Origin of the sequence: Nodularia harveyana UHCC-0300 (assembly GCF_034931085.1) — a bacterium.
Lineage (GTDB): Bacteria > Cyanobacteriota > Cyanobacteriia > Cyanobacteriales > Nostocaceae > Nodularia > Nodularia harveyana.
In genome coordinates this window covers 173,015-221,965 of record NZ_JAYGHG010000001.1, presented here as the reverse complement: position 1 = coordinate 221,965, position 48,951 = coordinate 173,015, and the positions used below count along the sequence as shown (strand labels likewise).

Sequence of the window (48,951 nt, the reverse complement as noted above, 5' to 3'; positions counted from 1 at the left end):
CGGCGGCTTCCATTTCCCCAGCTAAATCTGATTCTTCAGCAATACTTGATTCTGGTGTATTGTGATCATCGTCTGGGTCAGACCACAAACTAGCTGCGGCGGCTTCCATTTCCCCAGCTAAATCTGATTCTTCAGCAATACTTGATTCTGGTGTATTGTGATCATCGTCTGGGTCAGACCACAAACTAGCTGCGGCGGCTTCCATTTCCCCAGCTAAATCTGATTCTTCCTGGGGTTTTTCAGGGACAAATTTAGAAGATAATTTAGGGTAGGGAACATTAACCACCGATGCTGGTGCTTCGATATCCCAGGGTGATTCCTTAGTCTCAAAAGAGGCTATTTTGGGATCAGAGTCATTGACTTTTTCCCCTGCTAATATTGAATCCATATCAGATCCAGTACCTGCTGTTAAAGCAGCCTCGGTTAAAGGTTGATCAGAATCATCATGCTTCTCTTCTCCAGAGGCTTCAGGGTTGTTTGGTGTTTTATTTTCACCCTCTACCTGAAGGCGCGATCGGAAAACCCATATGAGTAAGATTAGTACTACTGCCACAGGTAACAAAAGCCACCACAAAGGTATTTCGTCAGGAATCACAGGGGTGTCTGGAGGCTGCGGTGTAACGGGTGCAGTCTCAGCAATGGGGGTAGGAGTAACTGGTGGTTGTGCTTGATTTTCAGCAATGGCGATCGCCGCTTCGGTTCTAGCTGTTTCTATAGCTTGCTGTTCTGGTGAACCGAGAATAAAACCGAGAAAACTGATGACATTGGGGCTAGGGTTTTGCCTATAAGCGTAAACTAAAGGCTGGGAATATTCATAATTAGGATTATCTGGCAAAGTTTCATTAATGGGGATCACCCGCACATTTGGCAGTTGCGACACATGATGAACCATTGCATAACTAATACCATCATTACCTAATTGCTCAACAATGGCTGCGGTGTCATCGACTGCTACTTGGGTTGCATTAGCCCCTGTGGTAAATTCTGCATCTTGGAAAGCCGGATAAGTGCGAAAGGTATTGCGGGTATCGCTGGTTTCCGGGCGATCAATGAATCGAATCGGAACGTCGTCTCCTCCCACTTCTGACCAATTTGTAATCTTTCCCTGGAAGATGTCGGCGAATTGTTGATCAGTCAAATTACCGAGAAAAGGGTTATCATTACTGACAATGATGGCAATTTTTTCTCTGTAAAAAGCTACTTGTAGTAAACCTTGTGCTTGTTCTTCCGCCGTTAAACCACGAGCGATCGCCACAAGATCAACAGTACCATTGACTAAAGCCGATATTGCGACATCAGATCCATTAGCCGCAACTTCTACATTCGTACCCGAAAACTGTTGCTCAAAACTTTGCTTTAAACTTTGGTTAATTGCAGCCAAACTTATAGAACCATCAATCCGCACCGTAGTCCCATCTTCCACCGTTTCTGGTAGTGGAAATGAGTCAGCTTCAGTGGCAGATTGTGCCAGCACTGGTGTCGGCACGAACAAAGGTGCTGCCATGGGAGTAGTCGCCAAGGACAGTAATAACGCCAGACTGAGTATTGCACTATCTTTTTTATCTTTTTGCCACATAATGCTCTTTATCTAGGTACAGAAAGCTGGATAGTCTTAAATTTTATCTTTTCATTTCAGAAGAGACGCGCTAATTATACACCTGTTAATCTTCTCGTCACTCAGGCTGTAAGTCAAGAAAAACACGATGTCCCCACTAAGGAGGGTTTTCCACCGGATGAACTTTTCCTTCGGAAACGCCCAGGGCGAACGGGGGAAGCTGAGAGTGGGCTTCTTTGTCTGCATCCTGATATTAAATTGGTGTTACCCAATAAAGATAATATCGTTCATCATCTACCCAAGCTTTCTCAAAACTTTTCAGAGGAATAATCCTTAAATCTGGGTGACTAGTATCCAGTTTTTTATTTAAAATTAGCAAAATTTTGGGGCTTTCCGGTTCGGTGGTTAATAAAGTAGTAATTTGCGTTAAAATTTCAGGCTGTTCTACTTGTTCACGACCTGCTTTAAACAGTGTAAAACTTCCCAGCTTCTGTAGTTCTGGATAATATAATTTACGGTTAAGATAGCCAGATAATGCCGCCATATTAGCATCTCGACTAGCAACAATAAAATTATGATCTAACTGAGACTGTTGTAAATAATTAGCTGTTTCACGACTGGCTGAATATGGGATAAAAAATTCTTTAGCAAAACTGCCAATTCCGCCCAAAAACTGCACATAAAGGATAACCATTAAAGCAATATGATGCCATTTCTCACCCCATTTAATTGTTGTAGCTGGAATCTGAATTTTATTAATTAAAAATAGTGATTCTTTCGACTGACCTCCTAACCATAATGCCGCCATCAGAATTAAATAAAAATGTCCATAATGTCGGGGTGCACCTGGAAATCTCAAATATGTAAATGTCAATATTATAGTATTACCTGTAATGTAGAAAAACAACGCCCAAGGCTTTTTGGATAACTTAATTATTGATAAACCGAATATAAATAAAGCGATAGCACCACAGATAATTAAATCTAGCCATCTTTTGTGTGTGGGAATTATTAATAAATAACCACCAAATAATCTGCCGATACTTCTGAGTAAATGCCGAAAATCTAGTTGATTTACCCATCCGCCATTTAAACCACCATGAAGATAACTATCTGCTGGAGGACTAATAATATAAACTGATAAAATGAAGGCAAATATAATAATTCCTATACTTAAATATAAATCGTATTTCTGACTATGACTAAAATAATCCTGGCGATGTTCAGTGTCAAAACAAAATTCTCCTAGCAGAGTTAACAAGAGGGCAAATGATACAAATAAGGCATAGGCACTACTATTTGCCAGTAAACCTAATAAAATCGCTAAGTAAATATAAGTTTTTTTCCTTGACGAAAACACTGTACAAAAAACAAAAATAAATAGCATACTAAACGCATAATTCCGGGAAATTATCATATATTCATAAAAAGGGAAAAATCCAAAAGAGAAGAGAAATTTCTGTTGCTGATTAAATGGACTGTATAGGCAAAACAGCGCTACGGAAACAACGGCGATCGCTAAATGAAAAAATTGCATAATTACGGGATTTTCAGCAATTCTTCTCAGAACCGCGAGACAGAAATACCACAGCACCGGATGTCCTTCATAATGAATATTGGCAATTAAATCTGCGAAAGATTCACTGTCTCTGACAATTAGCCACGGGTTTAGTTCATCTCGCCACATTGCATGGTTGAGAATGCCGATTAATCCGAGAGTAGAAAATAGGATTATGATCAACCAGGGTGATTGTAAGGATGACCTCGAATTTCGAGGGATGAGGTTTTTTAATGTCATTGTTATTTGAGAGTATTGAATAAGGTTAATTATCTGGTAAAAATACTGTTTTAGTAAATTTTTTTTAACGCAAAGGTACGCTGAGGTTAACGCAAAGGTACGCGGAGAGATTTTTGCTATGGGGTTTGAGGGTAATGTTAAGGTTTAGGCTGGAATGGTGGTGATTTAGCAGTTATTATGGTTGATTCTCAGGTTTTGAGGCGGTTTAGTCAGGAACATTCGGATACTTTAGCGGCTGTTCTTTGCGGAATGCTGGTGTTTCTGGGCTGGTGGTCTTTACATATTGGTTGGTTGGGATGGGCTTTGCTGTTTTTACCTGCTGCTTATGTGATTGGTGGTTATGACAGCGCCCGCGAGGGTTTGACGACTCTAATTAAAGAAAAAGAGTTAGATGTGGATTTGCTGATGATTGTGGCGGCGCTGGGTGCTGCTAGTCTGGGTTTATGGCGGGAAGAATATTATCTGATTATTGATGGGGCGATTTTGATACTCATCTTTGCTATTAGTGGGGCTTTGGAAGGTTACGCGATGGGTCGCACTGCAAAAAGTATCCGGAGTTTGATGAGTTTGACTCCAGATACTGCTAGGGTTTTGCTTGGGGGAGAGGAAGAAATGCTTCCAGTGAGTCAGCTAAAGGTGGGCGATGAAATTATTGTGAAACCGGGGGAGTTGATTCCTACTGATGCGCTGATTCTCTCTGGTTATAGTACCCTCAATCAAGCGGCGATTACTGGTGAGTCTTTACCTATAGAAAAAACTGTGGGAGATGAGGTATTTGCGGGGACTCTCAACGGTTTTGGGGCTTTGCAGTTACGGGTACATAAATCTGCTGCTAGTAGTTTGATTCAGCGCGTGATTCGTTTGGTGGAACAAGCACAGACGGAAGCACCTCCTTCGCAACAGTTTATTGAAAAATTTGAACGCATATATGCACGGGTGATTGTGGTGACTGGTTTGTTGTTGGTGTTTTTACCGCCTGTGATTTGGGGTTGGAGTTGGGAAGTGACGATTTATCGGGCTTTGACTTTTTTGGTGGTGGCTTCTCCCTGTGCGCTGATGGCGGCAATTATGCCTACACTGTTGTCAGGTATTGCTAATGGTGCAAGACAGGGGATTTTGTTTAAGAATGGGGCGCAGTTGGAAAAGATTGGTAAAGTTCGGGCGATCGCCTTTGATAAAACTGGTACTCTAACTACGGGTAATGTTCAAGTATCTCAAGTAATTTCTAGTAGTGAATATTCTGAAGACGAGGTATTGAAAGTTGCTGCTGCTTTGGAGTCTTGCTCAGAACATCCCATTGCTCAAGCCATTGTCCAGGGTGCTGGTACTGACTGGGTGCGTGGGGTTGATGTCCAAGCTATACCGGGACAGGGAATTGTCGGCTTGGTGAATGATGAACAGGTGTTTGTGGGGAATAGGGCTTTTGTGCAGCAATATGTCGCCCAGTTCCCAGAGGAATTACAGCAGTTGGTGACATCTCTGGAAAATGAGGGTAAAACCGTGGTTTGGGTAGCAAAGAACCCCCAAGCAGAGAGGGGAACAATTGTTATGGGTGCGATCGCCATTTCTGATATGCTCAGAACAGAAGCAGTAGCCATGATTGCCCAGTTGCGAACATTGGGAGTTGAGCAAATTGTCATGATTACCGGCGATAATCAACGCACGGCTGACAGTGTAGCCCAAAGCTTGGGTATTGACCGTGTATATGCGGAACTCCTACCAGAAGATAAGCTGAATGTGATTCGCCAACTCCAGCAAGAGTATCAAACAGTGGCTATGGTGGGGGACGGTATTAATGATGCTCCCGCCCTCGCCCAGGCTTCTGTAGGCATCGCTATGGGAATCGCTGGCAGTGATGTAGCTTTGGAAACCGCAGATATAGTATTAATGGCAGATAAATTAGAGAAACTGGCTACAGCTATCGAATTAGGTAGGCGATCGCACCGTATTGTTACACAGAATATAGCGATCGCGCTAGGGTTTATTCTCCTACTTTTAATTAATAACTTTCTCGGCAACATTAACCTCCCCATCGGCGTAATTGGTCATGAAGGTTCCACTGTATTAGTTACACTCAGTGGTTTAAGATTACTCAAAAATTAAGTTGCATCAGATTCCGGTTTTGATTAACAATTACGCGGACATGATATAAGCTAACTAAAATTAATAGAATTGATATTCAGGAGGACTAAAATGGGATTGAGTGAACAGCTATTAACTGCTAATAATAAGGCTATGGTGATTGATGATTGCTGTCAAATGATCGACCAGCAACTAGCAGCTAAATCAGGTATCAGTGGTATGGCTATAAAAGCCGCCTTCGCAGCCTTGAGGAATGTAAAACCCGGATATATTCCCTATATTGTCGAAAATCTCCTCCCCCAGTTTTTAACAGCCCTTGACCCCCTCTGGAATCAGGGTATAGAAAACGGTGATCCAGCCGCTTATCTCGTCGCTCGGACTTCAGACACCGCAGATGCTATGCTAGGCATTACCGATGCTAGAGTGAAGCACACCAAAAACTCCATTGTCAAAGGTACTTATGAGAAATTCCGGGGTTCGGCTAAGAAACACGTAGAAGCAGCTGTCCCAGATTTAGTCAAGATAATTGATAAATATGCTCAAGTCTCATCCGTGAATCAACGAATTTCATCATTATAAATCTCCGGGAAATGAGGGACGATTCATCAATTGTCCCTACAGAGATTTGAGTAAAAGTAGGGAGTAGTATTATATCAGTCTTACCCAAAGTTCTAAAGTTAAACAGTTATAGCGGTTTTCTGTTGAGTGAAATCATATTTTTTTTAACGCAAAGGTTCACGGAGGTAAACGCAAAGGGGCGCTGAGTTATAATGTTGTGTTATGACTGGGTTTTTATTAGAAGTTGGTACAGAAGAATTACCTGCCTGTTTTCTCGGTGATGCTATATTACAATGGCGATCGCGCATTCCCCAAAGTTTAGAAAACAATAGTCTCACCAGCGCTTCTATATTGAAAAGGAAGAAGAATGATGATGATTCATAAAGGAACCCTCACCACAACGATTTTATAGGGTTTCCGGCGCAATCTTCATAATATAAGCCTACGCAAAACCTTTTTTATCGTCAAAATGAGGGTCTTTCTCTCTATTCACCAAATATATCTTTCAACAAATCAGATATCTGAGTTTCTCGGTCAGGAGCAAATCAGGTAGGATTGTTAGATATGTTGGTATTTTTCTTGTCCTTTTTTTTGTCAGCATCCTTTTTAGGTTTTTTAACTTCCTTATTGCTCTTTTTTTCTTTAGACATAATGACTCTCCAATGTAGTGATAAATAAAGTAGCTACATCGCCAGGAAACTTTTTCCCAGAGAAGATTCTTTGACAAAAATTATTTGCTTTCAAAATCAAGAATCTGTAAGTTTTCTATTCAGCAATAATAGATAATTTATTAAATGGTAAGCTCTTACTATAGCAGTTATATATAGAACTTACGCATAATCTACCTTTTCTTGGCGTTCTTGGCGGCTTGGCGGTTGGATAAATCAAGATTTTTGGCAATTATTGCGTAAATCCTGATATATACGAAATAATTTTATATCAGTAAAACTCATTATTTTGATACTTAGATGTTTTTTAGCTTTAAGATTGAGTTGATACACAATACCACCAGTTAAAGATAGTAGCGGAATTTGGGTGAGGATCTGTCTCGCCTCGTGCCAAATCTTAGGTAAACTGTGGTAACGCCAAGTTAAAACATTGTCCTATGACTGCATTTTTATTAGAAGTTGGTACAGAAGAATTACCCGCCGGTTTTCTCGGTGATGCTATATTACAATGGCGATCGCGCATTCCCCAAAGTTTAGAGGCTAATAGTCTCACCAGCGCCTCTGTGGAAGTTTACGGTACTCCCCGGCGGTTGGCGGTTCTAATTCCTGGTCTACCCTCTCAGCAACCAGACCGAGAAGAGGAAATTAAGGGACCCCCCGCCCAAGCAGCTTTTAAGGATGGTCAACCCACACCAGCAGCGACAGGTTTTGCGAAAAAGCAAGGTGTGGATATTGCAGCTTTGGAAATTCGCCCCACGGAAAAAGGGGATTTTGTCTTTGTTAAAAAAAGCATTCCCGGTCGTCCTGTGGCGGAAATTCTCACAGAACTGATTCCCCAGTGGATTTCTGGTTTGGAAGGGAAACGGTTAATGCGTTGGGGTGATGGGGAAATGAAGTTTTCTCGCCCCATTCGTTGGCTGGTGGCTTTGTTAGATGATAAAATCTTACCGATTCAATTGGTGAATGGATCAAAAACAATTACCAGCGATCGCATATCCTCCGGTCATCGAGTTTTACATCCCGAAACTGTCACCATAGCCCAAGCTACAGATTACCTCGATACTCTGGGCGCTGCATCTGTAATCGTTGACCCAGAAACACGGGCGCAGATTATCCAAGACCAAGTACAAACCGCAGCCCAAACCACCGGCGGTTCCACAGTTATTTACCCCGATTTATTAACAGAAGTCACCAATTTAGTAGAATATCCTTCCGCAGTTGTGGGTAAATTTGAACCAGAATTTTTGCAGTTACCCACAGAGGTAATTACAGAAGTGATGGTTACACACCAGCGTTATTTTCCCGTATTTAAAGCGGCTGACAGCAAAGAATTATTACCTAACTTTATCACAGTTTCTAATGGCGACCCCAGCAAAGCAGATATCATCGCCGTAGGGAATGAAAGAGTCATTCGCGCCAGATTAGCTGATGGTCAATTTTTCTACAAAGCTGATTTAGCTAAACCTTTAGAAAGCTTTTTACCCCAGTTAGAAACAGTCACATTCCAAGAAGAATTAGGTTCAGTCCGGGCTAAGGTAGATAGAATTGTCGCCATTGCAAATTACATTAGTCAGCAATTAAAACTAGAAACCAATCAACAGCAAAAAATCCAACGGGCGGCTTTATTATGTAAAGCTGATTTAGTTAGTCAAATGGTCTATGAATTCCCCGAATTACAAGGAATTATGGGGGAAAAATACGCCTTAGCTAGTGGAGAAGATGCAGAAGTCGCCCAAGCAATTGTAGAACATTATTTACCCACAGGTGCTGGTGATGATTTACCCGCCAGCCTCACAGGTCAAATTGTCGGTTTAGCAGATAGATTAGATACCTTAGTCAGTATTTTTGGCTTAGGTTTAATTCCCACAGGTTCCTCTGATCCCTTTGCTTTACGACGGGCTGCAAATGCAATAGTTAATATTACTTGGTTTGCCAATTTACCAATTAATTTAGCAGAGTTATTAACGCAAATCGCCACAGATTTCGCTGCGAAATATCACAAAGATAAAAATTCTTTAATCACCAGTTTACAAGAATTTTTCTTACAACGGATTCGCACCTTATTACAAGACGAAAAACACATAGACTATGATTTAGTCAACGCCGTTTTAGGAGAAAATGACCCAGAATATACAGAACGGGCGTTACAAGATTTGCTAGATGTCCGCGATCGCGCCCTATATCTGCAACAAATCCGCCAAGATGGTACACTGGATAAAATCTACGAAACCGTCAACCGTTCCGCCAGACTAGCCGCCCAAGGTGACTTAGACAAACAGCAGCTAGAACCCACAAATTTAATTCAACCACAACTATTCCAAAAATCCTCCGAGGAAGCATTTTACAACGCCCTCTTAGAATTAGTACCACAAACTCAAGCCGCAATGCGATCGCGCAACTATCAACTATTAATCGCCGCACTAGCCAAAATCGCCCCCACCGTCGCCAACTTCTTCGATGGTGAAGACAGCGTATTAGTCATGGACCCCAACCCCGACATCAAACGCAACCGGCTATACTTACTAGGACTATTGCGGAATCATGCCCGTATCCTAGCCGACTTTGGTGCGATCGTTAAAAACCTGTAACCTCAAACCTAACCCCCCAACCCCCCTTCCCTACCTCTCCCTAGCCCTCTCCTACAAGGAGAGGGAAAAGGAAAAACTTTTGTTGCTGGAAGGGGGAGAATTGAAAGCCTCTCTCCTTGTAGGCTAGGGTTTACACACATCCTGAACCAAAGAGATTTTCCAGTCCTAAAAACAGATTTAACTGTAAATCCAGTTCCCCTCCTCGCTTGCGGAGAGAAGTCACAAGGAGGGTTTCCCTCCGGGTGAACTTCGGGGGAGGGGGTAGGGGTGGGGTCTTATAAAAATGTAGCCGCAATCTACAAAAAAGTTGTGTAACTTTTGCCAATAAGCGTTAGTATAATTATTGCTTAACCAGGGAACTCTGCTACAGTCTATGCCTAGAGCTTCAGTAATTGGATTAGGAAAGTCTGGTATTGCTGCGGCGAGATTGTTAAAACGGGACGGTTGGGAGGTAGTGCTAAGTGATAGTAACACCTCCCCCAGCCTCCTTAAACAACAACAACAACTCGCTCAGGAGCAAATCACGGTAAAATTAGGACATTCCCTTGATTTAAATGACACTGATTTAATTGTTGTGAGTCCCGGTGTCCCTTGGGATATTCCCGTCTTAGTCCAGGCGCGAGAATTAGGTATTAAAACCATCGGCGAAATGGAACTAGCTTGGCAGAATTTGTCAACTACCCCTTGGATAGGCATTACCGGCACCAATGGCAAAACTACCACCACCTCTTTAATAGCCGCAATTTTTCAAGTCGCCGGCTTAAATGCTCCCGCCTGTGGTAATATTGGTTACGCTGCCTGTGATCTGGCTTTATCTACAAAAATACCAGACTGGGTAATTGCCGAAATCAGCAGTTATCAAATAGAATCCTCAGTTAGCCTCGCCCCCCGCATCGGCATTTGGACTACTTTTACACCAGACCATCTGGCAAGGCACAAAACATTAGAAAACTACTATAATATCAAAGCTAAATTATTAAGTCAGTCCCATTTGCAAATATTTAACGGTGATGACCCCTATTTAAATAAAATGGGTATTAGTCATTGGCCTGATGCTTATTGGACAAGTGTTAAAGGTGAAGATTTTTTAGTTAGTGAACAAGGCTTTTATATTGCAGATGGTTGGGTTGTGGAGAAGTTAAAACCCAACTTTCAACCAGAAAAAATTCTCTCCGCCTCGGCTTTGCAAATGGTAGGAGAACATAACCTGCAAAATCTGTTAATGGCTGTCGCAGCTGCGCGGTTAGCTGGAATTAAACCCGATGCTATTGAGACTGCAATTCGGAAATTTTCTGGTGTTCCCCATCGTTTAGAACATATTTGCACTTGGGAAGGTATTGATTTTATTAACGACAGCAAAGCCACTAATTATGATGCGGCGGAAGTGGGTTTAAACTCTGTCAAAAGTCCCGCAATTTTGATTGCTGGAGGGGAAGCTAAACCCGGTGATGATACTGGCTGGTTAGCCAAAATTCAAGCTCAAGCGGCGGCGGTGTTATTAATTGGTAGTGCTGCACCCGCATTTGCTCAACGTTTGCAAGCTGTAGGTTATACTAATTACGAAATTGTGGGGACTATGGCTGAGGCTGTACCTCGGTCAGTAGAATTGGCTAAAGAATATCAAGCTTCTGTGGTTTTGTTGTCTCCAGCTTGTGCCAGTTTTGACCAGTACCCTAATTTTGAGGCGCGGGGGGAAGATTTTCGCAAGTTGTGTCTGTTTTGGGTGAGTTATAGCAAACCCCAAGGATCTGAGGACAGAAACAGATAATTTAACCCTTGATTGTCGTCCCTCTGGGTTTGCACGCCTTAAATTCAAAAATTCTGATCTTTTCAGTAGATAATATGTTCAGTGCTAAATTATTAGTGATAATATCCTAAAAGAGGATATTATTCATACTCATGCAATACATACAGCCAACGCTTTTCAAATCTAACGATGAAGAGAAATCCTCCAAGAAGCGAAAGCAGGGAGGCGAAGCAACTTCAGACCTTGTGATGTCTGCCTATTTAGCAGGTAATGCTGATGTTTTTCCGGAAATTCTCAACTTACACGTTCCTGAAGGCTCAATCATCGCAGATGTCACTTGGGGAAAGGGAGTTTTTTGGCGGAATGTGCCAGATGATAAATATCAGCTATTGGCTACTGACATATCCACAGGAGTAGACTGTCGTAAATTACCTTATGAAAATGGGTCAATTGACTGCGTAGTTTTAGATCCTCCTTATATGGAAGGGTTTTATAGAAAAGAAGGCTCAGTTAAAGCTGGCTCTGGTACACACTCAGCATTCTCAAATGCTTACTCGAATGGTGATGAAGTGAATGGTGATACCGAAAATGTTGGTACTAAAAAGTGGCACGCCGCAGTTACAGATATGTATTTCAAGACTGGAAATGAAGCTTACAGAGTTTTAAGAAAGGATGGAATATTCGTAGTTAAATGTCAAGATGAAGTGAGTGCTGGTAAACAATGGTTAACTCACGTTGAAATTATTAATGACTACGAGAAAAAAGGCTTCTATACAAAAGACTTATTTATAGTCATGAGAACTAACAAGCCTTCGGTTAGCAGACTTAAAAAACAAATCCATGCTAGAAAAAATCATTCATACTTTCTAGTTTTTATTAGAAAAGGTTAGTTTTAAATTGATTATTCTAACCCAAATTCTGAGGGGTCAGAGCCTTCACCAGCATCTAACATTTCATCTAATAATAACTTTAAATCACTATGAAAAGGTGGTTGTGGCGGCCATGTTACTGGTATAAGACTTGAGATTAAAGCACATTGCTCTTCGGGAGTATATTTTTTGTAAGAAGAGCAAGGCAAATCTCTATTTCTGGCAAATTGAAATTGCCACTTTTTATTAAACTCATAACAGTTAACAGCAAGAATATCAAATTCCCCTCTTAAAAGAAGTGTAGTTTTCAAGGTTTTACCACTTTTAAAAGTAACTATACGACTGTCACTTGCATCTACTTGAGCCTTACCCAACCAAAGTTTATTTTCTGCATTAAACTTAATTTGGCTTTTTTGCAAGGACTTCGATTCAACACTAAAAACTCGATGATGATAGATAATATGCAAATCACCCTTTTTCTTTCTGTCATGGTCATCAAACTTTTTCATCGACCTTACCCCAGGGAAAGCAGATATTATCTCCCTAAGCTTAAGTTCTGCTACGTAGCCAAAGAGCATTCCTCGAAGACTGGGATTCTCTAATAGAAGAATTGTCAATTCATCAGATGTAACTTCCCATTCATCCATTATAGTTGGCTTAGGCAATGTCTCGGTACTTATGCTTCGGATCAGCTCACAAGGGTCAAACTGAAGAGCTTCTGAAATTTCAATAAATTCAACAATATCAAGCCTACGTTCACCACTTTCATATTTAGATACGAAAGATTGTGGGCGGTTTAAAGCTTCTGCAAGTTGTGCCTGAGTTATTGATCTAGCATGGCGATACTGCACCAGCAGTTCTCGAAATCTTCCATATTGCTCCGTAAAAATGGATGAAGTCATAGTTTACCTCCTTAATTAAAAGGAAGTTTAATATCCTAATATGGGATATCCCAAAATCGGATATTAATAGGTTAACGATAATTTGCAATTTCAATTAATTGGTAAAATGTAAGCAGCAGCAAATTTTGATTGTTATGACTGTAAAATCCGATCCTGAAAAGGATAAGAATTTAAATCAGGAAACAGAGGAGGAGGAGGAAAAGGTTCTCTGTCCTCATTGTCTCCGCACTGCTACTAATGGGGTGAAGTGTAAGGGGATATGTGTGGCTGATAGTGATTATTAGGGTGGTTTCTCACGCAGAGGCGCGGAGAAGGAGAGGGTATGAGTACCCCTGCGGATTATACTTTTAATGGACGCTTTTGTAATGGCAGTTCTTGGCGATCGCCTGGTTTGGGTTCTATTACTTGTGTGTTTAAGTTGTTTTCCTGAAGTAGCGTGTTAAATTCTTCTCCGCTTCCTTCGGCTTTTAAGAAATTTGTAAGGAAACCTTCAAAAATGACATCTCCACCCGCAGCTGTGGGAAGCATGATTTGTGGTTGTAACCACTTTGCAACTTCTAATGCACTTTTTCGCCCTTTAATCACGGGTATTCCTAAAGGTAATGTCACATCCACTATGGGAGTAATCACTACATCCACTGGTGCATATTTTTTAATTTCTGCTGAATGATTTCCATGTGGCTCATAGTAAAGTTTCAAACCACTGCTTAAGTCGGTAATTACATAACCATTTTCTACTAAGTTATAGCCGACTGTGGAGCCAGGAACAGCCGTGATTTCTAGTTGTTCATTTAATATGAAACTTTGACCATGAGCTAGGGATGTCACCGAACTATAACCGAAACTCTGCAATAATTTTGCCGCATTGGGGGAACCCACAACCGGAATTTGGTGGTCAAGTTGTTTTAAGGTAGGTGGATGACTATGATCCTCTAAACCTTGAGACAGCAAAATTAAATCAATATTCTCTGGTATGGCGCGTTCTTCTGTTCTATAACCTTTAAAAAACCACTCCACATTCCCAAAGGTTAAAGAACCCACTAGCCAAGGGTCTAATAATATCCGTTGGTTGTTAATTTCCAGTAACCAACTATTACTGTCTAACCAAGTTAAATACATAATCAAATTTTAAATAACACCTACCCTTATTATGCCTGGATTTAACCCAGTACGGCAGTAAAATTTTAATCTTTAAGACCGCAACTGTCCTATCATCAGTGCCGGATTCCAGTAAGCACGAGTTGTTTTAATTTTATTAGCTGCGTTAATTTCAAAAATGGTAATTCCTTCAAAGATAACTGATTTACCCCTTTTAGTCACACCGTGCATTGTCCACTTTACCGCCGCTTCATTCGCCGCCACAAATATATGCTCAGTTGTGGGTTCGATTTTCTGAAAAAATCCTTGTAACTGCGCTATGAACTCCCGATATCCCTCATGCACTTTTGTCGGTGGTTCACCAACAGGATCATAACTCATGGCATCTTCCGCAAAATTATCTACCCAGCCTTCAGGATTCATGGCTGCAATATTAGCAAAATAGGCAGATATAATGGTTTCAATGGCTGAATGTGCTATCATACGAGGCCTTTAGTAATAGATAGAAAACTGTTATGAATTATACAGCTAATTTACGACATTAAGCATTAAATATACATCTTCCATCATCCTAAGACATTGGAAAGTTTCCATTACTATTTTCTACATTTCTTTCCAGACGAAAGGTTAATCTCACCGTTAGAATGTAACAGATATTACCGGAGAAAAATGTGAAAAAAGCAGTTATTGCCAAAATTCTGATTTCATCCCTGAGTTGCTTGAGTTTATTTCTTCCCAGTCAAGCTGATGCTCAGTTGTTACCACAACCTTGGGTTTCTATTGGGGAAAAAGATGGCGATGTTACCTATGCTGTAGGAGTCAGAGCTTTAGATTTTGGGGTGGAGTTAGGACAAGGCCCTGATGGTTCTACTGGAGCAGATATTTTGAAATTTATCAGCTTACCAGTGATTTCACCTTATGTCGGCGTGGGCTGGTATTCAGAAGATCAGGGAGTAGCTTTTTCTGGTGGTGTTCAAGTCGGTGCTAGCGATAACGTGTTTATCGGTGGTGGTTATAATTCGGTGCGCGGTGTCAACGGTCAATTGGGAATTAGATTTTAATTATTATCCCGTGAAAATCCCTGAATGATTAATTTGGGGATTCTCCATCTTTGCGTTCCGAATAATCATCAGCAGACATAGGATCTAATTCCCCACGAGCATCATCACATGGCTAGTGTGGAGATAGGATTCCTATTTGATTTTTGTTAGCGTAACCTGCCCTATGCGCTTACAATCTCGGCATAACACAAAAAGGTTTTTCCCTACACCCCATTCCCTACCTACGCAAATAAATTCATAAATCATTTAGGAAGATATGTCTAAATGAGAAAAAGTTGATATTGAGATAGTCCACTTCATGTCAAATATTAGCCCCTTTCCTCAAAAACTAGGTTTCTTCCCTATGATATCCTTAGCCTCTGGTGGAGTTGCTCATATTCTTAGTAATAATTTAAGATTTAAAATCAGCAACAAAAATTGATAAAAATATTTGTCTAATCATTAAGAGTTATTTAATTAAACAACATAAATATTGTCAGCAATAAAGGCTAAGTCCCATACAGCAACTAGGTTTGAGGTATTAATTATCAAACCCATTCGCCAAAACTCCCGTTTCATTATGACTCTAACTTTTGAGACAATCAGAAGCGATTTCATAATCATGCATTTATAGTTATTTCAATGGCAAAGGGAGAAAAAATTCATGAAATTAGCTTACTGGATGTATGCGGGTCCAGCCCACATCGGCACATTGCGAGTCGCTAGTTCCTTTAAAAACGTCCATGCGATTATGCACGCCCCATTAGGCGATGACTACTTCAATGTCATGCGCTCGATGTTATCACGAGAGAAAAACTTCACTCCTGTGACTACCAGCGTTGTTGACCGCAACGTTTTAGCTAGGGGTTCCCAAGAAAAAGTGGTAGATAACATCGTCCGCAAAGATGGTGAAGAACACCCAGATTTAATTGTGTTAACTCCCACCTGCACATCTAGCATTCTCCAAGAAGATTTACACAACTTTGTGGAACGGGCGCAGCTGGACTCAAAAGGGGATGTGATGCTAGCGGATGTCAACCACTACCGCTTTAATGAACTGCAAGCCGCCGATCGCACCCTGCATCAAATCGTGCAATACTATATCGAAAAAGCCCGGAAGCGGGGCGAATTACCAGAGGGCAAAACCGCAAAACCTTCTGTTAACATTATTGGTAACTCTACACTGGGTTTTCATAATAACCACGACTGCACCGAACTCAAGCGGCTGATGGCAGATTTGGGAATTGAAATCAATACAATCATCCCGGAAGGTGCTTCAGTTCATGACTTGAAAAAATTACCCCAAGCCTGGTTTAATTTAGTTCCTTACCGAGAACTGGGTTTAGCCACTGCTGCGTACTTAGAAGAACAATTCGGAACTCCTTGTGTAGATATTACGCCGATGGGTGTCGTAGAAACTGCTCGCTGTATCCGTAAAATTCAGCAGGTAATTAACGCCCAAGGCGCTGAAGCTAACTACGAAGAATTTATCAACGAACAAACCATGAATGTCTCCCAGGCGGTTTGGTTCTCCCGTTCCATCGACTGTCAAAACTTGACTGGTAAAAAAGCCGTGGTCTTTGGCGATAATACCCACGCTGCGGCCATGACCAAGATTTTGTCCAGAGAAATGGGGATTCACGTTGTTTGGGCGGGAACCTACTGTAAATATGATGCAGACTGGTTCCGGGAACAGGTGAGTGAATATTGCGATGAAGTGCTGATTACCGACGATCACGGGGAAATTGGGGATGCGATCGCCCGCGTCGAACCCTCAGCCATATTTGGTACACAAATGGAACGCCACGTCGGGAAACGCTTAGACATTCCTTGTGGTGTCATCGCTTCACCCATACACGTCCAGAACTTCCCCATCGGTTACAAACCATTTTTAGGTTACGAAGGAACAAATCAGATCACAGACTTGATATACAACTCCTTCACCTTGGGAATGGAAGATCACCTTTTAGAAATCTTCGGTGGACACGACACCAAAGAAGTAATCACCAAAGGAATATCCGCCGACTCAGACCTCAACTGGTCTAAAGATGGACAAGCCGAACTTAACAAAATTCCTGGATTTGTGCGAGGTAAAGTCAAACGCAACACCGAAAAATTTGCTCGTGAACGCGGCTTCAAAGAGATTAACGCCGAAGTGCTTTATGCAGCCAAAGAATCCGTAGGTGCTTAATCAAAAACTTGTTTAACCAACAAAACCCCTCTCCTGATTCAGGCTATCCGTTACTCACATCTTTCTTAACATGACCGTAAGCTAGACTGTGTATGAAAGGAAACAGGGAACAGGCTTGAAACTCTGTAATTATAAGGGTTTCATTATCTGTTCCTGTTCTAACCTCCTTAGCAGTTGCTATATGTTAAGTATCTTGTTTGATTATTAAAAAACATCCGTGTAATGGATAACCTTGCAGGGGAGAGTTTTGCAGAGGGGTTATATCTAGTTAAATACTCCCCAGTCTCTACAACTTATTCAACAACTCCTGAGTTAACTGAGAAAAAGCTTTCGACCCAGATGATTGGGGTGCAGTTAACACAACCGGCATAAAACTATCAACAGCCTTAGCCACATTCATATCAACTGGTATTTGTGCCTTACATATTTTATCTACACCAAAATCTTCCACAACCCGGTGCATAACTTGTCTATAATATCTACCATTTAGCAGATTAGAACTAGCCATACTAAAGACAATTCCCAGCATTTTGATATTTATCTTTGCCTCATGTTCATGACTATCTTTTAACTTCGCAATCCGTCTTTCTAATAGCTGAATACCCACCACAGATAAAGGTTCAGGTTTAGCAGGAAGAATGTAGAAATCACTGGCAGATAAAGCACTACGAGTTAATAAATTATAGCCAGGCGCACAATCTAGAATAATGAAATCATATTCCTCTCGCACTGGTTTTAAAATATTATTTATTAACACTCTTTCAAAACGATTCCACACAGTTTCAAAGTCCTCTTCCCCCAAAGCGCTTGCTTCTTGGTGCAGCATTTCTGAAACTACAAACTCATCATATAAGTCGATATCTCCCGGCAATAAATCTAGTCCAGGCAGGTTACATACTTGAGATTGAATAATATCATGAATTGTCAGTTTTGCTTCTGGCTCAGGATTGATAATTTGGTCGATTAAATATCTAAATGTCTTGCGTTGTTTGCGAAGTTTGGCAAAGCCTAAAGGTGACATTAAACTCAGTGTGGCGCTGATTTGGCTATCTAAATCTAGCACTAGCACTCGCTTACCATGATTTTTGGCTAAACAAGTAGCAATGTTGACGGTGAGGGTCGTTTTACCAACGCCGCCTTTCATATTTGCAGTCGCAATTACATTTCCCATTAGTTAAATCCTTTGTTGACCAATTCCCATATTAGAGAAAATACTCAAAATTTTTACCTCACGCAGAGACGCAGAGGCGCGGAGAGTATGAGTGAAATCTATACAAACATCTGTAAATGTGAATTTAATTTACGAGAACTATAATATATACATTTTTTGTAAAAATACTAAATATAGAGTTATTTATATACATAGTAGATAAAATTTCTTATAATACAACTTTTAAGTATCTGTGTTATATTTACAACTAAGTCTGTTGTTTCCGAATGTAGCAATTTTATTGAGGTAAACTACATTGCCTTTTAATCCTGAACTGTGTCGTAATGAAAGCGAAGTTGAAAGCAAACTCATAGTTCAGTATTTACTGCCACAGTTAGGGTATACTCCCGATACATGGCATCAAGAAGTTGCCCTTGGTAGCATTCGTTTGGATTTTTTGGCATTTGCAGTACAAGTTATTCCCTTGGTTTTAGATGCTAATTCGCCGATGAGTGTTGTGATGGAGGCCAAGCATCCAAAGCAAAATTTAAATAATCATGTTCACCGACTCAGGCATTATTTAACCAGTTTGAATGTGCGATATGGGTTGCTGACTAATGGTAAGGAGATCAGAATTTATGAAAAGTTACAATATGATATTCAGGTAGTTTTTCAGTGTTCTGGAAAGGATGTTGAAACGAAGATAGATAAAATTAAATCTTTTATTGGTAGATATAGTCTGCGAAACATATCACCAATAGGTAAGTTAAATATTCAATTATTTGACGAAAATTCAATTTCAGATATTAAGAAGGAAGATTCAGTGAAAAAGATTGCAATTTATCATAATAAAGGCGGCGTTGGTAAAACTACTATCGCAGTTAACCTTGCAGCTGCTTTAAGAAAACAAGGTAAGAATGTATTATTGATTGATATAGATTCTCAGGCAAATACAACTTTTGCGACAGGATTAATCAAATTTCAATTTGAAGAAGATGATGATTTGAAAGATCATAATGTATTTCATTTATTAGAATCAGGAGAATTTAATTTCATATCAGATATAGTACGTAAATCAGATTATTTCAATAATCCAGAAATTGATGTTATTCCTTCTCATATTACGTTAATTCAAGAGCAGGAAAAACTTAATAATATCTTGGCTAGTAGAAGTAGGTTAGTTTCCAAACTACAACGAGTAGAAGACGAATATGATGTTGTTATTATTGATACCCCACCTTCAAGAGATTTGTATGCCCAAGTTGCACTAATTGCTGCTGATTATTTGATTATTCCTTCAGACTTAAAGCCTTTTGCTAATCAAGGTTTACCAACAGTCAGAAATTTTGTAAATGAAATAAATGAGTCTAGAGAAGTGATGGGTAAGCAGCCTATCAACATATTGGGAGTTCTTGCTTCTAAAATTTCAACTAATTCTAAATTTTTACAATACACTTTTCCAAGACAGAGAGAAGTCATTTCAGAGCGTTATCAAATACCACTGATGGAAACAGTAATTTATGATAGAACGGCATTATCAGAATGTATGAATCAGACTATACAAGTCGGAGATTTAGAATATCCTGATCCCAAGTCTATTATGAAATTTGCAGAATTAAAGACTTCGGCGCAAATTTCTGCTGAAGAATTTAAAATTTTAGCTGATGAAGTTCTTCAAAAAATTGGGGTTGCATAATGATTAAATTTTCCTTATTAGATGTAAAATCTATCACTTCTGATATACCTCGTTCCAATTTTGCCGAGGCTGATTTAGAAAACCTTGCCGATATGATTTTAGAGAGTGGTGGTATTATTAAACCGCTAGTTGTAAAAGTCACAGGGGTAGAGACTTATAGTGTAATTGAGGGGCATTTTGAATACTATGGTGCTGTTCGGGCAAAAGAAAAAAATCCTCGTAAAGGTGAAATGGTAAACGCCTGTGTTATATCACCAAAAGAAGAAGATTCAATTATAAAGCAAGCCTCAGCTATTAAGGGTATAGACTATTATGATAAACCAATCAATTTACCTTCTGAAATATCTGGAATAACAAAAGTTGAATTACGCTTAACAAACCTGGAATTACGAGTTGAGAAGCAAATCAATGAATTAAAATCCGAACTGCTTCAAGACAGACAAAGTATAGATAGTAAGCTCAAAAAAATTGAAACCGAGACACCTAAACAAATTGCACCTTTAGAAATATTTAATAATTGCGAGCCATCTCAACTAGTCCTCAAATTAATCAATGCTGGATTTAACCAAAAAGCAGCCGAAAAAGTTGCGACAAGCGTAGACAAAGAAAGTAAAAATAAAAAGTTTGATTCTTTGACTGATGTAATTGAACGTGTAAAAATTCCCAGTGGAAAAAAACAAATTAGAGGTATAACTCCTGAAAAAATGGTAGTAATTCTTGATATTTGGTCACGTATATAGTCACGCGAGTAGGGTGCGTTAGCGGTAGCGTAACGCACGAAAATCTTAATAATGGTGCGTTACGGATTTCATCCTAACACACCCTACAATATTGGTTTTTTTCATAAATCAAACCGAATTTTTCTAGCTATTTAGAATTGAATAAACTGGAATCCAAAATCTTTATTTCTAGCAAATAGGGTGCGTTAGTTCTTTGAAACGTACCCGATGATATTTGTTTTTATAATTTTACCGAAATTACACCTTGGGATTCCAAGACAGCCGCAACCTGTAAAATTAAGGCTTCGTTGTAGGGTGCGGCGATGATTTGCACACCGAGAGGTAAAGTATCAGGAAGCTGAATTGGGACTGATAACACAGGTAAACCAATAAAAGATAATGGTTGGGTGAATAAGCCTAAATGAGGACGCACCGGAATTTCCTCAGCATCTAAAATCATGGTTTTTTGCCCAATTAGCGGTGCAGAAATGGGTGTGGTGGGGGCGAGAATTATATCTACATTTTGCCATATTTCCCGGAGGCGATCGCCATACCATCTTCTAAATCTTTGTGCTTGTAAATACCAACTGCTCGGTATTAATGCCCCAGCTAAAAAGCGATCGCGTGTTGCGGGATCAAAATCCTGGGGACGTGACTTCAATTGATCTAAATGCAGATTTGCCCCTTCACAGGCCGTAATCACAAAGGCGGCTGCACGGGCGCGGCGGGCTTCCGGTATAGTTATATAGTCAGTTACACCTAACGCCTCGGCTACTTTCTGCACTGCGGCTAAGGCCTCTGGCGACGCACCTTGAGTAAAATAATCATCGGCTATGGCTATTCTAATTTGAGAAATATCTTGATATAATTTTGGTACAGATAATTCGGGAGAGCGTTTTGTACACACCGGGTCACGGTCATCCTCACCTTGCAGCACATCAAAAGCCGTTGCAATATCCTTTACAGAACGGGCAAAAGTACCAACATGGTCAAGGCTGCTAGAAAATAAAGCCACCCCAGCCCTAGATAAACGCCCATAGGTGGGTTTAAAGCCCAGCACGCCACACAAAGCCGCCGGAACCCGAATTGAACCATTAGTATCAGAACCCAGCGTCAAGGGGACTAAACCCGCCGCTACAGCCGCAGATGAACCACCAGAGGAACCGCCAGCGACTCTTTCTAAATCGTGGGGGTTATGGGTGACACCATAATGAGCATTTTCCGTGACAAAGCCATAGGCGTACTCATCCATATTTAAAGCCCCCACCAGTATCGCCCCGGCTTGTTTTAACTTGGCTATGGCTGTCGCATCTTGGCTAGCTGGGGGATTTTCGGCATTGATTTTCGACCCCGCCAGAGTTGTTAAACCAGCGATATCATAGAGATTTTTCACTGCAAAAGGCACACCAGCCAAAGCGCCGGGATTTTTCCCTTGGGCGATTTCCCGATCAATTTGCGCCGCATCTGTTAAAGCTGTTTCCGCAGTTATGGCTGTAAAACAGTTGAGTTGAGGATTTTGTGCCGTAATTCTCGCTAAAGCAGCTTGCGTAACTTCCACCGCGCTAACTTCCCCACGACGCACAGCAGCAGCGATAGAAACAGCATCATTCATGGTTCAAACACCGATGCAGGTTCAACTTCCTCCGGTAAAGGAAACTCATTGACGATTTGAGCGATCGCACTAATTATCTCAAAATTCTGCACCACCCCATCCACATATTCCTCCCTTAGCTGTAACCCCAACAACAAAGCCATCTCCTCAACGTAACTCCTCATTACTCCTCCTTTGCGCCTCTGCGCCTCTGCGTGAGATATAATCCTAATTGCGGTGACGACTGCGTAACCGTTCAGCACTACCAGTAGGAATAGAAGCAATTAATTTTTGTGTATATTCTTTCTGGGGTTCTCGGTAAATACTTTCGGCTGTTCCCTGTTCCACGATGTGACCACGATTCATCACCAAAATGCGATCGCTCATAAATTTAACTACACTTAAATCATGAGAAATGAAAATATAAGTCAGCTTAAATTCATCCTGCAATTCCTTCAGCAAATTTAACACCTGCGCCTGAACAGAAACATCCAAAGCCGAAACCGATTCATCGCAGATCATAAACTTAGGATTTAAAGCCAAAGCCCGCGCAATACAAACCCGTTGGCGTTGACCACCAGAAAACTGATGAGGATAGCGATTCATCGCATCTGCACTTAAACCCACCCGTTCCAGAAGTTCCACCACACGTTCTCGCCGTTGTCTCTTTGTCTTACCCACAGAGTGAATTAACAACGGTTCCATCACCGCATCCCCAATATTCATCCGGGGGTCTAGAGAACTAAAGGGATTTTGGAACACAATTTGCATTTCTCGCCGCAACTTCTGCAAAGCTTCACCCCGGAGTTGAGTAATATCTTGTCCCTCAAAGATAATTTCCCCACTCATCGGTTCAATTAACCGCAACAAACTCCTCCCCAGAGTGGTTTTACCACAACCAGATTCTCCCACCAAACCCAGAGTTTCCCCAGGCTTGACATCAAAAGAGACATTATTCACCGCCATGTTGTAGCCGTTCACCATACCAAATAGCCCCCGTATCGGAAAACCCACCTGGAGGTTATGCACTGATAATAAAGGTGGCTGAGTATTCAAGTTGTCCCATCGTTGAGACATTTCCTCAAGGGTAATTTCTGGAGGATGTAGGGGTTCTTTCGCCCGAATGACTTCCTCACCATAGGGATTTTCTTCCACAATCATATAGTCGGAAACAGTCAGGAGTTTGTGAGGACGGTGGTTGAGTGTCGGGCGACAAGCCACCAAACCCTTAGTATAGGGATGTTGGGGATTACTGAATATTTGTGCAGTTGCACCGCATTCGACAATTTGACCTTTGTACATCACCGCTACTTCGTCAGCAATTTCCGAAATTAGTCCCAAGTCGTGGGTAATAAAAATCATCGCCATCTCACGGCTTTGCTGCAATTCTGCCAACAACTCCAGAATAGTGGCTTGGACGGTGACATCTAAAGCTGTGGTGGGTTCATCAGCAATTAATAGCAAAGGATTACAAGAAATCGCCATTGCAATCATCACCCGTTGTAGCTGACCGCCAGAAAGTTGGTGCGGGTAACGTTCTAGGATAGCTGCTTTCTCCCGTTTGACTAATCTAGCCAGCTTTAATTCATTGGATTCACCTGAAGTTTGCTGACATTGTTGTAGTATAATTTCATCATTAGGTAAAAGTTTAACCTCTTGCAAAAGTGCGATCGCCATTTTTTGGGCTTCAGTTTCCGAGACATTCTGATGTCGCCTAATCCCTTCAGTTAACTGAAAACCGATAGTAAAAACTGGATTTAACGAAGTCATTGGTTCCTGAAAAATCATAGCGATATCGCCACCCCGGTATAGCTGCATTTCTTCAGCAGAAAACGCCACCAAGTTAATCCCCTCTGTATGAGGCTGAGGACGAAACCAAACCTCACCCCCGCGCACTTTACCCGGACTCTGCAACAAACCCATCACCGCCAACGCTGTCACCGATTTACCACTACCCGACTCCCCCACTATTCCCAGAGTTGCACCACGATTAACCTCAAAGGATATATTATCCACAGCTTTGACATTGCTACCATCACTGGAAAAATCAACTTGGAGATTACGAACTTCTAGGACAGCTTCTTTCATAGGAATCAGGTATAAATATTCAGGGAAAATTATTAGGATTTTAGCAATACTTCTGATCCTATATTGCCCCCCAGGGAATTTTTACCCAATCTTATCCCAATTTCAGCATATCTCTACTTCATGACTTCATATAAAAAAACCACCAAGACGCATTAGCGCAGCGTCTCCCCTTGGGAGAAGAACGCCAAGAAAAACCCCTTCGTGAGTTTGTGTCAAAAAAAATTATCCTTCACCCAGTGCATATTTGATGAAAAATCATCTGTGGAGAATTAATTAAACCCTGATTTTATCCTTTAACTTAGTTACCTGTAAATTTTCAGCCAGCGATAATCTTGGGTTTTCTACCATTAACCCAACATACTGTTAATTTAAATCTTACAGTTTACAAGTCTCGACGCGAGAGAAGAGAACCTCCCTCCCCCAACCCAACAACATAACACCTCTCATACGGTGCTATAGGAAGGTGGGCTTCCGGTACTTTTATATCAAAAGTAATATCTTTGTAGTACAACCACGAACCTCCTTTTCTCCATCCAACTTTGTCCCCAAAAGCTTCCCAGATTTCCGCGTCGTACTCTCTTGTTCCCCCCAAACTTTGATAAATGCGCTTTTGGACAGAAAACCCAAATCGCCCATTACTATATTTTACCCACAACTGGTCAATAGTGCGGAGGTCTTCACAGGGAAACTTATCAATACTGTCATCATCTAACCAACCTTCTTTTTCCCGCTTCGCTACAGCTAACATAACGCGCCTTGTTTCCGTATCTGCTTCTTTCCATTTCCCCCCAGCGAGTAACTCACGCAACTTCCCATAGTCCATCCCCACAGATGATCTTAGTCCCCCCTCCTCGCTTGCGGGGAGGGGGTTAGGGGGTGGGGTTCTTCTCTCTGAGTTTGCGGAGTTAGGGGGTGGAGTTCTTCTATTAAATGAAACCGGATTTAAAACATTAACAACTTCCGCAACAGACTGATAACGCTGTTTAGGTAAAGGACTTGCTAACCTTTCCAGAATCTTACCCAATTCATCACTAACAACATTCCCATTCAGATAATCTCGCCATACCCATTCCCCTTCCATCACATCATATAAATCAAAGGGGCTGATGTGAGTTAATAAATGCAGACAAGTTACACCCAAACTATATAAATCACTAATAAATTTAGGCTTTCCCATTGACTGTTCAGGGGCGCAATATTCCGCAGAACCGATAATTGTACCTGTAACTGTGCGCTGTTTTTGCTCAACTACCTTCGCTGCGCCAAAATCCACTAAAAATAATTTGTTGTCAGAACTGCGACGAATGATATTCTCAGGTTTAATATCTCGATGAATTACCTGTTGACTGTGAACAAACTGCAAAATCTCTAACAGTTCTATTAATAATTCTCTAATCTGCTGTTCTGAAAAAACGCCCTTTCTATTTAACTCCGCTTCCAGAGTTTCCCCTTTCACAAATTCTTGTACTAAATATTGGCGATTATCTGCGGTAAAATACGCCATTAACTCTGGAATTTGCGGATGTTTTCCCAGTTCTTCTAAACGTTCGGCTTCTTGTGCAAATAACTGAGAAGCCGTTTCAATACTATCAGTTCCCTGGGCTTGGGGGAGAAATTGCTTAATCACACAATAAGGTTTTGAGGGTTTATCTTCGTCAACGGCTAAAAATGTCCGCCCAAAACCCCCTTGTCCTAAAATTGACTGCGGTGCATACCTCTCTCGTAGGAGTAACTTACTACCGCACTTTTGGCAAAATTGGAAGCTATCCGGGTTGGGGTGCAGACATTCAGGGTTAAGACATTGACGCATAGATTCACAACCACTGATGTGTTATTTATGGCTGTATAAATTATACATGGTTTTCTCCTGGGATGCGCCCCATCCTGATCAAGTAGAAAAAAAATTCTTAATCTTAATCAGGAGAGGGTTAGAGTGAGGTTTGAAAAGTTTTTAATGTATAAATAAACCCCGCTTCCATTCCTCTCCCCGACCTCTCCCTAACCCTCTCCTACAAGGAGAGGGGAAAGGAATTACTTTTATTACTGGAGAGGCTTTGAAACCCCCATTCCCTGGTAGGGAAGGGGGGAAGGGGGGTTAGGTTTTTGGAGATTATTGGTTTCATCTAATACTTTTCAAACACCCTCTAAGGCTTGATCGTCCATATCGCCAACAACCACAGTGTAATCACCACTATAATGGAGTAGTTTAGTGATAGCTGATCCAATATTTCCGCTGCCCAAGATAGTTACACGATACATTATTGTCATTAGCTTTAAATTCTGTATCAGAGTACCACAAATTTACCCAAACCAAACCCTACCACCAATAATCACAACCACTGTTAAAACACTAATAGTAAATACATTCCTTGAAACAAACTCAATTGTTGATGTCCATGAGTATAAGCATCCCAACCATCTATATCTAAGACTATTTGTTGTGGGTCTTCAGGATGATTTTCAATAAATTTATCCACGAAAAACCGAGGTAATGCAGCCGAAAAACACAATTCTTACACCCTCTCCTGAGTGTGGAGAGGGTCGGAGTGAGCTAAGAATTATGAGGAATTACTCTACCGCAGGGATAAGTTGCTACCTCCTGGGATGCCATATCCGCTACAGCAGCCGGGACTTTATCCGATGGTTGCGCTAAAGCTGCTAAATAGTCGGTTTGTAACTTCGCATACATTGCTTCCCTTCTGTCGTATAACCGCTTCAGAGACCGGGGTGGACACTGGTTGAGAACATACGCTGTCATTAACGGTAATGCAATGGTGCTATCTGTGTAACAAACAATGGTGCTGGGTAACTCTTCCGGGTCGATTTTACCCCAGCTGACAGCTTCCGAGGGAGTTGCACCGGATAAGCCCCCTGTATCTGGTCGCGCATCGGTAAACTGGACAAAGTAATCATGTCCCCGTTCTTCTAGTCCTAAGACCTCGTGAATCTGCGGTTGAGTTTGTAACAAAAAGTTTTTCGGACTACCACCACCGAGAATGACAGCAGCGCTTTTCCCTGCTGATTCTCTCGCACAATAGGCGATCGCAGCTGTCTCATTCACATCTATTGAAGGATCTATCACTAACTTTGAACCTTCCAAAGCTAACGCCGCCACATTCATTCCAATGGAACTATCACCAGGGGAAGAAGTATAAATAGGTACGCCACACTCATAAGCCGTAGCCAACAAACAAGAATGCTGTATCCCCAACTGCTGTTCTACCTCTCGGACATACTTACCTAAGAGATAGTGAAACTCAGCCGTTCCCATAGTTTTTTGAAATGCTTCTGCTTGGAGAATTTTGCGGATAAAAGCATCAGTTTCCAGCAGCACATCATAGCCGAAAACAATATCATAAATTCTGATCGTACCGTCTTGGCGCAGCTTGACATCATCTAAAAACGGATTACCAGCAAACAGTTCAAAACCCAACCCGTAGTGCATATCATGGTAAAGATTTGCACCTGTACTAATCATCCAATCAATAAAACCGTTGCGAATTAGAGGTGCGAGGGCGGAAACCCCAAAACCTGCTGGTGTCATCGCCCCAGAAAGGCTAACTCCCACAGTCACGCCATCTTTTAATACATCATTACTCATCAGATGGCAGATTTCTCGCAACCGTGCTGAGTTGTAGGCTGTGAAGTAATTATTAATCAAATCTACCACGCCGATATCAGTAGACATAGGTATGGGTGAGATTTTTTTACCCGGTTTTTTAGACATTTTGGCACTCCTGAATGGTAAACACGCCGAATTTATGTTATCTAGGTTTCAGGTAATTTTGACATGATTTATCAGGAATCACCCGATAGACATTACCCAGAATCCACAAGAATTACAGGACTTACGCAAAAACTCTCACTTCGACAAGTGTTACAGTGAGCCTGTCGAACTGCTCAGTGACCACTCACATTCTGATTTCTCTGTGTCCTCTGCGTCTCTGTGGTTGGTTATTCCGTAATTTGTGCGTAAGTCCTAAATTATACTCATGTAACAATAGCAAAAAGATGAATCCAAATAATTTTGTCGGAACTTGGAAATTAGTATCCTGGGAAACAAAATCCCCCGATGGTGAAATTCTCCGCCCATTTGGAGAAAATCCCATTGGTTATATTACATACACCCAAGCTGGTTATATGTCTGCCACAATTATGAAATCCCATCGCCGTAATATTGAAGTACCCTTAGCAGACTTAATGAATGCGAGAAAAATATTCCTAAAACCTTGGCTATTAATTACTGCGGGGAAGTATATTCAAGCAATTATGAGATATCTTCAAGCATCAGCTAACTATGTTTCTTATAGTGGTAAATATGAAGTTCAAGCAGAAACAGTAATTCATCATGTTGAAGTTAGCCTCATCCCTGATTGGATTGGTACAAAGCAAGAACGTCAATTCCAATTTATGGACGATAAGCTGGTATTAATCACCCCTCCTATCGGTGGAACACCTCAAAGGTTAACCTGGGAGCGGGTTTAATATTTAGGTGTTAGAGGATGTTTGAAACCTATAGAAATTTGTTAGCATTTGATTATATAGTCAATCAAGTTTTGATCCAATTTTTATTCAATCAGCATTCTGTAAAAATTTAGTGAATTAACTCCTGCAAAAATGTAGCTATTCAACATTTTTACTGATGTCAAAGCTATATTATTGTAACTTAACATAGTATTCCTTAATGATTATTCTTCCCAGAGAAGCCAGGTATTTTACAGATACCAAAATTTTGCTAATTGTCCCCAAAAATAGGATGAATATATAGCAGGGAACAGCACTTCGGCTACGCTCAGTGTACGGGAACAGGGAATTAAGTGATCAAAGAAAAAGTTATTTGGGAATATTTCAGCAGTTAAATAAACAGAAAAAATCCAGTATTCTCCAAACGAACTCTCCGCGCCTCTGCGCTTCTGCGTGATACAAGGCCAAATTTTACTGATTACAGCAGTTATTTTTCAGGTAAGGTTGATGAAAAGTGATACACCATTCGAGTTAAACTCAGATAAAGAAATTGAACGGTTAATAGACGAAGTTATGTCCTCAACCCTAACTGACCTAACTGATGAACAGTACCGCAAAAAGATGCAGCGCCGCAAAGAGGTACAAGATCGGCGGATAGCACAGGCTTTGCCAGAAAAAGGGTTAATTATAGTTAATACTGGGAATGGTAAAGGTAAAACTACTGCGGCCTTGGGAATGGTGTTGCGATCGCTCGGTCATGGTTATAAAGTAGCCATTGTGCAGTTCATCAAAGGTTCTTGGGAACCATCAGAAAAACAAGTTTTTAGCCTTTGGGAAGACCAGCTAGAGTTTCACGCTATGGGCGAAGGTTTTACCTGGGAAACTCAAGACCGCGATCGTGACTTGGATAAAGCCAGCGCCGCTTGGGAAAAATCCTTAGAATATATCCGCAATCCCGAATTTCAACTAGTGCTGTTGGATGAAATTAACATCGCCTTGAAAATGAGCTATTTACAAGTAGAAGACGTTTTAGCCGGTTTAGCAGAAAAACCCCCAAATAAGCACGTAATTCTCACAGGTAGAGGTGCGCCAGCTGCTTTAATCGAACGAGCAGATTTAGTTACAGAAATGAATTTAGTAAAACATCCATTCCGAGATCAAGGTGTGAAGGCGCAACCAGGAATTGAGTTTTAACTAAGCTCAGTGTAATATTCTTGACACAACTGCAAAATCCGTTGGTCGTTAGTGCTAATTGCACTAATCCGATGATAGTCTGGCAGTGCTACAGAGTAAGGATAGGTTCTAGTTTGCTCATCATTGTAGTTAGGTATTTGAAATTGATTAGCTGTCGCTATCTGATTCACACCCACTTCACCAGGAGAAGATGTAACTGTCATCGCCAATTCTCCTGATGGCTCTATAGCACCTTGAAAGCAACTAAACTCTGATTGAGGCATATACAACGCCCCTGTGATCTTACCTTGGCGATTCTCAAATACGATATATCCTTGCCCAATTTGGTCAGATATTGGTGATTGACCATAGAGATAAGTCCCATCTTGGGTGGGGAAATTTGTTCTGGGAAATCTGGGAGTGAGGCTAAATAGGGAGGTAATTTCAGGTGTGGTTTTGATATTCCTCAACAATTTACTAGAGGACACAAATCGAGAACGATGTTTTACTTCATCCTTTACATTTGCGGTTTCTAGTGAAGACTCTGCGAGATTTCGGCGCTTTTCTTTTTCAAGAACAATTTTGCGGATGAGATTTCTTTGTTCTCGCACTTGTCGGAAGCGAGATAGCACAGATGGTTCGTTGGTAGATATGGTTGGTGTTTGATTACTCAATACTGGTTTAGTCTGTTCACCAATTACGCCTATTGTCAGAAGTAAGCCCAGAAGAGGAAGTTTCAACTTACGTGCGGTGAATAATTTACTAATTTTGTTAAGCACCCGATCCCTCCTGTCAAAAAATCAACTTCTTTATCTTCAACTTACTTAAACCATAACCCAATACAGATTATTTAAGGCACTGTCAAAGGTGTGATCTATTTTACATTTTTATTATGTCGGATGATGATGTCAAAAGACCCAACATTAGTCCTAATTTTAGCCTAAAATTGCACAATAATTCTGGTTTTAGGATTCATACTTTTCTGTAAAGATTTATGCCATGAGCTAATTTCAAGCTGATACTTTAAATAGCTACAACAGCAAATATCTCAATCGCTAAGGAGATGAGGAGACACACGGATAATTGAAATGTCTCAATTAGTGAGTTTTGAGCCTACTCCCCACCTAATAAAAAAAATCGCCCCCTGTATTCAGGAGGCGCGTCACAGCGAGCCATTTGCTTTTAGCTAGCAACGTACTCTTTGACATTGGCTCGACGACGGCGCAAATGAGCCAGAGCCTGATGTTCTAGCTGACGGACGCGCTCACGGCTAAGATTTAAGCGTTCACCCACTTTGGCTAAGGACATTTCGTTCCCATCTTCTAAACCAAAGCGCAGAGCTAAAACTTGTCGTTGTTGGGGGGTGAGTTCTGCTAACAAGTTATTCAGGTCTTGACGCAAGAACTCTTGGGTAGTGTAATACTCTGGAGATGGCCCGTCATCTTCAAGCATTTCTTGCAATTCTGTATCCTGGTTATCGCCGACTTTCACATCTAAGGAAACTGGTTGACGAGCCATGTTGAGATACTCCCGAATTTGCATCGGCTCTAGTTGCAACTCTACAGCAATTTCAGTTGGTGTAGGCGATCGCCCCAGCTTTTGCGCCAGTTCTCGCTGCACTTTTTTGATTTTGTTGAGTTTCTCGGTGATGTGAATTGGTAAACGAATAGTCCGACCTTGTTGGGCGATCGCACGAGTAATCGCTTGGCGAATCCACCAGTAAGCATAGGTGGAAAACTTATAACCCCTGGTGGGATCAAACTTTTCTACACCTCTTTCTAAACCTAGAGTTCCTTCTTGGATCAAATCCAAAAACTCCATGTTCCGCTTTTGGTATTTCTTGGCGATCGCTACCACTAAGCGCAAGTTTGCTTCGATCATCTTTTGTTTAGCTCGTTTACCTTGAGCTACAGCCTGTGTCACCTCTGTTTCCAACTGGTTAACATGGGCCGCCCATTCTGCTAAACTGGGTTCATGCTCTAGTGTTTTCCCTAAAGCTTCTTTCGCTTCTAGCAGCATCATCATCTGTTGTACCTGCTTACCGAAAATAATCTCCTCTTCACGAGTTAGCAAGGGTACACGACCAATTTCGCGCAGATAGGTTCGCACCATATCGGCGGTAAACTTGGTATTGAGGTTTTCGGTTTTGGTGTTAACAATAGCCATTGGTGCGTTGTCCTCTACTCCGTAAACACAACGGATCTTTAATAACTAAAACTTGGTCTGGAAAGGTAGTACACATATCACGGAACATAGGGCGCTACCAAAAGAAGTCAATTCATACACCGCGTATGCAGTATCAAGAAGATGCAGCCTCGATATAGGTTCCTCTACCTTCCCTTAATCTGTGAATCTCTGAGAAACACAATTGATTAGTTGCGATAATTCTTTTTATCCTCAGTTGCCATGTGCAACTGTAAAATATGAAGTCGATATGAGTTCTACTTATCCTATATTAAGACAAGTCCAACAGATAGTAAAGTATCTCAGACAAATCTTACAATTATAATCGAAAATGGATTTATTGAAAAAGAAATAAATTTCCTCAATTTAATTAACTATATCTATAGTGACGCTAAAACCCTGTCGTCTGTTGCTTATAAGTAGCCGGATAACCGAACTGAGTCCCCTGAGAAGATGGAGGGATGTTACGAATCAGTTATCAGTTATCAGTTATCAGTTACTTGTACTGAGCGGCTTGTACTGAGCGCAGTCGAAGTAAGTCGAAGTATCAGTTAAATCCCTGGTAAAACACCACAGCAATTGCTGGTAAGCTTTAGGGGTGAGCCGAAATCCCCCTATGAGCGGGTTTATTCATCACAAGAGTGGATATTTGATCCTATCTGTAAACCCGCTCCCACCACTTGATAACTGATAACTGTTCACTGTTGACTGATTTAAGGCACAATCAGCACAGGACAAGGAGAAAGATTAATTACACGGGTAGTCACACTATCAGTAGCTCCCTCTTCGGTTAAACCTAATCCTCTACACCCCATAATAATTAAATCTGCCCCAACTTCATCTGCCACATCACAGATAGTAAAAGCTGCTTTACCCTCCCTTTCGATAATCTCAGATGTAATTCCTTGCCCAGAAAAAAAAGATTGGGCATTTTCCAGCAACTTAGCCACCGCTTCTGCGGACATCATTGGGTCTGGACTAGACGTATCTGCGGGGGATGTTTCCACCACAGACAGCAGCACCAAGCGACTATCATGCTTCTGCACAACGTTTGTCACTACGTCCACAGCTTCCCGCGCTTCCCGACTTTGATCAATTGGAAATAGTACTGTTTTAAACATCTCTCTCACCTAGCACCCCTGACTCCGGTAAAATCTTGATGGTTCTACTTTCAAAACAATAACAAAAAGGCCATCAGGAGAGTCTATCTATGTCCAAAAAAACTTTAGCAAATTTATCTGCTGCTGAAATCTCCGGTAAACGCGCCTTAGTCAGAGTCGATTTTAACGTCCCTGTGGATGACAAAGGTAAAATCACAGACGATACTCGCATTCGCGCTGCACTACCCACCATCAAAGATTTGATGGATAAGGGAGCTAAGGTGATTTTAGTGAGTCACTTTGGTCGTCCCAAGGGTGTGGATGAGAAGTTACGTTTAACCCCAGTGGCTGAACGTCTCTCGGAATTACTCGGTCAAAAAGTTGTGAAAACAGATGACTGTATTGGTGATGCAGTTGCTAGCCAAGTTAGTGCTTTACAAAATGGTCAAGTTCTTCTGTTAGAAAATGTCCGCTTTTATAAAGAAGAAGAGAAAAATGACCCAGAATTTGCGAAAAAACTGGCATCAAATGCCGATTTTTATGTAAATGATGCTTTTGGAACTGCACACCGCGCCCATGCTTCTACCGAAGGTGTAACTCACTATTTGAGTCCTTCTGTGGGTGGATATTTGATCGAGAAGGAATTGCAATACTTGCAAAGCGCCATCGAAAGTCCTCAACGTCCTTTGGCGGCCATTATTGGTGGTTCTAAAGTTTCCAGCAAAATTGGTGTAATTGAAACTCTGCTAGAGAAGTGCGACAAGTTGATCATTGGCGGTGGGATGATTTTCACCTTCTACAAAGCGCGTGGATTGAGTGTGGGTAAGTCTTTAGTGGAAGAAGACAAACTAGAACTAGCTAAGACTTTGGAAGCTAAAGCCAAAGAACGGGGTGTGGCTTTATTGCTACCCACAGATATCGTTTCGGCTGATAAGTTCGCCCCTGATGCCAATGCTACAACTGTCAGCATTGAAAATATTCCGGCTGATGGTATGGGTTTGGATATTGGACCCGACTCAATCAAAGTTTTCCAAGAGGCTTTGGCTGACTGCAAGACAGTGATTTGGAACGGACCAATGGGTGTGTTTGAGTTTGATAAATTTGCTGCTGGTACTGAGGCGATCGCCCATACCCTCGCGGAAATTGGTAAAACTGGTACAACCACAATCATTGGTGGTGGTGACTCTGTAGCGGCTGTGGAAAAAGTCGGTTTAGCTGACCAAATGAGCCACATCTCCACAGGAGGCGGCGCTAGTTTAGAGTTGCTAGAAGGTAAGGTATTGCCTGGAATTGCGGCTTTAGACGAAGCTTAAGCAGTTAACAGTTAACAGTGATCAGTGATTAGACGAAAATTTTAATAGCTAATCACTGTTAGCTTTGTTTTATAAAATTAATGTTTCGAGCTTCGCTTGTACTTCTTCTATTAAATCTGGTGTAACACTTTCAACAAATTTTACCTTTCTAGCTCTCCAATCTAGTGTTTTAATTTGGTCAGCCAACACAACTCCTTTTGTTTGCATTCCCTCAATAAGCGGAACTTCAAAACTAAGCCCTTTTGACGTGCTAGTTATGGGACACGCTAGAACTAAAGAAGCCATGCGATTATATTTAATTGGAGATAGCACAAGAACAGGACGGTAGCCTGTTTGCTCACGCCCTTGTTGTTGCAATTCATTATTTAATGTCCTAGCAATATCATCAAATGACATTCCTGACGCTTGCAGGGTAAATGCACGCTTAATTGAATCGGCCGTAAATTGCTGCGGGTTTCCAAATTCTAATTTGACAATATGACCTCTGTCGGGAAAGTACGAATTAACTACCAATCTTCATTCCCTACAATGTTTCCAGTTTCGATTTCAGGATGAAAATTTTCAGGTTTCATACCTTCTAGCAACTCATCCAGCGTATATTTTTTCCTTTTTTGTGGTGTAATCACAATACTGCTACCTTCAACGGTAAAATCTATACTTGTTCCTTCGGTTACTTGCGCTTGTTCAGCGACCGATCTGGGAATTCGAATAGCTAAACTGTTTCCCCATTTAGCAACAACTTTCGTCATAGATATCTCCAAATATTTTGTTAGAGATCCACACGCCAAACTTGAGATTTTCGGAGTGAAATACTCTTAACAACTTTGCTTGACGTATATACTTTGAAGATACATATTTAATTAGCTGATGTCAATAACTTTTTTGATATAGATATATTTGCGTTAAAACGCGTCTCATGCCGTGCTGAATACTGGGGTGTATAAATGTCGTGATAGTCCAAAAATACTATTCATATAAAGTACCGTCTTGCTGTGTGAATATTGTATTTCCATCAGCACCACGTTTAGCAATTAGGTCATGGTCTGGGTAGTAACCTACATCACCGGGACTGCGATCGCCTATTTCTAAATAAACTACCTCTACATTGGAGCGATTTACTAATTGGTGTCCATCTTTCTCACCTGCTGAAAAACCTGCCATCATTCCCGGTGTGAGGGTTTCCGCTCCCGTGTTAGTAACTAGAGTCACTTCACCTTCTATGATGTAAACAAACTCATCTTGTCGGGTGTGCCAATGTCGGAGAGCAGAACAACTTCCCGGTGCAAGTGTTACTAAATTCACACCAAAATTTTTTAATCCTGCCGCATTTCCTAACACCTGTTTTGCTCTCCCGAACACCACAGATTTAAATTTATCGGGATAATTTGAAGTTGTCCGACTGGGGACATTTTCAGGGTTGATGATCATTTTTCACTTCTCTAGATAATCGACTCATGAATTTTAGTTGGACTCAGTTTCAGGAGGTGTCGGGTTTTCTGTCGGTGTGGGTGTCGGTGTCGGGTTTTCTGTCGGTGTGGGTGTAGGTGTAGGCGTGGGTGTAGGTGTTGGTGTAGGTGTTGGTTCCGGTGTTGGTTCTGGCGTTGGTTCCGGTGTTGGTTCCGGTGTTGGTTCCGGTGTTGGTTCCGGTGTGGGATTTTCCGCCGTAATATTCAATTGATAACTGAGTGGTTCTGAGACTGTGGAAGTAATCACAAACTCATAAAGTCCGGATTCTGGTAATTTAGCGGATAAATTCCGTTTTGTGGAATCTTCTAAAAATTTGACCTTACCAGAAGGAGAATAAACCGAAAACAAAATTTGAGAACTTGCTTCTAACTTCACTTCTAGTAATTGATTCTGAGTCAGACTAGCAATAAAAACTTTACCCCCAGCTGGGTGAACAGCAGGTTGTAGATTCCCTCTGATTGTTTTGCTGGTAGCGCCTGAATCAAATTGGATTCTTTCAAAAGCAGTTTTAGAGAGAATAGCATTGAGTTTATCGCTGACAAACCCGTGCCAAACTTGTCCAATGGGTTGACTAATAAAATCTTGGCCTCGCTGTTGGGGAAATTGGTGGAAAAAAGCAGCGTCACCTAAATCATATAAAGATGTACTACTAACATTAGTTTTGTTAGCTTCTACTCGCCAACGTTCCCGTTCTGCTGCTCCATAGGTTCCTAGTTGTCGTCGCGCCCTACTACTTAATGGAGCCAGTTTTTCTAAGATTTCGGAGGCTATGTTATCCCATTCTGCTCGTAAACTCTCATCTTCGGGTTTATCGTTGAGAATGCGTCCCTGTACGTTGGGGTTATTGTTCCAAAAAAATTGATTGACTAAATTAACGTAAAATTTCAAGTCAATATCCAGTTGCTCACGACGCGCATCTAATCTGCGTTTGCGCTGTTGTTCCTCTGGAGAAAATTGATTTAAGTCTTCTGTGGGTGTTTCTGGGCGATCGCTAGTACTGAATCCCCACCAAATTCCGCCAGTTGTACCGACAATTAACATTAGTGCTATCAGTCCTGTGATCGGTGTCAACCAGGATGATGGTTCCGGAGATGGAGGATAAGAGGGGGATGGGGCAGAGGAACGGGGTGGAGACGGTGGAGAAACCGCTACTGTGGCGGATGTAGTCGGTGGGGCTATGGGGGGATATTGGGTGGGTGGATGGCTGGGTGCTGAGGGCTTCAGGGCTGCTAAAACGTGAGCGGCTGAATGATAGCGATCGCCTGGTCTGGGAGATAGCATTTTATCTAATATCTGTCCCAAATCCTGATTTAAAGTCACTTCCTGTCGCCATTGCCAAGTGAGATAATAATTATCAATTAGTTGTTGCGGCTGTTTTCCTGTCAATAAAACCAGCATCGTCACAGCCAAGGAATACAAGTCACTGTGAGTAGACACCAAACCCGTTTGCATTTGTTCTGGAGGTGCAAAGCCGATTTTTCCTAGCAGCGTCGGCGATGGACGGGATTCCGATTCTTCTGGTTGCTGGTAATATTGTGAGGCTACCGTGGCTGCTACTTGTTTCACACCGCCAAAATCAATTAATACTGGTAATTTGTCACTACTCCGCAGAATTAAATTATCTGGCGAGATATCCCGATGAATTACCCCCATTGAGTGGATATATTCCAACACGGGTAAAAGTTGTAGTAACAATTGTCTAATTTCAGGTTCTGTAAATCTTAAACCTTGCTGTTTCCGCGCCTCTAATAAAGAATTATAAGTTTTACCTTCCACATAATCCTGCACTAAAAACAGGTATTGTTTACCTTCTAATTTCATCCGTAGTAGTTCCCGAAACCGAGGAATTTGGGGATGTTGCAGCTTGTAGAGAACACTGGCTTCTCGCTCAAATAATTCTTCGGCTTTTTGGACAATATACTCGGTTTGGACTTGGGGGGAGAACTCTTTTAAAACACAAAGTTCCCGAAAACGGTTAGTATCTTCAGCCAAATAAGTCCGTCCAAAACCGCCTTGACCAATTTGACGGATAATTACATAGCGATCGCCTAAAGTTAAACCCGGTTGAATACTATTATTTATATACATAAGTCATAGGTTATTGGTTATTTGATTTTTACCTGAGCCACTTGATCAGCTGCGATCGCATACCAAAGTTGACCGAAAGTTTGCTGATTCAGTTTCCCACGGTCTTGTCCTGGAAACAACCGATCAAATTTTTCGTTCGTATCCCTGTTAAGTTGATCGATAGTATAGTTTCCCCACTCTCCCCTCCTCGCTTGTTCTCTCCAAATTTTCTCATTCTCTGAACCATAATTCCCTAATTTTTGACGAGCTGCTTTACTCAGATTAGCCTTTTCAATTTGATCCAATAAATCCCCCGCAATTCCCGCCCATTCACCCCTTAATCCTGCATCCTCAGCCCCAGCAGTCAAAATGCGTCCGTTCAGTTCTGGTTTCTCAGCGTGAAATAAATTATCTACAAACGGGATAAAAAAACCTGTTGGTATTTCTAGCTGTTGGTGACGGCGTAAAATTTGGGTAATATTCTCAGAACCTCTATCACCCAGAGGATTGGGGAAACTGGGAATCTCTGGGAAGGAAATTGTGGGAATGCTGATAGAAGTAACGCTACGAACGATAGAATTTACCACAGCCCAAGTCCCAGCGCCAATTAAAACCACTAAAGTTGTTCCCCCCACACTCACAGCAAAGGGGCGCAACCACACTGGGATGGTAATCTTTTGATTAATTAATTGAGTTTGACTGTGTAATTTACTGACAATAGTAGAGGCTTGTTTTTTTCCCGGAGCCACCACCATCGTTTTCAGCTTAGTTACATAAGGATGCTGGGTTTTGGGAATTGTAGCCATAGATAAATCTGCGAGTACATCTTCAGCCTTTTCATAGCGATCGCTCGGTTTATAAGCCAGCATCTTTTTTAACACAGACTCTAATTTCCTACCGACCTTAATTTCCCTACCCCAAGACCAAATCCCCTCATAACTGTCATACAGCTTTTGTGGTTCCTTACCCGTCAGCAACACTAAAACAGTAACCGCCAAAGAATATAAATCGCTATTAAAAAATACTTTACCCTGTCTCAGTTGCTCCTCTGGCGCATAGCCCTTTTTACCCAACAACGTATTATTCACATCCAACTGAGTAAACCAAAAACCTTTCTCCGCCGGTAACTGTTTCACACCCCCAAAATCAATCAATACCGGTAAATTATCAGAACGCCGCCAAATCAAATTATCAGGAGAAATATCACGATGAACTACATCTCGTGAGTGGATATAGGATAAAACAGGTAAAATTTCCTGCAATAACTTGATAACTTCCTCTTCGCTAAAAACTCCACCTTCACCTTGGCGTTGCTCTAACAATTCCTCATAATTAATACCATCTATATAATCCTGCACCAAAAAGAAAAAATCCTTCCTCCCGATTTTCACCTGTAGCGAAGCATGAAAACGGGGAATTTGCGGATGTTGGAGAGACTGAAGCACACTCGCTTCTCGGTCAAATAACTCCCTAGCCTTTTGTAAATCCTCCGGTGCTTGTACCTGGGGTGCAAATTCCTTTAGCACACAGCGTTGATGAGATTTTTGATGATCTTCCGCCAAATAAGTCCGCCCAAAACCGCCTTGACCTAATTGTCGGATAATCCCATAACGATGATTGACAAGTTGTCCAGCAGCCAGAGGTAACGGCTCACCACAATGGATACAAAAACAGTTGCTACCGTCGTTTCCGTGTTGTTTACTGCAATATAACTGCATCATTCAAGAGGCTCAACTAAGGTTTTATTAAGTTACTACAAGTGTTGCAGTTGCAGTTACGGTAATCATCCCCCAACTTGTCTCAGCAAAAATTTCCATAAATCAGATAATGGCTAAAATAGGCCCCACACATCAGCCTCAACTTCATGAACAGCAAATCACCAAAAACGCGAGCCATTAAAGGATTTGAAGACTTTATCTCTACGCCCCTAGACACCTTACTACAACAACATCTGCATATTTCCAGCCAATCAACAGCCTTAAACTTATTTTACGACGTAGCCAGCAACGTACCTGCTTACAAAGCTTTTTTAGCAGCACAAGAAATTGATCCCACAGCTATCCAAACATTGGCAGATTTCGAGAAACTACCTGTAATTAACAAAGAAAATTATATATCCCGTCATCCTTTAGCCCAATTGTGCCGCTATGGAAAATTAGAAACCTGCGACATGATCGCAGCCTCCTCTGGTTCCACAGGTAAACCCACATTTTGGCCGCGTTTCTTCACCGATGAACTACAAATTGCTACACGATTTGAACAGATTTTTCATGATAGTTTCTATACAGATACTAGACGCACACTCTCTGTAATTTGTTTCTCATTAGGTACTTGGGTAGGTGGAATGTTTACCACCAATTGCTGTCGCTATCTTGCCAGTAAAGGCTATCCCCTCACCGTAATTACCCCCGGCAATAATAAAACCGAAATATTACGTATAGTACAGGAAATCGGCGCAGATTTTGATCAAGTAGTATTACTCGGTTATCCGCCATTTCTCAAAGATGTCATTGATACTGGCATTGCTCAGGGTGTGGAGTGGCAGCAATATCAGATTAAATTAGTCATGGCGGGAGAAGTCTTCAGCGAAGAATGGCGGAGTTTAGTGGGTGAGAGAGTAGGGGCGGAAAATCCCTGCTACAACTTTGCTTCACTTTACGGGACTGCGGACGCAGGTGTATTGGGTAACGAAACACCCTTGAGTATATGCATTCGTCGTTTCCTCGCAGCACATCCAGAAGCCGCTAAAGCATTATTTGGCGAATCTCGTTTACCCACATTGGTGCAGTACGACCCCACCAGTCGTTTTTTTGAAGTCCAGGATAATAAATTACTCTTTTCTGGAGATAATGGCATCCCCTTAATTCGCTATAACATTATGGATACTGGGGGCATAATTAGTTACAATGCCATGCTCCAGTTCTTAGCAGAGTGGGGATTTGACCCTATAGCAGATTTGACCTCTCAGACTCAGGATTTACCTAGAGGAATACATCCCTTACCTTTTGTCTATATTTTCGGACGCTCTAACTTTACAGTTTCCTACTTTGGTGCAAATATTTATCCCGAAAATGTCACTGTCGGATTAGAACAAGGCGAAATTACTCCCTGGGTGACAGGAAAGTTTGTCTTGCAGGTAAAAGAAGATGCCGATAAAAACCGATTATTATCTGTAGTGGTGGAGTTAGCCCCAGGGGTAGAAGGTAGTGAAGACCAGCGACAGGCGATCGCATCCTCTATTCTTTCCCAACTGTTGCGCCTCAACAGCGAGTTTGCTAACTATGTCCCCCCAGAATATCAAACCCCACAAGTCACATTAGCCCCAATGGGTGATGCAGAATATTTCCCCATAGGGGTGAAACATCGTTATACCCGCCGATAGTGGGTGAAAGTTGCGACCGTATACGGTAATTACCTCAATTGAGGAGGGAGTTTTGTATTGCATTTTCGTAAACATCTGTTACATTAGTTTACATACAACCGCAATTTTTGCTAAATAAAAACTAGGAATACTAATTATGCCAGATACTAAAACTGCAACTTCCAACGACCCTAACGCTTTACGTTGGGGATTCACTCCTCAAAGCGAAAACTGGAACGGTCGTTTTGCCATGATTGGCTTTATCTCCGCTATTCTTTTGGAAGTGTTCTCCGGTCAAGGTTTTCTCCACTTCTGGGGTATCCTATAATCTAGGTTCTGCCAATTTCAATCAGAATATTAACTGAAAAAGCTCCGGACAGGGCCTCGGCCTTGTTCGGAGCTAAAATTTTAGGAGATATTAGGTACTGGGTACTGGGTACTAGGTACTAGGTACTGGGTATTTAACAATCTTTCCCCCCTGCACCCCTGCTTCTTAGTAGCGGTTACGTCCACCACCGCCACCACCACCGTATCCTCCCCGGTTACCACCACCACCAAAGGAACCACCTCTATCTTCTTTGGGTTTAGCTTTGTTAACTTTCAGGTCACGTCCCATCCATTCCGCACCATCTAAGGCCGCAATAGCTGCTTCTTCTTCAGCGTCTGAACCCATTTCTACGAAAGCAAAGCCACGAACACGACCTGTCTCACGGTCAGTTGGTATTTGCACACGTTTCACAGAGCCGTATTCTGCAAACACACCAGATAAACCCTCTTGGGTCACTTCGTAAGAAAGATTGCCTATGTAAATTGACATTTATTGTCTCCAAAATCACAAAGATGTAGAGATTTAGATTTCGGAGAAAAGTCTGTAAATACCACAAGGAAAAAGCCTGTCAATACTAAAAACAAACGCTGTCGCCGAATTAATTCTCAACCCTGATTGTGACACATAATTTCAGTTATCAGGGGAAAGTCAAAAAAACTGTTATAAAAAGTTATGTTAAGCTAATGTATATTTATGTTTCTAAGTCTACTCTCCTTTAGGTAGATATTTTAGATGTATAGCAAGCTTAGTGCATCATAGGGAAGAGGCTAGAAACTCTCTAATTGCAAGGATTTCATTATCTGTTTTGTCCTAACCTCCTTGGCGATTGCTATATCATATTTATCGGGCAATGAAAAAAATCCCGACCAGTATGAACAACTGAACGGGATTGTATGAACTCAAATTATGGTAATAATTTTATCTCTGCGCAAAATCTACAAGTCAGGAGGCAAAATCACCTGATCAATTGCGTGTATGACACCATTACTAGCTTCAATATCTGCCTGAACGACGTTGGCATCATTTACCATTACACCATTTGGACTAACTTTAACGCTGATTGCTCCACCTTCCAGGCTTTGTACTTCACCAGATGACAAGTCAGTGGATAGAACTTTACCACCGACGACATGGTATGTTAATAGCTTGAGCAAAATTTCTTTATTCTCTGGCTTGAGTAAGTCTCTCACAGCATCTTGCGGTAACTTAGCAAATGCAGCATCTGTGGGGGCGAAAACTGTTAAGTTAGTTTCACCTGCTAAAGCGTCTGTTAATCCGGCGGCTTTGAGGGCGGCGGTTAAGGTTTTAAAGTTAGGACTAGACTCTGCTAATCCTAACAAGGTCTGGTCTTGAGTTGGGGTTGTATCTGGGGCGGGAGGTGTGACTGTTCCACCTGGTGTAGTCGGACGATTACGGTTGTAGGGGAATTCATTGAAAATACTGGGGCGAGGATTGAGGACTCCACTACCAGTCTGGGCTAATAATTGATTGTTTGGTTGATTGGCTTCAGATGGTAAAGTAATCAGGAGGCTGACGCTCGCTAATCCTACTAGGGCTGCTAACTTGTTGAACACTTTGCTATAGTCTGCCTTCATAAATTTTGTTTGTTTTGGAGTTTATGCGGGTCACATAAAGATTTATAACACTTTGTTATCCCAAATATTGTAATCCCCCTTTGAAGATGGTTGGTGAACAGGATTACTATTCATGCTTTTGAGTGGCTGAATGGGAAAATTAGGTGAATTGAGTATATTTATCTATTCAGTTGGGTGATTTGATATTTTTATTATTCAACAAATAACTGGGGAGAAAAATCACGGAATTTTTGAGTGTTAGCTCATAAAGTGTCTATTTTAACGATATTTTTGTCTCGAAAATTTGGAATTTCTCAGGAAAATTACTTGAACTGAAGATACAATGAGAGCATTGTGGAATTAGTTTGTTAAAAGTAGAGATTATGTTAGAATTATACCAATGGGAATTATCTCACTACTCAGAGAAGGTGCGGTTGATTCTAGATTACAAAGGTCTAGATTACCGGAAAATAGAGGTTACACCAGGGGTAGGACAATTAGATTTATTCCGGTTGACTGGTCAAAAACAAGTGCCAGTTTTAAAAGACGGGAGTAAATATATTGTTGATTCTACGGAAATCGCTAAGTATTTGGATTTAGAATATCCGGAACGTCCACTGATTCCTCAAGATTCCCATAAACGGGGTTTAACCTTATTGATGGAAGAATGGGCGGATGAGTCTATTGGTGTGAAGGGTAGGAAGGCTCTGTTTTCTGCCATTAGTCAAGACCAAAGTTTTCGCCAGTCTTTGTTACCTAATTCTACACCGGATATATTCAAAACTCTGGTGGCTGGAGTTCCCAGTGATGTGTTGACGGTTTTAGGTTTTGGTGTGGGTTATAGCCCAGAGGTGATTAAATCAGCGATCGCCGACTTGAAACAAGACCTAGAAGCGTTAACATTAATATTAGCGGAGAGTCCCTATTTAACTGGTGATGAACCAACCTTAGCGGATTTAACCGTAGCCAGTTTATCAATCGTGCTGAAATTCCCCCAAATCGCCTATCTAGATTTACCAGCCAGTCTCTTAGGTAAAGGTGTCCCCGGATTAGCGGATAATCCTGATTATGAACTATTTTTTAGCTGGCGCGATCGCCTATATGCTCAATTCCGTAAACCATTAATTAACTTACCCACAACCGGATCAGCACCGACAGCTATTCAAATCGATTAGATCATGGGATGATAGCCTGAGAGAACCTTAAACACTTCTCTCTTCCTAACTGCTCTGTGTTCTCTGTGCCTCTGTGGTTTGTTAATCGCATAGAGACCCATGATCAAGTTCTCCGCACTTAAGATATGAACTCCTCACAACCATTAGGTTCAGTAACAGAAGGTTCTCTAACAGGGGGATTAGAAGTACGACTACACCCAGACATTTCTGTAGAAGATATGCGGGTAGGTAAATTTTTAGTTGTGCATGGAATGCGATCGCGCTTTTTCTGTATGCTGACAGATGTAGCACTAGGAACAGCAAACGATCGCATCATTGCTAATCCCCCAGGTTGGGAGGATACTTTTTTAAGAGAAGTTTTAGCAGGTAGTGGTACTTACGGTACTATCAACCTCGCACCCATGTTAATGTTCACACCGGAATCAGAAGAAACTTTCTCTTCTAATGGTAAAACACCTCATACTGTTCTCCCATCGTCCAATGGTTTAGCATCATTTCAGCCCCAAACCAGCACCACGATGGAATTACAACCAGTGAAAACCATTCCCAGTCACTTTAGTCAAGTTTATGACGCAAGTGTTGAGGATTTTCGCCGCGTATTTGGCTGGGAAGATGACCCCCACAGGCGAAACTTTTCTATCGGTAAACCCTTAGATATGGATGTGCCGATTTGTATTGATTTAAACCGCTTCGTCGAACGGAGTAACGGCGTGTTTGGCAAATCTGGGACAGGGAAATCCTTTCTCACCCGGTTACTTTTAGCGGGAGTAATTCGCAAAAATGCGGCGGTAAATTTAATTTTTGATATGCATTCCGAGTATGGCTGGGAAGCAGTAGCCGAAGGTAAAAATGTTAACACCGTTAAAGGCTTAAAGCAACTCTTTCCCGGTAAAGTCGAAGTCTACACCCTTGACCCCACATCAACAAAACGTCGGGGTGTGCGTGATGCACAAGAATTGTATCTTAGTTATGAACAAATTCAAGTCGAAGACATCAAGTTATGTAGTCGAGAATTAGGACTATCCGACGCTGCTTTAGATAACGCCAGTATTCTCTGTAATGAGTTGGGTAAATCTTGGATTCCCCAATTGTTTAATATGACAGGGGAAGATATCAAACTTTTTTGTGAAGAAAAACCAGGTCATCCCGGTTCCATAACTTCCTTACAGCGTAAACTCATGCGCCTGGATAGTTTAAAGTATATGCGGGGTGTTTGTCCCCAGAATTATATTAGTAAAATTGTCCAATCTTTAGAAGCTGGGAAAAACGTAGTTATCGAATTTGGTTCCCAAGCCAATATGCTTTCTTATATGTTAGTAACCAACATGATTACTAGACGTATTCATGGACATTATGTCGAGAAAGCCGATAAATTTCTACAAAGTAAAAATCCATGCGATCGCCCCACACCATTAATGATTACCATAGAAGAGGCGCATCGTTTCCTAGACCCCGCCATTGTCCAGAGTACCATTTTCGGAACCATCGCCCGTGAGCTGCGGAAATATTTCGTAACTTTATTAGTAGTAGACCAACGCCCATCCGGGATTGATAATGAAGTTATGTCACAGATTGGCACACGCATCACCGCCCTACTCAATGATGATAAAGATATAGATGCCATCTTTACAGGTGTATCTGGTGCTGGTGGTTTGCGGTCAGTCTTAGCCAAACTAGATTCTAAGCAACAAGCCTTAATTTTAGGTCATGCTGTCCCCATGCCGGTAGTTGTGAAAACCCGTCCTTATGACGCAACCTTCTATGCAGAAATCGGCGACCCCGCTTGGGAAGAAAAACCAGATGCAGAACTCTTCGCAGCTGCGGAAATAGCGAAAGCAGACTTAGGTTTTTAGGTATATAGGTTGGTTTAAACCAAGTGAAACCCAACAAAAAAAACTTTCAAATTTTGGGTTTCTTTACTCCACCTAACCTATAATTATGCTGAACAAGTAACCCCCATAAAATCTTTTAGAAAAATATGAATACAGCCCATGACCATGATTTTTATGCTTGGACACAACAGCAAGCACATTTATTAAGAACTAGACAAATAAATGAATTAGATTGGCTAAAAATTGCTGAAGAAATCGAAGATATGGGACGTTCTGAAAAAAGACAATTAACAAGTAGATTAGAAATATTAATTATGCACTTACTGAAATGGCAATTTCAGCCTAATCTCCGTTCTCGTAGTTGGGAATTAACTATTAAAGAACAACGTCTGCGTTTACAAGAACTCCTGCAAGAAAATCCTAGTCTGCAATCTCATCTGAATGAATTTATAGATAAAGTTTATCCTTTATCGACCATTAGCGCTGAAAGAGAAACAGGTTTATCTGTATTTCCAGAAACTTGTCCTTATAAGTTGACAGAAATTTTATCACCTGATTTTTTACCAGAATCAGAAGTTTTCTAGGTTCGGCACTATTATTATAAAAAATTAATCATCTATTCAAGAAATTAAAGCCAATAATCCTCACAATATTTTTGATTCTGAGAAGATGCAACAAGTTGCTAGGAGATTAGAAGGACTAAAGCAGAAAATTGAGCGAGACTATCAAGGAACTAGATAATCTCAAAAGGCATCAAAAAGAACGTGTTAGTTTTTTCAAATCTATTCCTATTGACATGATTTCTGAGGGATATATTACTACTCTTAGTGATGAGGAGTAATTTTACTTGCTTAAGGCTCTTCAAGAGAGAAAGGACGTGGAAAAACTTGGAAAACATCTCAAGACTGCGGCAAAAGTTGTCGCTGGTTTTGGAGTTTTAGCTGCATTTATTGGTTTGGGTTTCCGAAAGTCATAAATCTTATGGCTATTGTGACTCAAGTTTTTTTATAGCAACCGCCAAGGTGGTTAGGACAGAAACAGATAATGAAGCCCTCACAATTAAAGAGTTTCGAGCCTGTTCCCTGCTATAACTAACAATTAGATAATTTCCAAGAACTGTAATCATTAATGTAAGAGCCAGTAGGGTGTGTTAGCGACAGCGTAACGCACCGCCTTATTTGGTAAGCGTAACGCACCACGTAGCACAATAAAAATAGAGTTATTCTGCTTACTCTACATAGCACATTTAAGAGGTGCGTTACGGACTATCGTCCTAACACACCCTACTCACTACTCACTTAATAGACCCTACTAGATATTTATTCAAAGCCCACATTATTAGGTATATTTGGTGCGATTTCACTACCCCAATCTTCTGGATAAATTCCTTGTGCAACAAATCGGTGAAAACTGGAAAATTCCCATTGATTTGGTGCTTGACAAAAACCGTGTTTCACCGGATTGTAATGTATGTAATCACAATGGGTAGCAAAATCAGCTTCATCTCGAATAGCGTGTTTCCAAAACCGACGCTGCCATAAGTTACTTTCCATGCGTTTCTGGCGTGAATCGGTTAGTTGTGCTTCAAGTGCCAATTTTTCGCTACAGTGTTTGGTAACAAATGTTTTGATGAGTCGCCAACGAGTTGTATAGTTAGTATTGCCATCTGGTAAAGTCCAAATACAATGAAGATGATTTGGTAATAAAATTAGCGCATCAATTGAAAACGGATATTTTTGACGGACATCATTAATTGCTTTACGCAATGTAGGACGTGCAATATTGCTACATAACCAGGGGCGACGTTGATAGGTAACTTGGGTGAAAAAGTAAGTCCCGCCTGGAATTATGAGTCTTCTATAATTAGGCAAAGAATTTTATTAATGTAGATGACAAGGTTAGTGTACCCATTTGGTGGTGTAATTTTGGTAAATGTTTTCGGTGCGTTACGCTGTGGTCAATTTATCAGGTTAGTGTACCCATTTGGTGGTGTAATTTTGGTAAATGTTTTCGGTGCGTTACGCTTTTGTCAATTTATCCGGTTTTTTAATTAAATGTTTTTGGTGCGTTACGCTGTCGCTAACACACCCTACTACTGATTGGGTTTTTTGTGGGTTTCATTCCAACTTTTTAAACAAATCAGCTAAGACCACATTAGAAAACAAAAAGCCTTGGGGATCAGATAAACGCAACCTTCCCCCAACCACTTCCACCCAACCCTTTGCTAAATAAGGTTGTAAACATTGGTGAATTTCTTTTAACTTTTCTTCCCCAAACTTCTGGGACAACATCTCCACACTCACACCCTCAGCTAAACGCAAGCCCAACATTAAAGTTTCTAATAATACCTCTTCTGGTGGTGTGACTTCGCAATCAATTACAGCCCCAGCTTTCACCCACTGGTAATACTCCTGAGTTTTGCGCGGACGAGTAAAGCGTTTCCCCTCGATATAACTGGCCGCACCCATCCCAAAAGCATAATAAGGGCGGTTTTCCCAATACACGCGATTATGCTGACATTGATGACCAGGAAGAGCATAATTAGAAATTTCGTAATGTTCATAACTCCCACT

General features: G+C 41.2%; 42 protein-coding genes and 1 pseudogene (1 of these 43 running past the window's edge). 19 read left to right on the top strand and 24 right to left on the bottom strand.

What is annotated here, in order from left to right; genetic code table 11:
* Together VB620_RS01000 and VB620_RS00995 are read right to left on the bottom strand one after the other, a co-directional pair.
* Window positions 1-1,576, bottom strand: a 1,576-nt coding sequence (locus VB620_RS01000) for a substrate-binding domain-containing protein (RefSeq protein WP_323194256.1), incomplete at its 3' end; no start/stop codon positions are given.
* A 232-nt stretch (window positions 1,577-1,808) separates the two neighbouring features.
* The gene (locus tag VB620_RS00995; RefSeq protein WP_323194255.1) at window positions 1,809-3,353 is read right to left on the bottom strand and encodes a hypothetical protein; all 1,545 of its coding nucleotides are present in this window, start codon (window positions 3,351-3,353) and stop codon (window positions 1,809-1,811) included.
* Between the two features lie 177 nt (window positions 3,354-3,530).
* Here VB620_RS00995 and VB620_RS00990 point away from each other — a divergent pair, with 177 nt between their 5' ends.
* The 6 genes from VB620_RS00990 to VB620_RS00965 all read left to right on the top strand — a co-directional run bounded on the left by VB620_RS00990 (window position 3,531) and on the right by VB620_RS00965 (window position 11,886).
* The gene (locus VB620_RS00990; protein WP_323194254.1) at window positions 3,531-5,456 is read left to right on the top strand and encodes a heavy metal translocating P-type ATPase; all 1,926 of its coding nucleotides are present in this window, start codon (window positions 3,531-3,533) and stop codon (window positions 5,454-5,456) included.
* A gap of 90 nt (window positions 5,457-5,546) precedes the next feature.
* Entirely contained in the window at window positions 5,547-6,014 is a 468-nt protein-coding gene (locus tag VB620_RS00985) for a DUF6918 family protein (protein WP_323194253.1), read from the top strand.
* Window positions 6,015-6,215: 201 nt separating this feature from the next.
* Entirely contained in the window at window positions 6,216-6,377 is a 162-nt protein-coding gene (locus tag VB620_RS00980; protein WP_323194252.1) for a hypothetical protein, read from the top strand.
* Between the two features lie 721 nt (window positions 6,378-7,098).
* Complete coding sequence (gene glyS / locus VB620_RS00975; protein ID WP_323194251.1) at window positions 7,099-9,249, top strand: glycine--tRNA ligase subunit beta; 2,151 nt, start codon at window positions 7,099-7,101, stop codon at window positions 9,247-9,249.
* 373 nt (window positions 9,250-9,622) lie between these two features.
* On the top strand, window positions 9,623-11,017 hold the full coding sequence (gene murD, locus VB620_RS00970) for a UDP-N-acetylmuramoyl-L-alanine--D-glutamate ligase (RefSeq protein ID WP_323194250.1): 1,395 nt from the start codon (window positions 9,623-9,625) through the stop codon (window positions 11,015-11,017).
* A gap of 131 nt (window positions 11,018-11,148) precedes the next feature.
* Window positions 11,149-11,886 (top strand): DNA methyltransferase, encoded by a 738-nt coding sequence (locus VB620_RS00965; RefSeq protein ID WP_323194249.1) that lies wholly within the window; start codon window positions 11,149-11,151, stop codon window positions 11,884-11,886.
* A gap of 11 nt (window positions 11,887-11,897) precedes the next feature.
* On the opposite strand, the gene VB620_RS00960 is transcribed toward VB620_RS00965, so the two are convergent.
* The 3 genes from VB620_RS00960 to VB620_RS00950 form a co-directional block, all read right to left on the bottom strand.
* Complete coding sequence (locus VB620_RS00960) at window positions 11,898-12,767, bottom strand: helix-turn-helix domain-containing protein (RefSeq protein WP_323194248.1); 870 nt, start codon at window positions 12,765-12,767, stop codon at window positions 11,898-11,900.
* A gap of 339 nt (window positions 12,768-13,106) precedes the next feature.
* Entirely contained in the window at window positions 13,107-13,886 is a 780-nt protein-coding gene (locus VB620_RS00955; protein WP_323194247.1) for an MBL fold metallo-hydrolase, read from the bottom strand.
* 72 nt (window positions 13,887-13,958) lie between these two features.
* On the bottom strand, window positions 13,959-14,348 hold the full coding sequence (locus VB620_RS00950) for a nuclear transport factor 2 family protein (protein ID WP_407674171.1): 390 nt from the start codon (window positions 14,346-14,348) through the stop codon (window positions 13,959-13,961).
* Between the two features lie 188 nt (window positions 14,349-14,536).
* Between VB620_RS00950 and VB620_RS00945 the strand changes: the two genes are divergently transcribed.
* Complete coding sequence (locus tag VB620_RS00945) at window positions 14,537-14,926, top strand: hypothetical protein (RefSeq protein ID WP_323194246.1); 390 nt, start codon at window positions 14,537-14,539, stop codon at window positions 14,924-14,926.
* 643 nt (window positions 14,927-15,569) lie between these two features.
* Window positions 15,570-17,096 carry a ferredoxin:protochlorophyllide reductase (ATP-dependent) subunit B gene (gene bchB / locus VB620_RS00940; RefSeq protein WP_323194245.1) on the top strand — a complete coding sequence of 509 codons (1,527 nt, stop codon included), beginning with the start codon at window positions 15,570-15,572 and terminating at the stop codon, window positions 17,094-17,096.
* Between the two features lie 286 nt (window positions 17,097-17,382).
* Here bchB and VB620_RS00935 read toward each other — a convergent pair whose 3' ends face one another.
* Window positions 17,383-18,267, bottom strand: a complete 885-nt coding sequence (locus tag VB620_RS00935; RefSeq protein WP_323194244.1) for a ParA family protein — start codon at window positions 18,265-18,267, stop codon at window positions 17,383-17,385.
* Between the two features lie 295 nt (window positions 18,268-18,562).
* Between VB620_RS00935 and VB620_RS00930 the strand changes: the two genes are divergently transcribed.
* Both VB620_RS00930 and VB620_RS00925 read left to right on the top strand, forming a co-directional pair.
* Window positions 18,563-19,942 carry an AAA family ATPase gene (locus VB620_RS00930; RefSeq protein ID WP_323194243.1) on the top strand — a complete coding sequence of 460 codons (1,380 nt, stop codon included), beginning with the start codon at window positions 18,563-18,565 and terminating at the stop codon, window positions 19,940-19,942.
* Window positions 19,942-20,682, top strand: a complete 741-nt coding sequence (locus VB620_RS00925; RefSeq protein ID WP_323194242.1) for a ParB N-terminal domain-containing protein — start codon at window positions 19,942-19,944, stop codon at window positions 20,680-20,682. The genes VB620_RS00930 and VB620_RS00925 overlap by 1 nt, the downstream gene beginning before the upstream one ends.
* Before the next feature lie 220 nt (window positions 20,683-20,902).
* On the opposite strand, the gene VB620_RS00920 is transcribed toward VB620_RS00925, so the two are convergent.
* From VB620_RS00920 to VB620_RS00895, 6 genes and pseudogenes are all read right to left on the bottom strand, one after another.
* Window positions 20,903-22,273, bottom strand: a complete 1,371-nt coding sequence (locus VB620_RS00920; protein WP_323194241.1) for an AtzE family amidohydrolase — start codon at window positions 22,271-22,273, stop codon at window positions 20,903-20,905.
* Window positions 22,270-22,437 carry a DUF4089 domain-containing protein gene (locus tag VB620_RS00915; RefSeq protein WP_323194240.1) on the bottom strand — a complete coding sequence of 56 codons (168 nt, stop codon included), beginning with the start codon at window positions 22,435-22,437 and terminating at the stop codon, window positions 22,270-22,272. Before VB620_RS00915 ends, VB620_RS00920 begins: the two co-directional genes overlap by 4 nt.
* Before the next feature lie 43 nt (window positions 22,438-22,480).
* On the bottom strand, window positions 22,481-24,340 hold the full coding sequence (locus tag VB620_RS00910) for an ABC transporter ATP-binding protein (protein ID WP_323194239.1): 1,860 nt from the start codon (window positions 24,338-24,340) through the stop codon (window positions 22,481-22,483).
* 382 nt (window positions 24,341-24,722) lie between these two features.
* On the bottom strand, window positions 24,723-26,150 hold the full coding sequence (locus tag VB620_RS00905; protein WP_323194238.1) for a GUN4 domain-containing protein: 1,428 nt from the start codon (window positions 26,148-26,150) through the stop codon (window positions 24,723-24,725).
* Window positions 26,151-26,700: 550 nt separating this feature from the next.
* Window positions 26,701-26,826 (bottom strand): annotated as a pseudogene (locus VB620_RS00900) (transposase); the annotation flags it as partial.
* A 65-nt stretch (window positions 26,827-26,891) separates the two neighbouring features.
* Window positions 26,892-28,067, bottom strand: coding sequence for a homospermidine biosynthesis protein (locus VB620_RS00895; protein ID WP_323194237.1), 1,176 nt, complete (start codon window positions 28,065-28,067; stop codon window positions 26,892-26,894).
* A 284-nt stretch (window positions 28,068-28,351) separates the two neighbouring features.
* Between VB620_RS00895 and VB620_RS00890 the strand changes: the two genes are divergently transcribed.
* Window positions 28,352-28,825: a lipocalin-like domain-containing protein gene (locus VB620_RS00890; protein WP_323194236.1), complete on the top strand. Its 474-nt coding sequence runs from the start codon at window positions 28,352-28,354 to the stop codon at window positions 28,823-28,825.
* A gap of 486 nt (window positions 28,826-29,311) precedes the next feature.
* On the top strand, window positions 29,312-29,998 hold the full coding sequence (gene cobO, locus VB620_RS00885) for a cob(I)yrinic acid a,c-diamide adenosyltransferase (protein ID WP_323194235.1): 687 nt from the start codon (window positions 29,312-29,314) through the stop codon (window positions 29,996-29,998).
* Here cobO and VB620_RS00880 read toward each other — a convergent pair.
* From VB620_RS00880 to VB620_RS00870, 3 genes are all read right to left on the bottom strand, one after another.
* Entirely contained in the window at window positions 29,995-30,756 is a 762-nt protein-coding gene (locus VB620_RS00880) for a hypothetical protein (protein ID WP_323194234.1), read from the bottom strand. The genes cobO and VB620_RS00880 overlap by 4 nt on opposite strands.
* 403 nt (window positions 30,757-31,159) lie before the next feature.
* Entirely contained in the window at window positions 31,160-32,143 is a 984-nt protein-coding gene (locus VB620_RS00875) for an RNA polymerase sigma factor, RpoD/SigA family (protein WP_323194233.1), read from the bottom strand.
* Window positions 32,144-32,874: 731 nt separating this feature from the next.
* Complete coding sequence (locus tag VB620_RS00870) at window positions 32,875-33,282, bottom strand: universal stress protein (protein ID WP_323194232.1); 408 nt, start codon at window positions 33,280-33,282, stop codon at window positions 32,875-32,877.
* Between the two features lie 89 nt (window positions 33,283-33,371).
* Here VB620_RS00870 and VB620_RS00865 point away from each other — a divergent pair, with 89 nt between their 5' ends.
* A complete protein-coding gene (locus VB620_RS00865) occupies window positions 33,372-34,574 on the top strand; it encodes a phosphoglycerate kinase (protein WP_323194231.1) in 1,203 nt (400 codons plus the stop codon).
* Window positions 34,575-34,643: 69 nt separating this feature from the next.
* Here VB620_RS00865 and VB620_RS00860 read toward each other — a convergent pair whose 3' ends face one another.
* The 5 genes from VB620_RS00860 to VB620_RS00840 all read right to left on the bottom strand — a co-directional run bounded on the left by VB620_RS00860 (window position 34,644) and on the right by VB620_RS00840 (window position 39,826).
* Entirely contained in the window at window positions 34,644-35,087 is a 444-nt protein-coding gene (locus VB620_RS00860; protein ID WP_323194230.1) for a type II toxin-antitoxin system PemK/MazF family toxin, read from the bottom strand.
* A complete protein-coding gene (locus tag VB620_RS00855; RefSeq protein ID WP_323194229.1) occupies window positions 35,081-35,323 on the bottom strand; it encodes an AbrB/MazE/SpoVT family DNA-binding domain-containing protein in 243 nt (80 codons plus the stop codon). The genes VB620_RS00860 and VB620_RS00855 overlap by 7 nt, the downstream gene beginning before the upstream one ends.
* Before the next feature lie 217 nt (window positions 35,324-35,540).
* Entirely contained in the window at window positions 35,541-36,002 is a 462-nt protein-coding gene (locus VB620_RS00850) for a cupin domain-containing protein (protein ID WP_323194228.1), read from the bottom strand.
* A 33-nt stretch (window positions 36,003-36,035) separates the two neighbouring features.
* Window positions 36,036-38,129: a serine/threonine-protein kinase gene (locus VB620_RS00845; RefSeq protein ID WP_323194227.1), complete on the bottom strand. Its 2,094-nt coding sequence runs from the start codon at window positions 38,127-38,129 to the stop codon at window positions 36,036-36,038.
* A gap of 17 nt (window positions 38,130-38,146) precedes the next feature.
* Window positions 38,147-39,826, bottom strand: a complete 1,680-nt coding sequence (locus tag VB620_RS00840; RefSeq protein WP_323194383.1) for a serine/threonine-protein kinase — start codon at window positions 39,824-39,826, stop codon at window positions 38,147-38,149.
* A 146-nt stretch (window positions 39,827-39,972) separates the two neighbouring features.
* Here VB620_RS00840 and VB620_RS00835 point away from each other — a divergent pair, with 146 nt between their 5' ends.
* Entirely contained in the window at window positions 39,973-41,490 is a 1,518-nt protein-coding gene (locus VB620_RS00835) for a phenylacetate--CoA ligase family protein (RefSeq protein WP_323194226.1), read from the top strand.
* Window positions 41,491-41,626: 136 nt separating this feature from the next.
* Complete coding sequence (locus VB620_RS00830) at window positions 41,627-41,797, top strand: high light inducible protein (RefSeq protein ID WP_323194225.1); 171 nt, start codon at window positions 41,627-41,629, stop codon at window positions 41,795-41,797.
* 165 nt (window positions 41,798-41,962) lie between these two features.
* Here the strand turns inward: VB620_RS00830 and VB620_RS00825 are convergent, their stop codons facing one another.
* Window positions 41,963-42,286 carry an RNA recognition motif domain-containing protein gene (locus tag VB620_RS00825; protein ID WP_323194224.1) on the bottom strand — a complete coding sequence of 108 codons (324 nt, stop codon included), beginning with the start codon at window positions 42,284-42,286 and terminating at the stop codon, window positions 41,963-41,965.
* A gap of 446 nt (window positions 42,287-42,732) precedes the next feature.
* Window positions 42,733-43,392 carry a fasciclin domain-containing protein gene (locus VB620_RS00820; RefSeq protein ID WP_323194223.1) on the bottom strand — a complete coding sequence of 220 codons (660 nt, stop codon included), beginning with the start codon at window positions 43,390-43,392 and terminating at the stop codon, window positions 42,733-42,735.
* Between the two features lie 362 nt (window positions 43,393-43,754).
* Between VB620_RS00820 and VB620_RS00815 the strand changes: the two genes are divergently transcribed.
* The 3 genes from VB620_RS00815 to VB620_RS00805 all read left to right on the top strand — a co-directional run bounded on the left by VB620_RS00815 (window position 43,755) and on the right by VB620_RS00805 (window position 46,962).
* The gene (locus VB620_RS00815; RefSeq protein ID WP_323194222.1) at window positions 43,755-44,546 is read left to right on the top strand and encodes a glutathione S-transferase family protein; all 792 of its coding nucleotides are present in this window, start codon (window positions 43,755-43,757) and stop codon (window positions 44,544-44,546) included.
* 125 nt (window positions 44,547-44,671) lie between these two features.
* Entirely contained in the window at window positions 44,672-46,399 is a 1,728-nt protein-coding gene (locus VB620_RS00810) for an ATP-binding protein (RefSeq protein WP_323194221.1), read from the top strand.
* Window positions 46,400-46,524: 125 nt separating this feature from the next.
* A complete protein-coding gene (locus tag VB620_RS00805; protein ID WP_323194220.1) occupies window positions 46,525-46,962 on the top strand; it encodes a DUF29 domain-containing protein in 438 nt (145 codons plus the stop codon).
* Between the two features lie 735 nt (window positions 46,963-47,697).
* Here the strand turns inward: VB620_RS00805 and VB620_RS00800 are convergent.
* A complete protein-coding gene (locus tag VB620_RS00800) occupies window positions 47,698-48,249 on the bottom strand; it encodes an REP-associated tyrosine transposase (RefSeq protein WP_323194219.1) in 552 nt (183 codons plus the stop codon).
* Between the two features lie 18 nt (window positions 48,250-48,267).
* Here VB620_RS00800 and VB620_RS00795 point away from each other — a divergent pair, with 18 nt between their 5' ends.
* Window positions 48,268-48,432, top strand: coding sequence for a hypothetical protein (locus VB620_RS00795; protein ID WP_323194218.1), 165 nt, complete (start codon window positions 48,268-48,270; stop codon window positions 48,430-48,432).
* 63 nt (window positions 48,433-48,495) lie between these two features.
* Here the strand turns inward: VB620_RS00795 and hemW are convergent, their stop codons facing one another.
* Window positions 48,496-48,951, bottom strand: partial view of a radical SAM family heme chaperone HemW gene (hemW, locus tag VB620_RS00790; protein WP_323194217.1) — the 3' end only. 726 nt of this gene lie beyond the right edge of the window; only the last 456 of its 1,182 coding nucleotides appear in the window; the start codon falls outside the window, past its right edge; the stop codon is at window positions 48,496-48,498.

What these genes read in the sequence shown, in the direction of transcription:
- VB620_RS00995 (WP_323194255.1), bottom strand. Translation starts at nt 3,353, where the DNA reads ATGACATTAAAAAACCTCATCCCTCGAAATTCGAGGTCATCCTTACAA.
- VB620_RS00990 (WP_323194254.1), top strand. Translation starts at nt 3,531, where the DNA reads ATGGTTGATTCTCAGGTTTTGAGGCGGTTTAGTCAGGAACATTCGGAT.
- VB620_RS00985 (WP_323194253.1), top strand. Translation starts at nt 5,547, where the DNA reads ATGGGATTGAGTGAACAGCTATTAACTGCTAATAATAAGGCTATGGTG.
- VB620_RS00980 (WP_323194252.1), top strand. Translation starts at nt 6,216, where the DNA reads ATGACTGGGTTTTTATTAGAAGTTGGTACAGAAGAATTACCTGCCTGT.
- glyS (WP_323194251.1), top strand. Translation starts at nt 7,099, where the DNA reads ATGACTGCATTTTTATTAGAAGTTGGTACAGAAGAATTACCCGCCGGT.
- murD (WP_323194250.1), top strand. Translation starts at nt 9,623, where the DNA reads ATGCCTAGAGCTTCAGTAATTGGATTAGGAAAGTCTGGTATTGCTGCG.
- VB620_RS00965 (WP_323194249.1), top strand. Translation starts at nt 11,149, where the DNA reads ATGCAATACATACAGCCAACGCTTTTCAAATCTAACGATGAAGAGAAA.
- VB620_RS00960 (WP_323194248.1), bottom strand. Translation starts at nt 12,767, where the DNA reads ATGACTTCATCCATTTTTACGGAGCAATATGGAAGATTTCGAGAACTG.
- VB620_RS00955 (WP_323194247.1), bottom strand. Translation starts at nt 13,886, where the DNA reads ATGTATTTAACTTGGTTAGACAGTAATAGTTGGTTACTGGAAATTAAC.
- VB620_RS00950 (WP_407674171.1), bottom strand. Translation starts at nt 14,348, where the DNA reads ATGATAGCACATTCAGCCATTGAAACCATTATATCTGCCTATTTTGCT.
- bchB (WP_323194245.1), top strand. Translation starts at nt 15,570, where the DNA reads ATGAAATTAGCTTACTGGATGTATGCGGGTCCAGCCCACATCGGCACA.
- VB620_RS00935 (WP_323194244.1), bottom strand. Translation starts at nt 18,267, where the DNA reads ATGGGAAATGTAATTGCGACTGCAAATATGAAAGGCGGCGTTGGTAAA.
- VB620_RS00925 (WP_323194242.1), top strand. Translation starts at nt 19,942, where the DNA reads ATGATTAAATTTTCCTTATTAGATGTAAAATCTATCACTTCTGATATA.
- VB620_RS00920 (WP_323194241.1), bottom strand. Translation starts at nt 22,273, where the DNA reads ATGAATGATGCTGTTTCTATCGCTGCTGCTGTGCGTCGTGGGGAAGTT.
- VB620_RS00915 (WP_323194240.1), bottom strand. Translation starts at nt 22,437, where the DNA reads ATGAGGAGTTACGTTGAGGAGATGGCTTTGTTGTTGGGGTTACAGCTA.
- VB620_RS00910 (WP_323194239.1), bottom strand. Translation starts at nt 24,340, where the DNA reads ATGAAAGAAGCTGTCCTAGAAGTTCGTAATCTCCAAGTTGATTTTTCC.
- VB620_RS00905 (WP_323194238.1), bottom strand. Translation starts at nt 26,150, where the DNA reads ATGCGTCAATGTCTTAACCCTGAATGTCTGCACCCCAACCCGGATAGC.
- VB620_RS00895 (WP_323194237.1), bottom strand. Translation starts at nt 28,067, where the DNA reads ATGTCTAAAAAACCGGGTAAAAAAATCTCACCCATACCTATGTCTACT.
- VB620_RS00890 (WP_323194236.1), top strand. Translation starts at nt 28,352, where the DNA reads ATGAATCCAAATAATTTTGTCGGAACTTGGAAATTAGTATCCTGGGAA.
- cobO (WP_323194235.1), top strand. Translation starts at nt 29,312, where the DNA reads ATGAAAAGTGATACACCATTCGAGTTAAACTCAGATAAAGAAATTGAA.
- VB620_RS00875 (WP_323194233.1), bottom strand. Translation starts at nt 32,143, where the DNA reads ATGGCTATTGTTAACACCAAAACCGAAAACCTCAATACCAAGTTTACC.
- VB620_RS00870 (WP_323194232.1), bottom strand. Translation starts at nt 33,282, where the DNA reads ATGTTTAAAACAGTACTATTTCCAATTGATCAAAGTCGGGAAGCGCGG.
- VB620_RS00865 (WP_323194231.1), top strand. Translation starts at nt 33,372, where the DNA reads ATGTCCAAAAAAACTTTAGCAAATTTATCTGCTGCTGAAATCTCCGGT.
- VB620_RS00855 (WP_323194229.1), bottom strand. Translation starts at nt 35,323, where the DNA reads ATGACGAAAGTTGTTGCTAAATGGGGAAACAGTTTAGCTATTCGAATT.
- VB620_RS00850 (WP_323194228.1), bottom strand. Translation starts at nt 36,002, where the DNA reads ATGATCATCAACCCTGAAAATGTCCCCAGTCGGACAACTTCAAATTAT.
- VB620_RS00845 (WP_323194227.1), bottom strand. Translation starts at nt 38,129, where the DNA reads ATGTATATAAATAATAGTATTCAACCGGGTTTAACTTTAGGCGATCGC.
- VB620_RS00840 (WP_323194383.1), bottom strand. Translation starts at nt 39,826, where the DNA reads ATGCAGTTATATTGCAGTAAACAACACGGAAACGACGGTAGCAACTGT.
- VB620_RS00835 (WP_323194226.1), top strand. Translation starts at nt 39,973, where the DNA reads ATGAACAGCAAATCACCAAAAACGCGAGCCATTAAAGGATTTGAAGAC.
- VB620_RS00830 (WP_323194225.1), top strand. Translation starts at nt 41,627, where the DNA reads ATGCCAGATACTAAAACTGCAACTTCCAACGACCCTAACGCTTTACGT.
- VB620_RS00825 (WP_323194224.1), bottom strand. Translation starts at nt 42,286, where the DNA reads ATGTCAATTTACATAGGCAATCTTTCTTACGAAGTGACCCAAGAGGGT.
- VB620_RS00820 (WP_323194223.1), bottom strand. Translation starts at nt 43,392, where the DNA reads ATGAAGGCAGACTATAGCAAAGTGTTCAACAAGTTAGCAGCCCTAGTA.
- VB620_RS00815 (WP_323194222.1), top strand. Translation starts at nt 43,755, where the DNA reads ATGTTAGAATTATACCAATGGGAATTATCTCACTACTCAGAGAAGGTG.
- VB620_RS00810 (WP_323194221.1), top strand. Translation starts at nt 44,672, where the DNA reads ATGAACTCCTCACAACCATTAGGTTCAGTAACAGAAGGTTCTCTAACA.
- VB620_RS00805 (WP_323194220.1), top strand. Translation starts at nt 46,525, where the DNA reads ATGAATACAGCCCATGACCATGATTTTTATGCTTGGACACAACAGCAA.
- VB620_RS00795 (WP_323194218.1), top strand. Translation starts at nt 48,268, where the DNA reads ATGACAAGGTTAGTGTACCCATTTGGTGGTGTAATTTTGGTAAATGTT.